This is a genomic window from Paraburkholderia sp. BL23I1N1 (assembly GCF_003610295.1).
Taxonomy (GTDB): Bacteria; Pseudomonadota; Gammaproteobacteria; order Burkholderiales; family Burkholderiaceae; genus Paraburkholderia.
This window is the reverse complement of the sequence record NZ_RAPV01000002.1, coordinates 576,717-634,387: the sequence shown is the minus strand read 5'-3', so window position 1 is coordinate 634,387 and position 57,671 is coordinate 576,717. Positions and strand designations below refer to the sequence as shown.

At 61.1% G+C, this 57,671-nt stretch carries 44 protein-coding genes, 1 tRNA gene and 3 pseudogenes (2 of these 48 cut by a window edge); 21 read left to right on the top strand and 27 right to left on the bottom strand.

Features of this window, described 5'->3' with window-relative positions:
* The 5 genes from B0G76_RS35495 to B0G76_RS35475 form a co-directional block, all read left to right on the top strand.
* Positions 1–1,170 carry the 3' portion of an AGE family epimerase/isomerase gene (locus B0G76_RS35495; protein WP_120297424.1) on the top strand. It extends 114 nt beyond the left edge of the window, so 1,170 of the gene's 1,284 nt are visible here — the last part of the coding sequence; the start codon falls outside the window, past its left edge; it ends in the stop codon at positions 1,168–1,170.
* Positions 1,167–2,084: a carbohydrate kinase gene (locus B0G76_RS35490; RefSeq protein ID WP_120297423.1), complete on the top strand. Its 918-nt coding sequence runs from the start codon at positions 1,167–1,169 to the stop codon at positions 2,082–2,084. The genes B0G76_RS35495 and B0G76_RS35490 overlap by 4 nt, the downstream gene beginning before the upstream one ends.
* A 134-nt stretch (positions 2,085–2,218) precedes the next feature.
* Entirely contained in the window at positions 2,219–2,449 is a 231-nt protein-coding gene (locus B0G76_RS35485) for a hypothetical protein (protein WP_120297422.1), read from the top strand.
* 61 nt (positions 2,450–2,510) lie between these two features.
* The gene (locus B0G76_RS35480) at positions 2,511–2,756 is read left to right on the top strand and encodes a hypothetical protein (RefSeq protein WP_120297421.1); all 246 of its coding nucleotides are present in this window, start codon (positions 2,511–2,513) and stop codon (positions 2,754–2,756) included.
* Between the two features lie 82 nt (positions 2,757–2,838).
* Complete coding sequence (locus B0G76_RS35475) at positions 2,839–3,810, top strand: ion channel (RefSeq protein WP_120297420.1); 972 nt, start codon at positions 2,839–2,841, stop codon at positions 3,808–3,810.
* Between the two features lie 137 nt (positions 3,811–3,947).
* Here B0G76_RS35475 and B0G76_RS35470 read toward each other — a convergent pair whose 3' ends face one another.
* The gene (locus B0G76_RS35470) at positions 3,948–5,060 is read right to left on the bottom strand and encodes a porin (protein WP_120298046.1); all 1,113 of its coding nucleotides are present in this window, start codon (positions 5,058–5,060) and stop codon (positions 3,948–3,950) included.
* Positions 5,061–5,455: 395 nt separating this feature from the next.
* Between B0G76_RS35470 and B0G76_RS35465 the strand changes: the two genes are divergently transcribed.
* The 4 genes and pseudogenes from B0G76_RS35465 (at position 5,456) to B0G76_RS35450 (ending at position 12,609) form a co-directional block, all read left to right on the top strand.
* Positions 5,456–6,352, top strand: a complete 897-nt coding sequence (locus tag B0G76_RS35465) for an N-formylglutamate amidohydrolase (RefSeq protein WP_120297419.1) — start codon at positions 5,456–5,458, stop codon at positions 6,350–6,352.
* A 46-nt stretch (positions 6,353–6,398) separates the two neighbouring features.
* A complete protein-coding gene (locus B0G76_RS35460) occupies positions 6,399–7,169 on the top strand; it encodes an IclR family transcriptional regulator (RefSeq protein ID WP_120298045.1) in 771 nt (256 codons plus the stop codon).
* Between the two features lie 13 nt (positions 7,170–7,182).
* A complete protein-coding gene (locus B0G76_RS35455; RefSeq protein ID WP_120297418.1) occupies positions 7,183–8,673 on the top strand; it encodes a YfcC family protein in 1,491 nt (496 codons plus the stop codon).
* Positions 8,674–9,020: 347 nt separating this feature from the next.
* Positions 9,021–12,609, top strand: a pseudogene (locus tag B0G76_RS35450) (indolepyruvate ferredoxin oxidoreductase family protein).
* 145 nt (positions 12,610–12,754) lie between these two features.
* On the opposite strand, the gene B0G76_RS35445 reads toward B0G76_RS35450, so the two are convergent.
* A complete protein-coding gene (locus B0G76_RS35445) occupies positions 12,755–13,486 on the bottom strand; it encodes a copper homeostasis protein CutC (RefSeq protein ID WP_120297417.1) in 732 nt (243 codons plus the stop codon).
* Between the two features lie 112 nt (positions 13,487–13,598).
* Complete coding sequence (locus tag B0G76_RS35440) at positions 13,599–14,867, bottom strand: EAL domain-containing protein (RefSeq protein WP_120297416.1); 1,269 nt, start codon at positions 14,865–14,867, stop codon at positions 13,599–13,601.
* Between the two features lie 383 nt (positions 14,868–15,250).
* Here B0G76_RS35440 and B0G76_RS35435 point away from each other — a divergent pair, with 383 nt between their 5' ends.
* A complete protein-coding gene (locus B0G76_RS35435) occupies positions 15,251–16,906 on the top strand; it encodes a Na+/H+ antiporter (protein WP_120297415.1) in 1,656 nt (551 codons plus the stop codon).
* 922 nt (positions 16,907–17,828) lie between these two features.
* Here B0G76_RS35435 and B0G76_RS35425 read toward each other — a convergent pair.
* From B0G76_RS35425 to B0G76_RS35395, 7 genes and pseudogenes are all read right to left on the bottom strand, one after another.
* Complete coding sequence (locus tag B0G76_RS35425; protein WP_120297414.1) at positions 17,829–19,136, bottom strand: solute carrier family 23 protein; 1,308 nt, start codon at positions 19,134–19,136, stop codon at positions 17,829–17,831.
* Between the two features lie 317 nt (positions 19,137–19,453).
* On the bottom strand, positions 19,454–21,019 hold the full coding sequence (locus B0G76_RS35420) for a methyl-accepting chemotaxis protein (RefSeq protein WP_120298044.1): 1,566 nt from the start codon (positions 21,017–21,019) through the stop codon (positions 19,454–19,456).
* Between the two features lie 418 nt (positions 21,020–21,437).
* Positions 21,438–22,052, bottom strand: coding sequence for a DUF2239 family protein (locus tag B0G76_RS35415; RefSeq protein ID WP_120297413.1), 615 nt, complete (start codon positions 22,050–22,052; stop codon positions 21,438–21,440).
* Positions 22,053–22,238: 186 nt separating this feature from the next.
* On the bottom strand, positions 22,239–23,750 hold the full coding sequence (locus B0G76_RS35410) for a sensor domain-containing diguanylate cyclase (protein WP_120298043.1): 1,512 nt from the start codon (positions 23,748–23,750) through the stop codon (positions 22,239–22,241).
* A 339-nt stretch (positions 23,751–24,089) separates the two neighbouring features.
* Positions 24,090–24,752, bottom strand: a pseudogene (locus B0G76_RS35405) (NAD(P)H-binding protein); the annotation flags it as partial.
* Positions 24,753–24,802: 50 nt separating this feature from the next.
* Positions 24,803–25,678 carry an SDR family NAD(P)-dependent oxidoreductase gene (locus tag B0G76_RS35400; protein ID WP_120297411.1) on the bottom strand — a complete coding sequence of 292 codons (876 nt, stop codon included), beginning with the start codon at positions 25,676–25,678 and terminating at the stop codon, positions 24,803–24,805.
* Between the two features lie 56 nt (positions 25,679–25,734).
* Positions 25,735–26,307 (bottom strand): TetR/AcrR family transcriptional regulator, encoded by a 573-nt coding sequence (locus B0G76_RS35395; protein ID WP_120297410.1) that lies wholly within the window; start codon positions 26,305–26,307, stop codon positions 25,735–25,737.
* 482 nt (positions 26,308–26,789) lie between these two features.
* On the opposite strand from B0G76_RS35395, the gene B0G76_RS35390 reads away from it, so the two are divergent.
* Positions 26,790–28,523 carry a methyl-accepting chemotaxis protein gene (locus tag B0G76_RS35390; RefSeq protein WP_120297409.1) on the top strand — a complete coding sequence of 578 codons (1,734 nt, stop codon included), beginning with the start codon at positions 26,790–26,792 and terminating at the stop codon, positions 28,521–28,523.
* Between the two features lie 119 nt (positions 28,524–28,642).
* On the opposite strand, the gene B0G76_RS35385 is transcribed toward B0G76_RS35390, so the two are convergent.
* Together B0G76_RS35385 and B0G76_RS35380 are read right to left on the bottom strand one after the other, a co-directional pair.
* Complete coding sequence (locus B0G76_RS35385; protein WP_120297408.1) at positions 28,643–30,385, bottom strand: thiamine pyrophosphate-binding protein; 1,743 nt, start codon at positions 30,383–30,385, stop codon at positions 28,643–28,645.
* 380 nt (positions 30,386–30,765) lie between these two features.
* Positions 30,766–32,511 (bottom strand): methyl-accepting chemotaxis protein, encoded by a 1,746-nt coding sequence (locus B0G76_RS35380; protein WP_120297407.1) that lies wholly within the window; start codon positions 32,509–32,511, stop codon positions 30,766–30,768.
* A 224-nt stretch (positions 32,512–32,735) separates the two neighbouring features.
* On the opposite strand from B0G76_RS35380, the gene B0G76_RS35375 reads away from it, so the two are divergent.
* Positions 32,736–32,984 carry a hypothetical protein gene (locus B0G76_RS35375; RefSeq protein ID WP_183082272.1) on the top strand — a complete coding sequence of 83 codons (249 nt, stop codon included), beginning with the start codon at positions 32,736–32,738 and terminating at the stop codon, positions 32,982–32,984.
* Between the two features lie 154 nt (positions 32,985–33,138).
* Here the strand turns inward: B0G76_RS35375 and B0G76_RS35370 are convergent, their stop codons facing one another.
* Both B0G76_RS35370 and B0G76_RS35365 read right to left on the bottom strand, forming a co-directional pair.
* Complete coding sequence (locus B0G76_RS35370) at positions 33,139–34,818, bottom strand: site-specific integrase (RefSeq protein ID WP_120297406.1); 1,680 nt, start codon at positions 34,816–34,818, stop codon at positions 33,139–33,141.
* A gap of 216 nt (positions 34,819–35,034) precedes the next feature.
* Positions 35,035–35,364, bottom strand: coding sequence for an antibiotic biosynthesis monooxygenase (locus tag B0G76_RS35365; protein ID WP_147394130.1), 330 nt, complete (start codon positions 35,362–35,364; stop codon positions 35,035–35,037).
* A gap of 118 nt (positions 35,365–35,482) precedes the next feature.
* On the opposite strand from B0G76_RS35365, the gene B0G76_RS35360 reads away from it, so the two are divergent.
* Positions 35,483–36,361 (top strand): LysR family transcriptional regulator, encoded by an 879-nt coding sequence (locus tag B0G76_RS35360; RefSeq protein ID WP_120297404.1) that lies wholly within the window; start codon positions 35,483–35,485, stop codon positions 36,359–36,361.
* A gap of 246 nt (positions 36,362–36,607) precedes the next feature.
* Here B0G76_RS35360 and B0G76_RS35355 read toward each other — a convergent pair whose 3' ends face one another.
* Both B0G76_RS35355 and B0G76_RS35350 read right to left on the bottom strand, forming a co-directional pair.
* Positions 36,608–36,910, bottom strand: coding sequence for a lysozyme inhibitor LprI family protein (locus B0G76_RS35355; protein ID WP_259460964.1), 303 nt, complete (start codon positions 36,908–36,910; stop codon positions 36,608–36,610).
* 119 nt (positions 36,911–37,029) lie between these two features.
* Complete coding sequence (locus tag B0G76_RS35350) at positions 37,030–37,524, bottom strand: lysozyme (RefSeq protein WP_120298042.1); 495 nt, start codon at positions 37,522–37,524, stop codon at positions 37,030–37,032.
* A gap of 311 nt (positions 37,525–37,835) precedes the next feature.
* Here B0G76_RS35350 and B0G76_RS35345 point away from each other — a divergent pair, with 311 nt between their 5' ends.
* Both B0G76_RS35345 and B0G76_RS43155 read left to right on the top strand, forming a co-directional pair.
* Positions 37,836–38,861, top strand: a complete 1,026-nt coding sequence (locus B0G76_RS35345; RefSeq protein ID WP_120297402.1) for an IS110 family transposase — start codon at positions 37,836–37,838, stop codon at positions 38,859–38,861.
* Between the two features lie 214 nt (positions 38,862–39,075).
* The gene (locus B0G76_RS43155) at positions 39,076–39,216 is read left to right on the top strand and encodes a hypothetical protein (RefSeq protein ID WP_183082271.1); all 141 of its coding nucleotides are present in this window, start codon (positions 39,076–39,078) and stop codon (positions 39,214–39,216) included.
* A 21-nt stretch (positions 39,217–39,237) separates the two neighbouring features.
* Here the strand turns inward: B0G76_RS43155 and B0G76_RS35340 are convergent, their stop codons facing one another.
* A complete protein-coding gene (locus B0G76_RS35340; protein WP_259460922.1) occupies positions 39,238–40,143 on the bottom strand; it encodes a LysR substrate-binding domain-containing protein in 906 nt (301 codons plus the stop codon).
* 179 nt (positions 40,144–40,322) lie between these two features.
* Here B0G76_RS35340 and B0G76_RS35335 point away from each other — a divergent pair, with 179 nt between their 5' ends.
* From B0G76_RS35335 to B0G76_RS35325, 3 genes are all read left to right on the top strand, one after another.
* Positions 40,323–40,934, top strand: coding sequence for a hypothetical protein (locus B0G76_RS35335; protein WP_259460921.1), 612 nt, complete (start codon positions 40,323–40,325; stop codon positions 40,932–40,934).
* Between the two features lie 1,252 nt (positions 40,935–42,186).
* Positions 42,187–43,614: a cytosine permease gene (locus tag B0G76_RS35330; protein WP_259460963.1), complete on the top strand. Its 1,428-nt coding sequence runs from the start codon at positions 42,187–42,189 to the stop codon at positions 43,612–43,614.
* Positions 43,615–43,820: 206 nt separating this feature from the next.
* A complete protein-coding gene (locus tag B0G76_RS35325; protein WP_120297399.1) occupies positions 43,821–44,879 on the top strand; it encodes a porin in 1,059 nt (352 codons plus the stop codon).
* Positions 44,880–44,963: 84 nt separating this feature from the next.
* Here the strand turns inward: B0G76_RS35325 and B0G76_RS35320 are convergent, their stop codons facing one another.
* The 4 genes and pseudogenes from B0G76_RS35320 to B0G76_RS35305 all read right to left on the bottom strand — a co-directional run bounded on the left by B0G76_RS35320 (position 44,964) and on the right by B0G76_RS35305 (position 49,784).
* Entirely contained in the window at positions 44,964–46,061 is a 1,098-nt protein-coding gene (locus B0G76_RS35320) for a DDE-type integrase/transposase/recombinase (protein ID WP_259460920.1), read from the bottom strand.
* Between the two features lie 593 nt (positions 46,062–46,654).
* Positions 46,655–47,317, bottom strand: a pseudogene (locus B0G76_RS35315) (reverse transcriptase domain-containing protein); the annotation flags it as partial.
* A 239-nt stretch (positions 47,318–47,556) separates the two neighbouring features.
* The gene (locus tag B0G76_RS35310) at positions 47,557–49,161 is read right to left on the bottom strand and encodes a Fic family protein (RefSeq protein WP_120297397.1); all 1,605 of its coding nucleotides are present in this window, start codon (positions 49,159–49,161) and stop codon (positions 47,557–47,559) included.
* Entirely contained in the window at positions 49,158–49,784 is a 627-nt protein-coding gene (locus B0G76_RS35305; RefSeq protein ID WP_120297396.1) for a DUF4062 domain-containing protein, read from the bottom strand. Before B0G76_RS35305 ends, B0G76_RS35310 begins: the two co-directional genes overlap by 4 nt.
* A 230-nt stretch (positions 49,785–50,014) precedes the next feature.
* Here B0G76_RS35305 and B0G76_RS35300 point away from each other — a divergent pair, with 230 nt between their 5' ends.
* Complete coding sequence (locus tag B0G76_RS35300; protein ID WP_120297395.1) at positions 50,015–50,590, top strand: hypothetical protein; 576 nt, start codon at positions 50,015–50,017, stop codon at positions 50,588–50,590.
* A 336-nt stretch (positions 50,591–50,926) separates the two neighbouring features.
* Positions 50,927–51,316 (top strand): hypothetical protein, encoded by a 390-nt coding sequence (locus B0G76_RS35295; RefSeq protein WP_120297394.1) that lies wholly within the window; start codon positions 50,927–50,929, stop codon positions 51,314–51,316.
* A gap of 894 nt (positions 51,317–52,210) precedes the next feature.
* On the opposite strand, the gene B0G76_RS35285 is transcribed toward B0G76_RS35295, so the two are convergent.
* On the bottom strand, positions 52,211–53,098 hold the full coding sequence (locus tag B0G76_RS35285) for a LysR family transcriptional regulator (RefSeq protein ID WP_259460919.1): 888 nt from the start codon (positions 53,096–53,098) through the stop codon (positions 52,211–52,213).
* Positions 53,099–53,226: 128 nt separating this feature from the next.
* Here B0G76_RS35285 and B0G76_RS35280 point away from each other — a divergent pair, with 128 nt between their 5' ends.
* A complete protein-coding gene (locus tag B0G76_RS35280) occupies positions 53,227–53,961 on the top strand; it encodes an SDR family oxidoreductase (protein ID WP_259460918.1) in 735 nt (244 codons plus the stop codon).
* 558 nt (positions 53,962–54,519) lie between these two features.
* On the opposite strand, the gene B0G76_RS35275 is transcribed toward B0G76_RS35280, so the two are convergent.
* The 5 genes from B0G76_RS35275 to B0G76_RS35245 all read right to left on the bottom strand — a co-directional run.
* Complete coding sequence (locus B0G76_RS35275) at positions 54,520–55,188, bottom strand: hypothetical protein (protein ID WP_120297390.1); 669 nt, start codon at positions 55,186–55,188, stop codon at positions 54,520–54,522.
* 891 nt (positions 55,189–56,079) lie between these two features.
* A tRNA-Ala gene (locus B0G76_RS35260) sits at positions 56,080–56,155 on the bottom strand.
* Positions 56,156–56,230: 75 nt separating this feature from the next.
* Positions 56,231–56,581: a c-type cytochrome gene (locus B0G76_RS35255; RefSeq protein ID WP_120297387.1), complete on the bottom strand. Its 351-nt coding sequence runs from the start codon at positions 56,579–56,581 to the stop codon at positions 56,231–56,233.
* On the bottom strand, positions 56,578–57,372 hold the full coding sequence (locus tag B0G76_RS35250) for a BON domain-containing protein (RefSeq protein ID WP_120297386.1): 795 nt from the start codon (positions 57,370–57,372) through the stop codon (positions 56,578–56,580). Before B0G76_RS35250 ends, B0G76_RS35255 begins: the two co-directional genes overlap by 4 nt.
* A gap of 26 nt (positions 57,373–57,398) precedes the next feature.
* Positions 57,399–57,671, bottom strand: partial view of a phosphoheptose isomerase gene (locus tag B0G76_RS35245; protein WP_120297385.1) — the final stretch only. It continues 315 nt past the right edge of the window; only the last 273 of its 588 coding nucleotides appear in the window; its start codon lies off the right edge, out of view — the gene reads right to left on this strand; the stop codon is at positions 57,399–57,401.

Genomic DNA, 57,671 nt, shown 5'->3' with positions numbered 1-57,671 from the left:
TACGCGCCGAACGTGCTCGATCCGAGCGGCGGCTTCTTCCATTTTTTCCGTGACGACGGCTCCGTGTACGACAAGACCACGCGGCATCTGGTGAGTACGTGCCGCTACGTCTTCAACTACGCCATGGCGTATCGCAAGTTCGGCGACCCGCAGCATCTCGAGTACGCGCGCCACGGTTTGCGCTTCCTGCGCGAAGCGCATTGGGACGCCGCGCACGAAGGCCACGACTGGGAGCTCGAATGGCGCGACGGCAAGAAACACACGCTTGACGCCACGCGCCACTGCTACGGCCTCGCGTTCGTTTTGCTCGCGTATTCGCATGCCGCGATGGCCGGCATCGAGGAAGCGAGGCCGATGATCGGCGCGACCTTCGAACTGATGGAGCATCGCTTCTGGGACGCCGCCGCCGGCCTCTATGCCGACGAGGCGACACCCGACTGGCGCGTCAGTTCATACCGCGGCCAGAACGCGAACATGCACACCACCGAGGCTCTGCTGACCGCGCACGAAGCCACCGGGCACCTGGTCTATCTCGATCGCGCGGAGCGGGTGGCGTCGAACATCACGCTGCGTCAGGCGAAGCTCTCGCAAGGTCTCGTGTGGGAGCACTTTCACGCGGACTGGTCGGTCGATTGGCACTACAACGAGGAAGACAGTTCGAACATCTTCCGCCCATGGGGTTTCCAGCCCGGGCATCAGACCGAGTGGGCCAAGCTGCTGCTGATTCTCGAACGCTATCGTCCGTTGCCGTGGTTGCTGCCGCGCGCCATCGAGCTATTCGACGCCGCCATGACGCATGCCTGGGACGAAGATCACGGCGGCCTCTATTACGGCTTCGGCCCGGATGGCACCGTATGCGATCACGACAAGTATTTCTGGGTTCAGGCGGAGACCTTCGCGACCGCGGCGCTGCTTGCGAGGCGCACCGGCAACGAGCGTTTCTGGGACTGGTACGACGAGATCTGGCGCTACAGCTGGACGCATTTCGTCGATCACAAATACGGCGCGTGGTACCGCATCCTCACCTGCGACAACCGTAAATACAGCGACGAAAAGAGTCCCGCCGGCAAGACCGACTATCACACGATGGGCGCGTGCTACGAAGTGCTGGCGCACGCACTGCCTGACGGCGCGGCCGCCGCGCCGGAATCCGCGGAGCAAGCAAAATGAGCAACCTGAGCGCGAACACCGAATTCCCCCTCTTCGTCTCAGCCGGCGACATCCTCACCGATCTCGTGCGGACCGGCGCCTCGCAATGGCTTTCACGCCCTGGCGGCGCGGGCTGGAACGTCGCGCGCTGCGTGGCGCGGCTCGGTTTGCCGACGGCGTGCGCCGGGTCGCTGGGCGTCGACAACTTCTCCGACGATCTGTGGAACGCGAGCATTGCCGCGGGCCTCGACATGCGCTTCATGCAGCGCGTGGAGCGCCCACCCCTGCTGGCGATCGTTCACCAGACCCATCCGCCTGCGTACTTTTTCATGGGTGAGAACGGCGCCGATCTGGCGTTCGATCCGGCGCGCTTGCCGACCGGTTGGATCGGGCAGGTGAAATGGGCGCATTTCGGTTGCATCAGCCTGGTGCGCCAGCCTCTTGGCGACACGCTTGCCGCGTTGGCAGCCGAATTGCGCTCGCGCGGCGTGAAGATCAGCTTCGATCCGAACTACCGGAACCTGATGGAGCAGGGGTACGAGCCCACGTTGCGAAAGATGGCTGCGCTGGCCGATCTGATCAAGGTCTCGGACGAGGATTTGCGCATGCTCTTCAAGACGGACGACGAAGCCGGCGCGCTTGCCCAGTTGCGCGCCATGAATCCCGCCGCCACTGTGCTGGTGACGCGCGGACCGGAGACGTCCATGCTGATCGACGGCGCCATGGTGGTGGAGGCCCGACCGCCTCGGGTCGAGGTTGTCGATACCGTGGGCGCGGGAGATGCGTCTATCGGCGGACTGCTGTTCAGCCTGATGGCCGCGCCGCAGCGGGGCTTGCCGGAGCATCTTGCCTTTTCGCTGGCCGCCGGCGCAGCGGCTTGCCGCCACGCGGGCGCACATGCGCCTTCGTTGGATGAAGTTGTGGCGCTGCTGTAGTTTTTTTGCCTTGTGCGGCGCGTATTGTTGGCGACATCGGTTGAAGATATCGGGCGCCGCGCAGGCGAACGACCGAACATCGATCATCGTGCTAGGATGAAAAAACCCAACCCTTTGGAACAAGGAGCGTCGTCATGGAGGACATCACCTACACCAAAGGCATCTACACGGCCACGGCGTCGATAAGAGAAGTACAAAGCGACGCGTGGCAGGGTCTCGTCACCCTTTCCCGCGACGAAGGCGAAGCAAGCGCCGACCAGGAAACCACGGTCTACGAGGTCGACACCACCTCGTCCACGCCGGAGGAAGCGCTCGAAGAAGCCAAGGCCCTCGCCCACCGTATCCTTGGGGAAATCGAACTCTAGGCAAGCCGGCGCCGTGCCTGTTGCACCGCGCCGCCCCTGAAACAACCGGCTGGAGGCGACCATGGCTGAACAGCTCTTCCTCTACGGCGTGTACTCGATTCACGTCCGCCCTCTCGAACTCAACGGCGCACGCTGGGACGCGGAATACGAAATCCGGCATCGCGAGAAAGCCGTCAAGTCGTGGACCACCGTTGGCGGTGACAACGGCTACGGCGACGAAACCGAAGCCATCGCCGCCGCGCACCAGCAAGCCGTCGACGACATCGAACACGGGGCCGGCATTCCGAAGCCGCGGGCCTTTCCGTAGTCGCAAAACAGACCCATCGGTCGGCACGCTCGCGTGAGGCGGCGTGCTACGCTTTGCGCGTTTTCATCTCCACAGACACGCGATGGCTACTGAACCGTCAGACCGCCTTTCCGGCATCCGCGACGACGAAACGCCGGTGCATGGACGTCGCGCGCGCGGCAGCCGGGAATTGCGCCTGGACGATCGCGTCGTGATCGCGCACGGCATGCCGACGCCGCTCTGGCAGGATCTCTATCACCGCGCACTCGTCGTCCGCTGGCCGACGTTTTTCGTTTCGCTCGGGGTCCTGTTTCTGCTGCTCAACACCGTGTTTGCCGCGCTCTACATGGTCGGCAACGCACCGATCGCCAATCAGTTTCCATCGGGCTTTGGCGGCGCATTTTTCTTCAGCGTCGAAACGCTCGCGACGGTCGGCTATGGCGACATGCACCCGCAAACGGTCTACGCCCACTGGATCGCGACACTCGAGATCTTTGTAGGGATGTCCAGTATCGCGTTGGCAACCGGGCTGATCTTCGCGCGCTTCTCGCGCCCGCACGCCAAGATCATGTTCGCCCGCTACGCAGTCGTGCGGCCGCTCGAGGGCCGCATGACGTTGATGGTGCGCGCCGCCAACGCGCGTCAGAACGTGATCGCCGAAGCGCGAGCGAAGCTGCGCATCATGCGGCTGGAGACCACCGTCGAAGGTTTTACGCTGCGCAAGCTCTACGATCTGACGCTGGTGCGCGACCAGCATCCCGTGTTCAAACTGGGCTGGGTCCTGATGCATGTCATCGACGAAAGCAGCCCGTTGTTCGGCGAAACCGCCGAAACGCTCAAGGGCCGCGACATGTCGCTGCTGCTCACGCTTGAAGGGGTCGACGAATCGACCTCGCAAACCATGCAGGCGCGCTACTCGTGGCCCTGCGAGCTGATCCGCTGGCAACACCGGTTCGTCGACATCATGCGCGAGGAAGATGGCGTGAGTCACATCGATTACTCGCATTTCAACGAGGTCACGCCGCTCGATTCGGCGCCGGTCGCCGCGCCTATGGCGAAAGCGCCCGCGCCGTAAAGCGCGCGATCCTGGCAAGACGGCGAAGTGCCGGCTGCGTAGCTCGCACCGCGCTACGCAGCCGGATCGCTCCGCCACATTGCACCACTCATTGCGCGAATCATGCAGGGGTGCTGTGCTGCCGCCCCATCACCCGCTCAGAACTTGTGGCGAATCCCCACCACGCCCACCACCTGCGTGTTCGAGCTCGACGGATTGCTGATCCCTTCAACCGCCGCCACCGCATTCGACGACGAGCGCTGATAGATCGCGTTCACGTACAGATCGGTGCGCTTGGACAGGTAGTACTGCACGCCCGCGCTGGTTTGCAGGTAGTGCACGCTCGGCTTCGTGCTTTGCGTCGTATGAACCTGCGTGTACGTTTCACCGATTGCGAACATCACGGCCGGTGTGAAGCGATAGCGGAAACTGCCTTCGTAGTTGTTGAAGCGCTGCGACGCACCCGTCTGCAGATTGAACAGCGAGGTCGTGTACATCAGGCCGAACGTCGCGTTGCCGAAGTCGTACGTGCCGGCCGTGCCCCAGATCTGCTGCTTCGTGATGCCCTTCAGGAACGTGTAGTAGTTGTCCGACGGAATCGCGCCGGTTGGGTCGAGCGCCGGGTTATCGAGAACCACGTAAGCCACGCCCAGGCGCACCGGACCCTGCGCATACGTACCGCCGACGCTCCAGCTGCGGTTCGCCGCGAAGTTGGTCGCGTTGGAGAAACCGTACATCGCGTTACCCTGGAAGCCCGCGAAAGTCGGCGTGACGTACTTCACCGAATTGTCGGTGCGAAACGTGTTGTTCAGGTCGTCGGTATCGAAGGGATGCAGCGCGTACTGCGTGAGCGACGTGCTCGCGCCGATCTGCAACGGCGCCAGCGAATCCTGAGCGGCGTTGTACTGGCGCCCCATCGTGAAAGTCCCCCAGCGCGGGTTCGACACCCCCACCCACGCCTGACGGCCGAACATGCGGCCATTCGCGCTCGCCGTACCGGTCTCGATGTTGAAGCCATTCTCCAGTTTGAAGATCGCCGAGGTGCCACCGCCCAGATCCTCCGTGCCGACCATGCCCCAGCGCGTGCCCTGTTCGTTGCCGCCGGTCGCCTGCCAGGTCGAACTGCCTTTCTGGTTGCTCGTGTACGTAATGCCGGAGTCGACGATGCCGTACAGCGTCACGCTCGACTGCGCCGCGGCGTTGCCGCTCAGCACCGCGCCGATCCCCGCGCTCGCGAGCGCCATGGTCATCCGCAAACCTTTCCTGTTCATCTGCATTTCCTTGTTGTGAGTGTGTGAGCCTGTCTCGCCGAAGCCGGCCGTTCTTCGAACGCTTCGATCATTTGTTTTAATGAATAAAACAACGTATTATTTATTATTCGAAATGCAAAATTGCTTGGTCAAGGCGTCGTAAAAATTCTGGTTTGCCCGCATTGACGGTCAACCTCGGCGCTGGGGGTTTTACTGAGCAATACGTCGCAAATCCTTACCCATCAATGATTTCAAAATAGAAGACCCGGACAGCAAGGCTTTCGACGAGTCACTTGACCGGCAATACCGTTCGTCGTTAAATATTGATACGTTGTTTTATTTAATAAAACGCACAGGCCACTGACTCTGGCTACGACGGCCTTCAAAGCGCGTCGGCCACCCGAAAGGAATTTGTTTTGACGCCCGATAGCAACACTTTTGCCGCGCCCACACACGCACCGTTCTTCGTCGCGGAACCGGCTGCGGCTTTTCTGCCGATCCTGTTCGATTCACCGCACAGCGGCATCGCGCTGCCAGTCGACTTCGGCACGTCCGCGCCGGCCGCCGCGATTCGTACCTCGTGGGACGCGTTCGTCGACGAACTGTGGGCTGGCGTGCCGGCGCAAGGCGGTGTACTGATCGGCGCGCATTTCCCGCGCGCCTACATCGACCCGAACCGCGCGATCACCGATATCGATGCGCAACTGCTCGCCGAGCCGTGGCCCGAACCGCTCGCGCCGGAGAAGTACACGTTGCGCGGCATGGGCCTGATCCGGCGCGACGCATTGCCGAACATGCCGATGTACGACCGCAAGCTGTCGGTCGCCGAAGTGCGGCATCGTATCGACGCGTACTACCGCCCCTACCGCGCGGCGCTGAGTGCCGCCGCCGAGCGCGCTTATGCGCAGCACGGCGCGCTGTGGCACGTGGACTGTCATTCGATGAAATCGCGCGGCAACGAGATGAACGTCGACGCAGGCGCTGCTCGCCCCGACTTCGTGATCAGCGACCGCCGCGGCACCACCGCGGATCCGGCCTTCACGCAATGGGTGGCGGACTATTTCAGCGGCGCGGGCTATCGCGTCCAGATAAACGAGCCGTATCAGGGCGGAGATCTGCTCGCGGCCGTCAGCGATCCCGCGCGGCGCAGGCACAGCATCCAGATCGAACTGAATCGCGGGCTGTATATGGACGAAGCCGCGTTCGTCAAAAGCACCGGCTTCGACACGCTCAAGCGCGACCTCGACGCGTTCGTCGCCGCGCTCGCCGGGTACGTGCGCGCCGAACTTGCCGCGCCACGCCTCGCTGAATGACGCAACCCCGGAAGCATTGCAGCAAGCAACAATGGAAGGAACTACCGTGAACTACATCGTCGATTCCGTCGACAGCGCGCTCAAACTGCTGAGCCACGTGGCCGAACATCCTGGCCTCGGCGTCACCGAGCTCGCCAATCAGCTCGGCATCAACAAGTCGCGCGCTTACCGCATGCTGTGCACGCTCGAATTGCACCGCTTCGTCGTGCAGGACACGCGCGCCTCGACCTACTCGCTGGGTCCGCAGGCCTTCGTGATCGGCGTCGCGGCCGCGCAGCAGAACACGCTGGTGCGCTCGGCGCAAAAGCACATGCTCGCGCTCAACCAGGCGATCAACGAAAACGTCGTGCTGCGCGTGCGCGAAGGGCTGGAAACGGTGTGCGTCGCGCGTTGCGAAAGCACGCACGAGATGCGCACGATCGGCGCGGTGGGTAACCGGCGCCCGCTCAACAGCGGTGCGTCCGGCAAGATCCTGCTCGCGTTCGCGCCTGACGCGGTCAAGACCGAATACTTCGCGCGCCTGAAGAAACTGCCGCAGCCGCCGGACCTGATGAAGCTCGTCGACGAACTCGATGCGATCGCGCGCAAAGGCTATGCGGTCAGCGTGGGCGAAGTCACGGCCGGCGCGGTAGCGATTTCGGTGCCGGTGCGCGACGTCACCGGAGATGCGGTGGCCGCGCTCAGCATCTCGGGGCCGGAAATGCGCATCAGCCGGATCGAGATCCCCGACTACCTCGAACGTTTGCAAGCGTGCAGCCGCACGATCTCCGCCGAACTCGGCTATACCGCGCCGCAGATGAACCCACAGCCGGCATGACAGGAACCCGCCCATGACCACGCTCACGCCACCTGCACCGCCCGCGGCGCCCACCGCCGACGACGATCAACCGCCAGGCAGCCATCCCGGCAGCGGCAGCGATGAAAAGAAGCCTCACGGCAAAATGCTGCACCCTGTGGTGATGATGATCTGGGTCGTGCTTGCCGCCGTGGCGATGACCTATGTGATCGACGCCGGCCACTTCGAGCGTCACGACAAGCTGGTGGTGCCGGGCACCTATCAGGTGGTACCGAAGAGCCACAGCCTCGCCACGCTGGTCGCGCCGGGCGTCGTCAAAAGCACGCCCGAGCAGGCCGCGCCGGCGAGCCTCGTGTCGGCGTTCGTCGCGGTGCCCAATGGCCTCATCAAGAACGCGCCGCTGATTTTCATGGTGATGTTCGTCGGCGGCATGTTCGGCGTGATGCGCAAGACCGGCGTGGTGGATGCGGGGATCGACCGGCTCCTGCAACTCACCGCGGGCAACGTCTATGTGCTGGCGCCGCTGCTGATGGTGCTGATCGGCTTGGGCAGCACGCTGCTCGGCTTCATCTCCGAATACCTCGTGATCATTCCGATGGTGATGGTGCTGGCGCGGCGGCTCGGTTTGTCGAACCTGTTCGCGGTGGGGCTCGTCGCGATTGCCGCGAAGATCGGCTATATCGCCTCGGTGACCAATCCGCTCTCGCTCGCGGTTGCGCAGCCGATTGTCGGCGTGCCGCTCTTTAGCGGTATCGCGATGCGGATCGGCGTGTTCGTGGTGTTCCTGACGCTGGGCATTCTGTATCTGCTGGCCCATGTCCGCTTGAGCGGCTACCGGCTGGCCGCCGCGCGGGAGAGTCTCGGCCAGCACCCGCAAGTAAAACTCTCGGGCCGCCACAAGGCAACGCTGATCGTGCTGACGATCGCCGCTGCGATGCTGGTGATCGGCACGCGTGAATTGCATTGGGGCAATGTGGAATTGTCCGCGTTCTATGTGTTCATCAGCATCGTGACGGCCGCCGTGGGCAGGCTCGATTCGCGCAGCGCGGCCGACGCTTTCGTCGACGGTATGAAGGGGATGATTCTGGCCGGCCTGCTGATCGGTCTCGCGGCATCCGTCGAACTGATTCTGCAGAACAGTCTGGTTCTCGACACGCTGATCGAACATTTCACGCGGCTCGCGCGCGGTCAATCGGCGGTGTGGGTGGCGAACGGCCTGATGGCCGTACAGATGGTGCTCGACGTGTTCATTCCGTCCGTGTCCGGCAAGGCCGCGGTCAGCATGCCGATCATCGGACCGATCGCCCAGTTGTCCGGTGTCAGCGGCCAGACCTCGGTGCTCGCCTTCGTCCTGGGCGGCGGCTTGACGAACATGGTGACGCCGACCTCCGGGATGCTGCTCGCGTATCTCGCCACCGCGCGGGTCGGTTTTGGCCAGTGGATCAGGTTCATCCTGCCGTTGTTTGTGCTGCTGCTGGTGCTGTCGGCCGGCGCACTCGCGCTGGCGGTGTGGACCGGGTATTGAAGCGAAACCGGTCGCGTCGGGCACCGTCCTGCTGCGCGGCATTCCCACTAGGCCGTGCATCCGCGCTGGCCGCCCAGCCGCCTCTCACGAGGCTCGCTGTGCGTGTGTCAAAAGCCGCGCTCGTCTTCGCGCCACGCACCAGGGCATACCCGAACCGGTCCGCTGCGTGGCAGATCCATCTCAAAACTTCATTAAAACGCGCGACCCGTCGCGCTGTTTCGTTGAACGCCTGAACAAGTAGAAAAAATCCACTCCAATCGGCGCTAAAAAATAGAGTCTCTTTCGCCGCGTCACCCTTTGTGGTCCCCATCCACGGCGCGCGGATGCAAAACACCGGAGACTCACCCATGACCGCTCGCCTGCCCATCGACGGCACGCCCGCTCTCGCCGACTACAAGCTGTCCGACAACCTCACCGCCACGCGCGGCCGGATCTTCCTGACCGGCACCCAGGCGCTGGTGCGCCTTGCGCTGATGCAGCGCGCAGCCGACCGCGCGCACGGCATGAACACAGCCGGCTTCATCAGCGGCTATCGCGGCTCGCCGCTTGGCATGGTCGACCAGCAATTGTGGAAAGCGAAGAAACTGCTCACCGCGAGTGATATTCGCTTTTTGCCGGCGATCAACGAAGAACTGGGCGGCACCGCGGTGCTCGGTACGCAGCGGGTGGAATCGGACCCGGAACGCACCGTCGAGGGCGTCTTCGCGATGTGGTACGGCAAGGGCCCCGGCGTGGATCGCGCGGGCGATGCGCTGAAGCACGGCAACGCGTACGGCTCGTCGCCGCACGGTGGCGTGCTGGTGGTGGCGGGCGACGACCACGGCTGCGTGTCGTCGTCGATGCCGCATCAGAGCGACTTCGCGTTGATGGCATGGCATATGCCGGTGGTGAATCCGTCGAACATTGCCGACATGCTCGAGTTCGGCCTGTACGGCTGGGCGCTGTCGCGCTTCTCGGGCGCGTGGGTCGGCTACAAGGCGATCTCGGAAACGGTCGAATCCGGCTCCACGGTCGACCTCGATGCGCTGCAAACTGAATGGACGATTCCACAGGATTTCGAAGGTCCCAGCGGCGGCCTGCATAACCGTTGGCCCGATCTGCCCAGCCTGGCCATCGAATCGCGGATGCATGCGAAACTCGACGCGGTTCGTCATTTCGCGCGCACCAACAGCATCGACAAATGGATTTCGCCGAGTCCGCATGCGAACGTCGGTATCGTGACGTGCGGCAAGGCGCATCTCGACTTGATGGAGACGCTGCGCCGGCTCGATCTGACCGTCGCCGATCTGGAAGCGGCCGGCGTGCGGATCTACAAAGTCGGCTTGTCGTTTCCGCTGGAAATGACGCGCATCGACGCGTTCGTGTCCGGTTTGTCCGAAGTGCTCGTGATCGAGGAGAAGGGCCCTGTCATCGAGCAACAGATCAAAAACTATCTGTACAACCGCACGCAAGGCACGCGGCCGATCGTGGTCGGCAAGAACGCCGAAGACGGCACGCTGCTTTTGTCGTCGCTCGGTGAGTTGCGGCCCTCGCGCATTCTGCCGGTGTTCGCGAACTGGCTCGCGAAGCACAAGCCGGCGCTCGATCGTCGCGAGCGCGTGGTCGATCTGGTCGCGCCGCAAATCCTCTCGAATGCAGCGGATAGCGTGAAGCGTACGCCGTATTTCTGCTCGGGCTGTCCGCACAACACGTCGACCAAAGTGCCTGAAGGTTCGATCGCGCATGCGGGGATCGGTTGTCACTTCATGGCCTCGTGGATGGAGCGCGACACCACCGGCCTGATTCAGATGGGCGGTGAAGGCGTCGATTGGGCCTCGCATTCGATGTTTACGAAAACGCGCCACGTCTTCCAGAATCTCGGCGACGGCACCTACTTTCACTCGGGCATTCTCGCGATCCGCCAGGCGGTGGCCGCGAATGCCACCATCACGTACAAGATTCTCTATAACGACGCGGTCGCGATGACGGGCGGTCAACCCGTCGACGGCAGCATCTCCGTGCCGCAGATCGCGCGTCAGGTGGAGGCTGAAGGTGTGTCGCGCTTCGTCGTGGTCAGCGACGAGCCGGAAAAATACGACGGCCATCACGATCAGTTTCCGAAGGGCACGACCTTCCACCATCGCAGCGAAATGGATACCGTGCAGCGCGAATTGCGCGATACCGACGGCGTCACCGTGCTGATCTACGACCAGACCTGTGCGGCGGAAAAAACGGCGTCGCCGGAAAAAAGGCGAGTTTCCCGATCCGGACAAACGGCTCTTTATCAACGAGGAAGTCTGCGAGGGCTGCGGCGATTGTGGCGTGCAATCGAACTGTTTGTCGGTCGAACCGGTGGAGACCGCGTTGGGGCGCAAGCGCCGCATCGATCAATCGTCCTGCAATAAAGACTATTCCTGCGTGAACGGTTTCTGCCCTAGCTTCGTTACGGTGGAAGGCGGCAAGCTGAAGAAAGCCGCGGGCGCCGCGTTCGATCCGGCCGCGCTCGCCGCACGCGTCGACGCTTTGCCGATTCCCGCGCGGCATCTCGATGCCGCGCCGTACGACATTCTGGTAACGGGCGTTGGTGGCACGGGCGTCGTGACGGTCGGCGCATTGATCAGCATGGCCGCGCATCTGGAAGGCAAGAGCGCGTCGGTGCTCGACTTCATGGGCTTCGCGCAAAAGGGCGGCTCGGTGCTGTCGTTCGTGCGTTTCGCCGCGCGCGACGAGTGGCTCAACCAGGTCCGCATCGACACGCAACAGGCCGACGTACTGCTTGCCTGCGATATGGTGGTGGGCGCGAGCGCCGATGCATTGCAAACGGTGCGTCATGGCCGCACGCGCATCGTCGTGAACACGCACGCCATTCCGAACGCGACCTTCGTGCAGAATCCGGACGCGACGCTGCATGCCGATGCGTTGATCGACAAGATGCGCCACGCGGCCGGCGAAGACCGCATGTCGACGTGCGACGCCCAGGCACTCGCCACGCGTTTTCTCGGCGACACCATCGGCGCGAACATTCTGATGCTCGGTTATGCCTGGCAACTCGGTCTTGTGCCGGTGTCGTTCGCCGCGATGATGCGCGCGATCGAATTGAACAACGTTGCCGTGCAGATGAATCAGCTGGCGTTTTCGATCGGGCGTGTGGCGGCGGAAGACCCGGCTGCGCTAGAATCGCTGTGGCAGGCACGGCATCTGGCGAAGCAGGAGGTGCGCGTCGATACGCTCGACGAACTGATCGCGCATCGCGAGGGCCGTCTGCAAACGTACGGCGGCGCGACCTACGTGAAGCGCTATCGCGCGCTGGTCGATGCGGCGCGTCGTGCGGAAACCACGGTTGATGCAAAGAGCGAACGCATCACGCGGGCCGTGGCGACAACGTTCTATCGCCTGCTGGCGGTGAAAGACGAATACGAGGTGGCCCGCCTGCATACGGACGCGGCCTTCCGTGAAGCACTGGAAGCGCAATTCGAAGGTGTCGCGGGCAAGGACTTCGGTATCAAGTTCAACCTCGCGCCGCCGACGCTTGCGCGTCCTCAATCAGGTGTGAATCCGACCAAGAGGACTTTCGGTCAGTGGATGTGGCCGGTGCTCGGCGTGATGGCGAAATTCAGCAGTCTGCGTGGCACGATGCTAGATCCGTTTGGCCGCACTCTAGAGCGCAAAATGGAGCGCGAACTCGCCGGCGACTACGAAACCACGATGCAACGCGCGTTCTCGAAGCTCAATATGAACACGCTCGAAGACGTCGCGAAGCTCGCCGATCTGCATGCGCGTGTACGCGGTTATGGTCACGTGAAGCTGGCAAATCTCGCCGGTGTGAAGCGCGGCGAGCGTGACCTTGCTGCGCGCTTGCAGATTGAAGCGGCGACGGGCGCTTCGGTGAAGAAGTCGCTGGAAGAGGTGAAGGGTGCCGGGCAGTTGCGCGGCATTCCAGTGGTCGTCGCGAAGTAAATCTTTCGCTGCCTGGATGAGAAATGCCGCTTCGGGTTGAACCTCGAAGCGGCATTTTTTTGCCTGATGGTTTGGCTACGCGTGGCGTTCAGCAGCGCTTATTATTTTGCGGGTTGTTCGATGGAGCTGGTCTTTGCTCGATGATTCAGCTATGCATTGCGTCCAGCATGATTCTCACCTGCGCGACTTTCACCGGATCGACGGGAGCGAGGCCGTTGCCGCCAACACGTACGCCCGAACCGAAGTGAACCGCTTGAACTTGCGTCGCGCTCACGAAGCCGGCCACGGCATCAACCGTCAAACCCGCCCCCGCCAGCACCGTGCAATGTGAGCCGGATGCTTGCCGTACGAGATCGCGCACGATCGACTCCGCCTGCAGTACCGACGGTTTGCCGCCCGAGGTCAGGACGTTCGTCACGGCGTCGAAACCGAGCAGCACGTCGAGCGCTTGTTGCAGATCGCGCGTTTCGTCGAACGCACGGTGGAACGTGATGGCGAGACCATCGGCCGCATCGATTGCGCGCGCGAGGCCTTCGCGATCGATCTCGCCGTCTGCGGTCAGCATGCCGATCACCACGCCGTTCGCACCGGCAGCTTTGACTGCACGCACGTCGCGCAGCATCACGGCGTAGTCGTCGGCGTCGTAGACGAATGAGCGGCTATGTGGTCGCACGATCACGTTGACTGGAGCGGCGGCCGTTGATACGCCGGCTGCAGGGATCTCAACCGCTGCAACCACCGCTTCGATCAACCCAATGCTCGGCGTGAGACCACCCTCGCCCATCGCGGTGACGAGTTCAAGGCGGTTCGCACCCGCCTGCACGGCAAGCCGGGCGTCGGCAACGGTCGTGGCGATGACTTCGAGTAGGACTGACATAGGCGCGGCTGAGTGTCGTTAAAAACGACATGATCTCAGAACCGCCGCGCGCCCTCGCAATCTGAGCCACCAGAACTGCTGATTCACGCTGCCAGTCGGACCGTCCGGATCGTTATTCCTCGATCCAATCGATATCGCCGCACAACACGCACGTCTGGTCACCGACACGCGTCGCCACCGAGAGCGTCACGCACGGCAACGCCTCGTTGATCGACAGATACGGGCGCGTCACATGCACGCGTTCCGGCGCGCTGATCGCCGCGCGGAAATACGGACGACGCAGCCAGTTCGCCCCTTGCGCATCCGCGAGCGGCAAAAAGCGCGTTTCATGCGCCGCGCGATCGGCGCGCAACACGACGTTGCGGCCCGCCTGCCGGCCCTTCGCGTCGAGCAGGAAGCAGCGCGCGGCATGATCGAGCGCGAGAAAATTCCAGCACACTTCCTCGAGCGGTTCGCCGGCGGCGAGCCGTTCCGCGGCGCGTTCGAACGCCCGCAGGTACGGCGCGAGACGGCTCGTGTTGCGGCGCTCGCGCGCTTCGGCCTGATCGCGATAGCGTTCGGTGACTTCGCTGATGCATGTCATGGCGTGCGCCGCATCGGCCGCGCCGGGGTTCGGTCGGCCGAAGAAAAAACCCTGGACGAAGTCCGCGTCGCAGGCGAGCGCCATCTGCGCTTCATGCTCCGTTTCCACGCCCTCGATCAGCACCAGCTTGCCCGCTTCGTGCAGCAACGCCACCAGCCCCGGCAGGATCGTCGCCATATCCGCACGATGCGCGGCGTGCGACAGCATGATGCGGTCGAGCTTCACGATATCGGGATTCAGCTGCCAGATCCGTTCAACGTTCGAGTGACCAGCACCGAAGTCGTCGAGCGCGATCAGGAAGCCGCGCTCACGGAACTGGCGCACCGCGTCGGCGAGACGTTCGAGATCTTCCGCGCGCTGTTCGAGCACCTCGAGCACGATCCGCCGCGGCGGCAAGTCGAGCCGCCGGAGGTTGGCCAGCAAAGCGGCGGCAAGATAGGGATCGGTGAGCGCGCCGGGGTGCACATTCAGAAACAGCCATTCGCGCTCCGCGCCAAGCACCTTGAAGTTCTCCAGATGCAAGGTCTGGGCGAGCCGGTCGACTTGCAGCACGTCGCCCAGACGCGCCGCTTCGCCGAAGACGTCGAGCGGCGACACGGGCCGGTCGAGCGCGTCGTGCGCGCGCAGCAGCCCCTCGTAGCCGACCGCCCGCATATGCGACAGGCTGAAAATCGGTTGAAACACGCTGGTCAACGTCAGCTCGCCATGCTGCGCCGAAAAACGTTCGAGCCCCGACGTCACTTCGACATCGAAACCATGCGGCGCGCTGGCCGTCCTTTCCTGTTGCGCAATCGTCATGCAATCCTCTCACGCGAGAGCCGGGCCGGTCCGAACGCGGAAGCGAACAACCTCGGCACCGATTCCCAAAATGTGCTTCATCGATATTCCTTAAGCAAGCTCCGTGCGCGTGCCGGCGCACATTCGAAGGAAATTTGCATGTCCGTTTGCACCGGCGACAGGGACTATGCGCCGCCCGCGAGCGTGACGCGCACCGTTAAGGTGCATTGCCTTACCGGGAGGCTGGCCACCCGCGCTCGGAAGAGCGTGCCGGGTTGGCGATGACGTGCCGCGTCGTCGGGCTAAACTTCGGCCTTGCGCCTCATGCACGCCTCTTGGCCGAATTGCGACGGTATCGTCGTCATTCGCAAAGGACGCGCCGTTATATCTCCAGAAATAGCCCGATGGATATTGTCTTTACCGTACTGATTCTGTTGCTCGCCGTCGCCGCTTCCGGCGTCGTTATCCGGATGCTGCCGATTGCCTTGCCGCTGCCGCTCGTGCAGATCGCGACTGGCGCATTGCTCGCATGGCCGAGGCTCGGGCTGCACGTCACCTTCGATCCGGAAATATTCATGATGCTGTTCATTCCGCCGCTGCTGTTCGCGGATGGATGGCGCATTCCCAAGCGCGAATTGTTCATGGCGCGCCGCTCCATTCTGATGCTTGCACTCGGCCTGGTTTTCATGACCGTCCTGGCGGTCGGGTATTTCGTGCATGCGCTGGTGCCGTCGATCTCGCTGCCGGTTGCGTTCGCGCTGGCCGCGGTACTGTCGCCGACCGATGCGGTGGCGCTTTCCGGCATCGTCGGCAAGGGCAAGATTCCCGGGCGGCTGATGCATATCCTTGAAGGCGAGGCGTTGATGAACGACGCCTCGGGCCTTGTCGCGTTGAAGTTCGCGATTGCCGCGGCGCTGACGGGGGTGTTTTCACTACGCGACGCGTCGATCAGCTTCGTGATCATCGCGGCGGGCGGTCTCGCGACCGGCGCGGCGGTGAGCTGGGTATTCAGCTTTGTGTCGGCGCGCTTTCTGAGCCTTAACGAAGAAGGCGATCCCGCGCCCGGTGTCGTGATGACCCTGCTGATTCCGTTCGCGGCTTACCTGATTGCCGAGCGCTTCGAGTTCTCGGGCATTTTGTCGGCGGTCTCGGCCGGCATGATGATGAACTACGCGAGCATTGTGAACGTCGGGCCGGTGTCGTCGCGAGTGCGGGCGAACAGCACGTGGACGATGATCGAGTTCGTCTTCAACGGCATGGTGTTCATTTTGTTGGGGCTGCAGTTTCCGCACATTCTTGGCCGGGCGTTGTTCGACGCGCACGAGACCAGCAACGCGCAGGTGTGGCTGCTGATTGGTTACATCGCCGCGGTGGCGGCGGCGCTTTACGCGCTGCGCTTTGTGTGGGTATGGCTGCTGCGCTGGTTCGCGAGCCGCGGCGCGACGAAGCATGGCGTGGCGAACGCCGTGCCCGGATTGCGCACGGTGACGGTGATGACGGTGGCCGGCGTTCGTGGTGCGGTGACGCTGGCGGGCGTGTTGTCGCTGCCCGAGCTGTTGCCGGGGGGCGCACCGCTACCGGGACGGGATCTGGCAATTTTCATTGCCTCGGGGGTGATTCTTTTTTCGTTGCTGGTGGCGGTGGTGACGTTGCCGTTGCTGTTGAGGGGCTGGCGGCGGGGCAAGGATCCGCATGCTGCGGAGGAAGCGCTGGCGCGCACGACGGCGGCGCAAGCGGCGATTCGCGCGGTCGATGAGGTGCACGATGTGGAGTGTGCGCATCTTGATGAGTCGGCATCGGCTTATGCCGCGGATGTCACCGCGAGGGTGATGGATGTGTATCGGCGGCGGCTCGCCACGCTCGATGAGGAGCAGGAGCCACGTGAGTTGGCGCGCCGTGCCGATGCGCTTGAATTTCGGATGAAGATAGCGGCGATGCGGGCTGAGAGGAAGGCGCTGCTGGCGATGCGCAATTCTCAGGAGATTAATGATGAGACTTTGAATAAGTTGATGCGGGAGGTGGATTTGGCGGAGACCGCGTTGACTGTTCGGAGGAAGTGAAGGGTTGGGGTTTGCCTTTGCGGGGGCAGTTTTTTTGGTCTTGAGGATTGCTTTGGTTTTTTGCCTGCGCGGTGCTTGGTTGTCTGTGTTTTTATGGCGTTGGCCTTTCCTTGTTTTGTTAGTGGTCTATTAGCGTTGCCCCTGTGCGGGGCACACCGCCAGCTCATAAGCGGGTCCCCCGCGCAGTTGCGGTAGTGGTTCATCTGGAATCTGTGTCTTCGCACATTCGACGTTCGTGACAAGGCAGTCATGCTTCCCGCCTCGCACTACGTGCTCGCCGGAAGGGTTCATCGGGAAATTCGGGCTTCGGTTGGACTTGGCGGGGGCCATCGGCCGCGCCTCGGTGAGATGCCGACGGACCCGGTGTTTCGCCCCCGACGGCATACATACCTAACAATATCTGAAGTGCGGCACGCTGAAGACGGCAAGCTACCTCCTGAAGTACCGTGGGCATCGAATATCGCCGGCAGTTTCGTGAAGTACTGCGAGCATCAATACCGCACACCGTTTGGTGTGAAATACCGCGAGCATCAAATGCGGCAGTCAGCTTTATGGAGTGCGCGACATCGAATAATGCGGGCGACTTTATTCAGTTTTGCTAAACGTAAAAACAACAGACGGTTCAATGAAGTACGCGTCGGCGCGCGCCGCGCCGCCGGAGGTATGACGGCCTTGTCACTCACGCCGAATGTGCGAGAACACAGATTCCAGATGCACCACTACCGCAACTGCGCGGGGGACCCGCTTATAAGCTGGCGGTTTGAGCCGCTTTCTTTTGCCTACTTTTCTTTGCGGCGGCAGGCAAAGAAAAGTAGGTGCCCCCCGCACAGGGGGAACGCTAATAGACCAATAAGAAAACAAGGAAAGGCCAACACCACAAGCGAACAACCCAAAAGCGCCGAGCAGGCAAAAAAACCAAACCTTAAGCCACGGGCCCTGGCGCCGCCCGCCTCCTCAGAAGCGCATACAAAATAATCGCCCCGAAGGTAGCAGTCCCTATCCCCCCAAGCCCAAACCCACCCAGCTTCAGCGAAAAATCCCCAGCCCCCAGCACCAGCGTCACCGCCGCAACAATCAAATTCCGGTTATCAGAAAAATCCACCTTATTGACAACCCAAATCCGCGCGCCAGTCACAGCAATCAACCCAAACACAACAATCGACACCCCACCAAGCACCGGCCCGGGAATAGTCTGAATCACCGCCCCAAACTTCGGCGAAAAACCCAGCACAAGCGCAATAACCGCAGCAATAACAAACACCAGCGTCGAATAAATCTTGGTCACAGCCATCACGCCAATGTTCTCGGCATACGTCGTCACCCCAGTGCCCCCGGCGAAACCAGAAACAATCGTCGCGAGTCCATCGCCGAGAAATGCACGGCCGACGTAACGGTCCAGGTTCTGACCGGTCATCGCGCTCACAGCCTTAATGTGCCCAAGATTCTCAGCAACAAGAATCACCGCAATCGGCGCGAGCAAGGTCATCGCCTGAAAGTTGAAAACCGGCGCGGTGAAGTGCGGCATACCAAACCACGCAGCATTCGCCACAATCGCAAAGTCGATCGGCTTACCCATGCCGAGACCATTCGTGACGATCGCGTAAATCACGTACGCCATCAGCAAACCAACCAGAATCAGCAACCGCTGCAGCATGCCGCGCGCAAACACCGCGACCGCGCCGACGCACAGCACCGTCACCAGCGCCATCCACGCATCGAAGTTGCTGCCGCTCACACCATGCACCGCGATCGGCGCAAGATTCAGCCCGATCACGCAGACAATCGCCCCGGTCACCACAGGCGGCATCAACGTTTCAATCCACGTCGTGCCGACCGCCGACACGATCAGGCCAATGATCGCGTACACCACCCCGCACGCAATGATCCCGCCCAACGCCACCGGGATGTTCAGGTTCGGACCGTGACCGCCATACCCCGTCACCGCGATCACCAGACCGATGAACGCGAAGCTCGAGCCGAGATAACTCGGTACGCGACCACCCACCAGCACGAAGAACAACAGCGTGCCGATCCCCGACATAAAGATGCACAGGTTCGGATCGAAGCCCATCAGCAACGGCGCAAGCACGGTCGAACCGAACATCGCGACGACGTGCTGAACGCCCATCGCCAACATCTGCGGCCACGCAAGCCGTTCGTCGGTGCCGACAATGCGGCCCTCGGCAGCGTTCGGCTGGGCGCGCCAGCGTGGGAAGTAGGAATCGGCCATGGCGGGGGTTCTCCTCTGTCGGCGTTATGGTGGGCGGCGCCGGTCACTGCGCCGTCGGTGAATTACGCGCGAGTGTACGGAGAGCCACCAGGCCTGGCAAGGGCGGCAAAAATCGCGCAAAGAGCGCTACGCACGCTGCGCCGCCAAATATCGCGAACGTTGCCAGGCACCGCCCTGATCTATCACCGACGCGAGCAACCATGCCCCCGGTTCTCACTACCGCGAGCAGCGCCCCCTGATCCATCACCCGGCGCAAACAGTCACGCCCTAACGATGACCTGCGCAGTCAGCAACGCCCCTCGTCTTCATCCACTCGATCAACCCTGCCGCGCGTCCAGCGAAAACACCGTGACCGCCGCTTGCAATTGCCTCGCCTGGTCCGCCATCGATGCCGCCGCGGCCGCCGCCTGCTCGACCAGCGCAGCATTCTGCTGGGTCACGTCGTCCATCTGCGCGACCGCGCGGTTCACTTCCTCGATGCCGGTGCTCTGCTCCTGCGACGCCGACGAAATCTCGCCCATGATGTCGGTCACGCGTTTCACCGCATGCGTGACTTCCGCCATCGTCTGACCGGCGCGCTCGGCCAGTTCAGCACCGCTGCCCACGCGCGCCGTCGAACTTTCGATCAGCTCCTTGATCTCCTTGGCCGACACCGCGCTGCGCTGGGCCAGTGAGCGCACTTCCCCCGCCACCACCGCGAAGCCGCGGCCCTGTTCACCGGCGCGCGCCGCTTCCACCGCTGCATTCAACGCGAGAATGTTGGTCTGAAACGCAATCCCTTCGATCACGGCAATGATGTCGGTCATGCGCTTCGAACCCGCTGCCAGCTCGCGCATCGTTTCGACCACATCGCCGACCAGGCCGCTGCCGCGCGCGGCCACTTCCGACGCGCCATGCGCGACGCCGCCCGCCTGCTGCGCGTTCTCGGCATTCATCTTCACGGTCGAGGTCAATTCCTGCATGCTCGACGCTGTTTCCTGCAACGCGGCCGCCTGTTCTTCGGTGCGTTGCGACAGATCGGTGTTGCCCTGTGCGATCTCGCCCGAGGCCATCAGGATCGATTCGCTCGACTCGCTGATCCCCGATACGATGCCCGCGAGCCGCTCACGCATGTTGCGCAGCGCGAACAGCATGCTGCCGGAATCGCCCGCACGGGTCTCGACACGCACGCTCAGGTCGCCGTCGGCGATGCGGTTGGCGATGTGCATCGCGTAATCCGGTTCACCGCCAAGTTGACGCGCGAGCCGCCGCGCGATCACCGTCGCGAGCAACGTGCCCACGGCAATCGCACCCAACACCAGGGCGAGCATCACGATGCGCATGTGCTGATAATCCGCGCCTGCCTCCTGCTGGGCTTCGTTGGCTTGCTGACGGCGATAGTCGATCAGCGCCGTGATGCGGTCGCGCAGCGCTTCGCTCGACGCAATCGCGCGGCGCACGAGTTCGTTGTTGTCGACGCCGGCCGGAATCGGTTCGAGACCGATCTGCTGATGCACGATGCCCTCCCACACCGCCGACTTGCGCAGCACTTCGTCGAACATCTCCTGACCCTTGGCTGTAGCGTTGGTCGCCCGATACTGGTCGTAGGCCGCATGCATCTCCTTGAGCGATGCGACGATGCTGTCCTTCAACTTCTGACGACCGGCGTCGTCGGCTGCGTAGCCGAGATTCGCGGCGGCAAGATCGGAATCGATCTTGTGGCGGTTCGCCTCTTCCATCCAGTAGAGGCCGTTCATGTGCTGGTCGCAGATGGCGTCGGTGATGTCGTGCATCGACGACAGCGTCTTCAGCGAAGTCCCGCCGATCACGACGCAGAACCCGATCACAACGGCAAACGCCAACAGCAGTTTCCTGAATACGGTCATGCGGTCGAACCACTTCATCTCACCATCCTTCATAAGTCCTGAGGGGATGCTCACGCCGCTGCGCCATCGCGAAACACTTCGCGTTTTTTAGATTCGTGGCGACGCTCCCACCTCTTTTACGGCGGCCATAATAGAGACTTGATGCGATAAATGCCGGGAATAACCGGGACAGGATGATGTAAGCAATGCCTGGCGCAAGGGGCCGGATCGCTATATCCATGCGCTTCGCAGGTCGGCGCAGCGATTGGGATTTGTCTGATAGTTGGAGACGGGCTCAGCTTTTAAACTTTGTTTGCTGCGTTCGCCCCCATGAGCGCATGTGATGTTGTTGTAACTCTCCGACTTTCCGCTCACGCTCCCCCAGTGTGAGCGGTTTTTTTTGCCTTGTCCGTCCCTACGCTTCGTTGGCGGCGCACTCTTCAGTGCGCGTTCGAATTTATGGATGACTGATGAAGGCATCTTCGGCAAGGCAGAGCGTGTGGCTTCGCACGTCCTCTGGCCACGCCGCGACAATGTCGTCAAAACGCGCCTGGTCGTCGGCGTACAGCGCGCGCGTTGCATCTTCATAATCAGGCAGATTGCCGGCGAGCGCGGTCATGAAGCGATACACCGCTTCTTGCGCTGCGCGTTTGCGGTCCTTGTCCTCGCCCGCGAGCCGCGCCGCCTCGACCAGTTTGCGCAGCGCAACCGAAGCGCCTCCCGATTGCGCGTTGAGCCAATCCCAATGACGCGGCAGTAACGTGACCTCTCTTGCCACCACACCGAGCTTGGGCCGGCCACGGCCACGCGGGGTGTCGTCTTCTCCGGCATCGGCGATCGGTGCGGATTGCTCGCCGGGCGCCTGGCTTGCCAGCCGCGCGAGAATCTCTTCAGGCGTGCCGCGCAAATCAAACTCGACCGGGCGACTCGTGATGTCGTCGAAAATCAGCACGGGCGCCTGTTCGCCGCGCGCCAGCACCTCTCGTACAACGAGCGCCACCTCGGCCAAGGGACCCGAGGCAATGCGACGGTGCCCCTCGAAGGCGGTACAGGTAGCAGGATGGGGGGTCATGACAAACTCCAGAAAGATGAATTTGTCGAATTATATCCGGGTATAAATAAAAAGCAATTAATTACCCGGATAAAATTATTCGGACGGGCGCGCGCCAGGCCATCCGTCTATCGGCGCCAGCTTTCTACTCGAACTCGGCTCGATCTGCGAACAGGTACATCGGCGCACCGATGAAATGGTCCTGCCTCATCGCGCGGGCGACACGACGTCGCTGCGCCGATCCGCCCGCGCCGCCACCGGGTAGCACAGCACGCGGTTGCGGCCGGCGTCCTTGGCCTCGTAGAGCGCCTCGTCCGCGGCATTGACGAGCGCGCGGCTTGTGGCGAAGACCTGGCTCCTGGTGCACGCAATGCCGATGCTGATGGTCAGCACATGGTGCGAGCTCGAGACATGGCGAAGTTCGAGCGCCTGAACCGCGGCGCGAATTTTCTCGGCGATACACGCCGCCCCGGCTTCGTCGGTATCCGGCAGCAGCACTGCGAATTCTTCGCCGCCGTAACGCGCCGCGGTATCGCCTGGCCGCCGCACGCTCTCTCCGATGCAACGCGCCACGGCAATCAACGCGTCGTCGCCGGCCGAATGGCCGTATAGATCGTTAAAGCCCTTGAACGTGTCGACGTCGATCAGCAGCATCGATAACGGCCAGCCGTTGCGTTTCGCGCGCGGCCACTCCTCCTCGGCGTGTTCCTCGAAAGTACGGCGATTGCTCAGGCCGGTCAGCCCGTCGGTGCTCGCCAGCACGCGCAACTCTTCTTCGACCGCGCGGCGCTGCCGCAGTTGCTGCGAGAACAGGACCGCAAGGGCAATGATCGCCACGTCGAGCGCCGCGATCAGCGTGCCAATGATCCACGCGCGATGCCGCCACTCCACGTAGATATCGTGCGTAGAAAGCGCCACGTCGAGTATCAGCGGATACATATCGATATGGCGGAACGCATACCAGCGTTCGACACCGTCGATCGCCGCCGTGCCGAAGAAGTCCCCGCTCGGCTGCAGCAGGAAGCGTGAGTAGTTCGCGGTGCCAGCCAGACCCCGGCCGATGATTTTCGGATCGTAGGGGCGCCGCATCAGCATCGTGCCGTCATTCAGCATCAGCGCCATCGAACCACCCGCGCCGAGATTCATGCCGGCGAAAAGATGCCTGAAGTAAGTGAGCCGCATCGTGCCGGCCACCACGCCGCCGAAGCTGCCGTCCGGCCGTGAGATACGACGACTCAACGCAATGCTCACGTCCTTGCCGGTTACCTTTGGCATGAACGGATGGCTGACATACAGGCCAACATTGGGAGAGTCGCGATGAACCTGAAAATAGTCGCGCTCGGCGAGATTGATTTGGCGCGCAGGCGTGGATTGCGAATCAAAAATGACGTTGCCGGCAGGGTCGAGTACGAAAATCGAACCCATGTCTTTGGCGCTGGCGGAGCCGTCGAACAGCACCATCTGGCGAATCGCCGGCGGCAAGTCGAGCACGCCGGGTTGTTTCAGTCCGTCGATGACAGCCCGCAGCGACAGATCGTAGATCTCGAGATTGCGCGACACGTCGCGTTCGACGAGCAGCGAGACATTGAAGACGGAATCCTGTGCGCGCCGCAGTGCGTCATCGCGCATCTGCGCCAGGACCCACACCGCAATCGCAAGTATCGCGCTCGCCAGCACGATACTGATAGCAATCACGATGTTCGGTCGGCGCGTGACCATGAGCTGTTCGTTCGAGCATGCGCGGACCTGCGCGCGTAAAGAGATTGGCCGCGTCCGGAAGGCGCGCTCCACGAAACCGTAGCCTACCAGAGGCGCAAGCGCGTCAAACGGGGGAATGGCGGGGTTTTTGGCGGATTGGGCGAAATAATTTAACAATGGCGCGCCTCGAGCCGAAGGGGCTCTCGTCCTGCCTCCGAAACCGCACGGACGTTAGATTTTTTGCCTGCCTTTTACGCCCGCACGCACTTTCACCCAGGAAGCAGCAGGGCGGCCCGCGGACGTCACGTCGATCGGGTCCCTCAGGCCGGCGTGCAGATCGAGCGCCGGCTCGGTTGCGGCTCGGCTAAGCGCGCGGATATCGGCAACCTCGAGAACCGCTTTGGCGGCGCCATGGCGAGCGACCGCCAGCATCGCGTGGCCGACGTCTTCAGTGCTCAGAATGTGGTTGGGGAAAAGCGCGCGCAGCATCGGCAGGAGAAACCCGGCCGTTGTGTAGAACAGCCGGTACGAGCGGGTCTTCGAGCGCGCGCCGTTCAGCGGCTCAATCACGCCGGGACGGAACAGGTAGACGCCCTTGAACGGCAGCCGCTGCAGCGCGTTCTCGGTCTTGCCCTTGACCCGCGCCCACATGCTGCGGCCGGTTTCGGTGCTGTCGGTCCCCGCACCTGACACGTAGACGAAGGTCATCCGCGGATTGAGACGGGCGAGCGTGCGCGCGGCGGCCAGCGTCAGGTCATAGGTCAGGCGCGCATAGTCGGCCTCTTGCATGCCCGCGGACGACACCCCAAAACAGAAGAAGCACGCATCGAAACCGGTTAGCGATGCTTCCACCGCCCGGTAGTCCATCAGGTCCGGCTGAATCAGTTCGACGAGGCGCGGATCGAGCTGACCGGTGCGGGTGCGGCCAACCGTCTGAACTGCCTCGACGTCGGGCGCGCGCAGGCATTCGCGTAATACACCCTGCCCGACCATACCGGTCGCGCCAAAAATCAGAACCTTCATGATGCGTGCTCCGTGATCGCGCCCGGCCGGCGCGCGTTGGTTAGTCCTGCTCAGGCTTTCGCCAATGCGGCGGGAAACGCCGGCAACTGCGCCGGCGCGGCGAAATCGGTCGCGGTACTTACCGTTCGCCAGGCTTCGGCGCTTGCCGCGCGCGCCTTGTCGCCTTCGCCCGCGTAATGCAATGCGTCACTTCCGAGCAAGAGATGCGCCGGCAATGCATCGTGATACGCAAGCTTCAGGACAACTTGCGCAACCTTCGCTGGATCGCTGGTCTCATGCCCAATGTGATGCGACAGCATGTCCACGATGGCGCCCACCGATGGCACATAGTCCGGCAGCAATTCCGGCATGGCGCCGCGCGCCTCCGTGCCCCAGTCGGTTTTCATGCCGCCGGGTTCGAGCGCAGTCACGTGGACGCCGAACGGCGCGAGCTCCTGGCTGAGCACCTCGGTGAACCCGCCGACCGCCCACTTTGCCGCCTGATACGCGCTCAATCCCGCAATCCCAACCCGGCCACCCACCGACGAAATCTGGATCACATGACCCGCTCGCTGCTTGCGCAGCACCGGCAGCGCCGCACGCGTGACGTTAACCACACCATAGAAGTTGGTGTCGATCTGCGCACGGAAATCGTCTTCGGTAGCTTGCTCGAACGGCGCCAGGTGACCGAAGCCCGCATTGTTGACAACCACATCGAGCCGGCCGAATGCATCGACAGCGGCCTGCACCGCGTTGCGCGCCGCCTCCTGATCCGTGACATCCAACGCAACTGCCCGGACCTGCTCGCCATAGCGCGCCAGCAAATCTGCCAACTGCCGCGGATCGCGCGCAGTGGCGACGACGCGCTCACCGGCTCGCAACGCTGTTTCCACAATTTCGCGCCCAAGCCCACGGGCACTTCCCGTAACCAACCAGACCTTCGACATCGTGCGCTCCTTAATTTACATGAGCAAGTAATCACTCATTAATCAGACAAAAAAATTTAGCTCTGGACAATCGCGTGCCAGAACGCTTCAAAGCCGGCCTTGCGATAACGGTCGGCATTGGCCGGTTCGCGAGCGATGAAATCCATGGTGGTTTCGGCCAGCGCCGCCATGATCGCCGACAGAAAAGCCGGCGGATGATCACGCAAGGCGCCGCTCGCTACGCTTGCCTGAATCATCGTGTTGATGTCCGCAAAGGACTCCATGCCCGTTGCGCGTGTGCAGTCGGTCAGCCGCTCCGACACGGACAATTGCGCCATTGCCCGGCGTTTTTGCGGCTGCGCCACGCCCCAATCGACAAACTTGTTCCATACGTGTTGCACGCGATCGCGCACGCTGGCTTGCTTCGGGTAAGTCGTCATCATCACTTCGCGCAGCTCCGCCTTGATGTCCAGGTAGAGCTGGTTCAGCAACTCGTCCTTATTCTCGAAGTAAGTGAACAGCGTTCCTTCAGCCACGCCCGCGAGTTTCGCGATACGCGCAGTGGGTGCGCCCAAGCCCTGCTCGGCAATGACCTCGGCGGCCGCGGCAAGGATGGCGTTGCGTTTGTCTTCGCTTTTCGGACGGGCCATACGTGGACAGTGGATAGGTGGTTCGCTTCGACTGCAAACAATAAATGAGTGATTGCTCAATCATAATCATGGGCGTTCGTTTGTTCAAGCTATTTTTTGTTGCTTGACGCTCGCCGGACGGCCATCTGTTTGAGCACATCCCGGAATATGAAATGAAAACGCAAGGTGAACGTTTTCACCGTGTACCTAAATATATTCAAACTGGCTAGAAATGGCGCCTTCTTCGCGCATCGCGTGCAAGCTTGATAGAGGAATACCCTTCATACCTTCAGTATGTGGGAATCCGAACCGATAACCGGTAGATGGGGTACCCATTTTATGCCCGACGTTCGACGTGTTTTAGCGACGCGTCTTACGGGAGGCGCGAGGGGTCAACCGCGCGGGGCTGCCGCGATGATCGGCAGCCAGATAGACGCTCCCATGCCCGGACCTGAGAGTCCATTGCGAACACTTCAACGTTTCGTTTTTGGAGAAAAATAATCGTGGCACTCAAAAACCTCACCATCAAGACCAAACTCATTGTCGGTTTCGGCATGCTGTCCTTCATTGTCGTCGCGGTTTCCGGACTTTCCCTGAAGGCGCTGAGCGATTCCACCGATGGGTTTTCCAATTACGTGCACGGCATCAACGCACGCGCCGATATGGCGGTACAGGTCCGAACCGCAGTCGATCGCCGGGCGATCGCAGCACGCAATCTCGTGCTCGTGACCAAACCTCAGGACCTCGAAACAGAGAAAGCCGATGTGACGCGCGCGCACGAAGACGTGCAGACCGACCTGAAAAAGCTCAACGACATGATCGCGATCGCGACCGATACGTCGGAGAAAGCACGCAGCCTCGTCGCCGAGATCAATCGGGTCGAATCGGCGTATGGTCCGGTTGCCCTCAACATCGTCAATCTCGCGCTGACCAACAAGCGTGACGACGCGATCGTCGAGATGGACGAGCATTGCCGGCCGCTGCTTGCCTCGCTGATTCGTGCGACCAATACGTATGCCGATTACACGCGCTCGCGCCAGGAACAACTGGTCAACGAGTACACGGCGCATTACGAAAACCAGCGCAATCTGTTGATCGCGATCTGCTTCATCGCGTTGGGGCTCGCCGTCGGCGCGTGCGTGGTAATTACGCGTGCCGTGACCGGACCGCTGCGTTTTGCGATCAACGTCGCGCGCACCGTTTCGGAAGGCGATCTGCGCACGCGTATCACGGTCGACGGTAACGACGAAACCAGCAAACTGCTGACCGCTCTGCGCGAGATGAACGAACGGCTGACGGCGATCGTCGGACGTGTGCGCGACAGCAGCACCAGCATCGCCGGCGCGGCGCGCCAGATCGCGGCGGGCAATATGGACCTGAGCCAGCGTACCGAGCAGCAGGCGGCGTCGTTGCAGGAAACCGCTTCCAGCATGGAGGAACTCACCTCGACCGTTAAGCAGAACGCCGACAACGCGCAGCAAGGCAGCACGCTGGCTGCGAATGCATCGTCGGTGGCGCAAAAGGGCAGCGAGGTCGTCGGCCAGGTAGTGAACACCATGCACGACATCAGCGATAGCTCGACCAAGATCGCGGACATCACGGGCATCATCGAAGGCATTGCGTTCCAGACCAACATCCTGGCGCTGAACGCCGCCGTTGAAGCCGCGCGGGCGGGCGAACAAGGGCGGGGTTTCGCGGTGGTCGCGAGCGAAGTTCGAAGCCTGGCACAACGTTCATCGAGCGCGGCGAAGGAGATCAAGGACCTGATCGCCAACTCCGTGGGCAGGATCCGCGATGGTTCGGCGCTTGCCGGCGAGGCGGGCAAGACGATGGCCGAAGTGACTCAGGCGGTCGCACGCGTGACCGACATCATGTCGGAGATCGCGGCGGCATCGATTGAACAAAGCCGAGGGATCGAGCAGGTCAATCAGGCGATTACCCAGATGGACAACGTCACGCAGCAGAATGCGGCACTGGTGGAAGAAGCGGCGGCGGCTTCGCGGTCGATGGAAGACCAGGGGCAGCAGTTGAATGAAGCCGTGGCGTTTTTTCAGGTGAAGGATGCCGCAGCTGGGGATGCGGTTGCGGCGGTCCCTGCCCGTCGGGAAGCCCCGCGTCGCGAGGTCGCGGCTGCTGTTGCCCCTAAGCGCGTTGCGCCGGCTAAGGCAGTTGCGCCCGTTGCAGCGCTTGCGACTGCGGGAGCGACGGCTGCGGGTGACGGGTGGGATAAGTTCTAAGCGGGTTTTTTCCGATGACGCGTCGCTCACGGGCGACGCAGCGGGCGCGGTCACTGGCAATGAGTTTGCCTATAACCCGCCCGCCCTATGGCAGCCGAATCCAGCGCAGGTTTTCACGGTCAAGCCGCGCATTCCGCGTAGTACCGATTCGGTGCCGGAAAGACGCCGGTCATCACTTCGATCAGGAATGGGCCGTTTAGCCGGGACGCCTCGCTCAGCGCATCGGCCAGGTCATCGAGGCGCTCGACCCTGCGCGCCGCGACACCGACCGAAGCGGCAAAGGCGGCCCAGTCATGACTCGGGAGCTTGCTGAACTGCTCCGGAATGGAGCCATTGCTGATTGCGTCGATATGGACCGCGCCATGCGCAGCATTGTTCAGCACGACGTAAAGTACCTTTATCCCGTATCGGGCTGCGGTCTGGATCTCCATTCCATGCATCAGCATGCATCCGTCTCCGGTCACTACGACACATGGACGCTCCGGAGCCGCAAGCTTGACGCCGATCCCGGCGGCGACTGCCCAACCCATCGGCGCGAGGGAGCTGGACGAAAAATAGTTGCCAATGCCCGACGAGAGCCAGTAGTGAGCCATGAATATCCGGTGCGCGCCGGAATCCACGACAACGTTTGCGTCCTTCGGCAGGCGTTGACACAGTTGCTTGACGACGTCTCCTGTATAGAGCGATTGATCGCCATCCGCACCCCGTACGCCCGGCTGCTCGAACTTATAGTCGTACAGGGGGGTCTGGTTGACCTCGGCGACCCATGCTTTTCTTCTTTCCACCGCCGTATGAAAGTCGGCGCTCCGGTTCGTGTCCATCTGCGATAGCAAGCGGAATGTGGCGCCAATTCCGGAGAAAATTCTGCCGCGCGCGACATGCCCTGTCGCGGGTGCGTCGAAGCTGTCGTCGAAGATGATCAGTTCCTTCCAGGCAGCAAGCTTCTCTGTCCAGTTCATGCTGTCGCGCTGATTCAGGTCGCTGCCGAACACGACGAGGACATCGAGCTCGTCCGAGTTGATCACGCGAACGGCCCGCGAGTGGCCCGAGAATCCGTAAACGCCGAGCGAAAGGACATGATCCTCAGAAAACGCGCCCTTTCCCGATAGGGTGGTCGCAACAGGAATGCAAAATTTTTCGGCCACGTCGAGCAGGACCTTCGCGGTTTCCGCGTCATTGCCTCGACTGCCGATCAGGAAGGCGACCCTCTTGGATTTGAGCAAATACTGCTCGCACAATGCATCCAACGCAGCACGGTTCGCGGGGACCTCGCAGGCGTTGAACTCGTCATGATCGTACGGTTGCCGTGATGCGTCGTGGCCGGGTAGCACTTCCTGCCGTTGAACGTCGACGGGGATGCTCACGAAAGACTGCGCTCGACGCATCCAGTTCAACCCGTCTGTCGCGCGACGCATTTCGGCCTGAAGATTGTCCTTGTTCTTTAGTTCAACGACATTTTCCACCAGACTTCTTACTACGCCGCTTTCGAAAATGCCGCTCATCGTAGCGTCCTGGAACGCGCCTTTGCCTTCCGCGCGCGACGAAACCCCTCCGGCAATATAGAGCATGGGAATCCGGTCGGCGTGAGCGGCCGCCATACCGGGCACGAAATTCATGGTGCCCGGCCCGGAAATCCCCACGCACACGCCGAATTTCCGGCTGGCTCGTGCATAACCGTCAGCCATGAAAGCACTGCTGGTCTCATGCGTGCAAACAATTCCGCGAATCGACGGCGACTTGTCGATTGCATCCAGCAGCGGGTAGATCATCTTCCCCGGCACGAGGAAGACGTGGTCGATTTTCGCGACTTCCAATGACTTCACGACCGTTGTCGATACATTGAGGGTAGCGTGTGATTCCATGTTTTTTGAGTACGATCCGAGTAGAAACCAATAATCGGATCTCGCTATCCCTCATCCGGACGTCGCGCGTGGCCCTCGAAAGAGCAACGTGACGAAGCCGGCGGCACAACGCCCGTATGTGGAGACAGCGAGACGGCCCTGAACGCGCTGCACACCGGCTGCAGTCGCGTCTCGTGCTGCTTCGTCGAGCCCGCCTGAAACGGGCCCGTGTCTCCATCCGTGAGTACTCTTTCCCGGCTACAACGTTGCTCGCGGGCATTGCCTCATTGGCTGGGGCTTGCGCTGCGAGGTGCTATCGCACCATACGACACGCGTGGATCGCGGCGAATCTCGGTCCGTTCTGCTACAGGTTGTCGTCCGGCCTGAATGCCCAGACGCGTTCAGAATGTCTGCCAGTCGGGGGACTCACTGGCGCTGGTCGCAACCACGGTGCTACCGCCAGTTGTAAGGCGTGGCGTCGTCGTGGGATTTGCCAACTTCGCGGGGGACGACGCGTGAATTTTCGGCGGCGCCCGACGTGATTCCTTCCGAGGTGTGTTCGCCGGTGACACCGATACTCGCCTGCCGTCGACCTTGAAGAAGGCTACCGCTGCACGCAGGCCCTGCGCCTGCTGCGCCATCGACTGAGCCGCCGCCGAAGCTTCTTCCACCAGCGCGGCATTCTGCTGGGTTACCTGGTCCATCTGATTGACGGCCTGGTTGACCTGCTCGATGCCGGAGCTCTGCTCTTGCGACGCGGACGAGATTTCACCCACGATGTCGGTGACACGCTTCACCGACGCGACGATCTCATTGATCGTGCCGCCCGCCTGCTCGACAAGCGTCGAGCCCACCTCCACCCGGTCGACTGAATCGGCAATCAAGTCCTTGATTTCCTTTGCGGCACTGGCACTGCGCTGCGCGAGCGCGCGGACTTCACCGGCAACGACAGCGAATCCCCGCCCCTGTTCGCCGGCACGAGCCGCCTCGACCGCCGCGTTGAGCGCGAGGATGTTGGTCTGGAAGGCAATACCCTCGATCACGCTGATGATCTCGGACATTTTGGTTGAACTGGTGAAGATCTCGCGCATTGTCTCGACCACCCGCCCGACGACCTCGCCGCCCTGCTGTGCGATGCCGGATGCGGTGCCGGCGAGCGTTGCCGCCTGCTTCGCGTTGTCCGTGTTGTGACGGACAGCGGCCGTCAGTTGTTCGATGCTCGAGGCGGTTTCTTCGAGTGATGCTGCCTGCTCCTCTGTGCGGCTCGACAGATCCAGATTCCCTTGCGCGATCTGCGCACTCGCGGTCGCCACCCCTTCGGCGTTCTCGCGAACTTCCGCCACGACCTGCGACAGGGCATCGCGCATCGCCTTCAGCGATGCCATGAGGCTGGTCGTGTCGCCGGGCCGGAGGTCGATGCTTACGCCGAGATCGCCGGCTGCCACGCTTCTGGCCAGGTTGGCGGCTGTCGCCGGCTCGGTTCCCAGTTGCCGCGTCAGACTACGCGCCATCCAGACGCCGATTCCCAAACCGATCGCCACAGAAAAGACCACCAGAACAAGCATCAGATTGCGGCCTTCGACGTACACCGTATCGTTAGATCCGGCCGTCGTTTGTGCGTCGCCCTGTTTCACATCAACCAGGGTGCCCATCAGGACCAAGGTCTTGAAACCCTTCTCGTGGTATTCGCCCAGCAGATAGCTGGTCAGGCTGCCTTGATCCTGTAGCCCAGCGGCGTTGATCCTGCCTTTCATTTCATCGAAGGCCTGTAGGTAATCGTGCCAGCTCTGATCGAGATCGGCGAAGGTGGCCTTCCCTTTCTCGGTGTAGACGAGGGGCTCAGCCTGATCGAGATGTTCGCGCGCCGAGGCCAGGGCTTTTCCAGCCTGGGCCAGAGAGGCAGTCCGCTGCTCGGCGGTGGAAGCCAGAATGGCGTTGCGTAGATAGGTGCCGGCCCTCAGCACATCGGCGTTCGCCTGCTGAATCAGGTTAAGCCCCACGAGATCCAATCGATAGGTCCTGTCTGCGTTTGCGCTGATCTGCGCCATGTTGCGCACACCGACCACGCTGACGATGGCACTGATGGCCGCTACCAGGATAAAGGCGCTGATTAGCTTGGCGCCCAGTTTCATATTGCCGATATTCATAGCTCGCTTCGTCGACCTGAAAAAAACCGGAACCGAAAGATGGATCCAGCAACGCTCGCGCGTCGCCGGAAAGTCAGCATCCAGACCTGGCCGGCCGGGGATGCGACAAATGCTTCATGTATTCAGTTAACGGCAGCGAGAATGTATTCTTCATACTAATTATCGTTAACGCGTAAATTAGCGTTACCGGCAGGCCTTCATGTTATTTCTTTGAAAGGTTTCAGGTGAAGACGAATGCCGCCGATGAGGGGAGCGGACAAGGTAAGCGCTTATGCGCTGCAGCGCAATCGGGCGTCGACATCAGTCTCATCGCTCTCTGGCTCGGGCACGAGAGCATCGAAACGACTCACGTCTACATCGACGCTGATATGGCGACGAAGCAGCGGGCACTCGAGAAACTGGCACCAGCGGAAGCCGCCTCGTTCCGGTTCAAGCCTTCCGATAGCGTGCTCGCCTTCCTGCAACAGCTCTGACTATCTACAGTCTCGTCGCCGGCGATCCAAAGCTGGCGGACACCGGTCGACGAGCTGGGCATAACCGGGAACTGTGCCTAAAAGCGTAAATTCCTATCATAAGTCGCGCAGTTATGAAAATTCGCGTGCTTATGCGGGAGTCGGTATAAACGGCCTATTGCTTGAAGACCCGTGCGGCAAACGCCTGGTCGAACTGCCGCGCTCGCTGCACCTCGTCGCTATGCAGATAGGTAGACGTCGTCGAGATCGACGAATGGCGCAGATTGTCGCGCACCATAATCAGTTCGGCACCCCGCGCGAGCGCGTGCGAGGCGTGCGTGTGGCGCATCCAATGCGGACTCGCGCGGCGCAGCTTCTCGGCCGTCGCGGGCCGCTCGTCCTGAATCGCATCGGCCACCAGCACGAAGAACCGTCTCAGCACGCGCCAAAGCCGCGTGCTTTCGATGCCGGCGCCGTCCTCCTCGAGGTTTGCGACAAGCGGCGTCGCCGGGTTCCAGCGCGCGGGCGTGACTGGCAGGCCCCGTTGCACGAGATACTGGTCGAGCGCCGTTCGCGCAAGCGGTGGCAACGCCACCTTACCTCGCTTGCCACCCTTACCGAGCACGTGCAGCCAGTGATCGCCGTGCTCATCCCGCCGGATGTCGGCGAGCGTCGCGCCAACCAGCTCGCCGGCGCGCAGGCCCGTTGCATAGCCAAAGTCCAGCAGAAACCGCACGCGCTGAGCGGCCGGCACACTCGAGCCGTATGACCATTCGAGGCCATCGGCAACGGTGCGGATCAGTAGCCACTCGCCCTCGGAGAAGCCGCGCGACACGTCCAATCCCGCGCGCGGCGCGTGGCTCTTGACCTTGACGCCGGCGAACGGATTCGCCAGCACGTAGCGCTGCTCAACCAGCCAGCGGAACAGCGCCGACAGCACATTCAGCGCGTACGCTGCCGATCGGGGCGAGAGCGCGCCGATGAACGGTCGCCATTCCACACTGTGCCGTGGCCGCGACGGCCCGACCCAACGCTCGCGCGGCGTGGGCCGTCGCAGGAATGCCCGGTACGCGATCGCGTCGTCAGTGGTGAGTGACGACAGCGCTCGGCCTCGCTCGACGATGGCCCATAGGATCAGGCGCTCCGCTTCCTTGCGGTAGGCGCGCTGCGTGGTGGCCGATTCATGCAGCGACAGCCAGGATCGAATCGCCTCGTAGTCGTTGGACGCATTCAGCAGGCAGGCGGCCCGCGGTGCGCGGAACTGTCCATGCGACCCGTCGACTTCGTGCGGTACCCGCAACTGCTCCCACGGCACGATGTTCCCGGGCGGTGCTGCGACGATCAACGCCCGCGCCCGTTCGGTCAGCGCCGGATGGGCGGCAACGAACGCCTCCACGCGGCGTGCGCTGGCGACGCCGAGCCCGGCGATCGCCGTCCACCAGCGGCGCCGGCGTGGAATGCGCACGGTTAGCTCGGCCAGCGTCCGGATACCATGCGCCCGCAGCGCGGCCACAGCGCGCGTTGGCAACCATTGATCGACCTCGTCGGCGATGTGCGGCACCGGTGCTGGCAGTCTGCGCAACGTTTCGACCGCGTGCGCGACGGTGTCGGCCGACACGGCGGATCGCCCGCCGAATGTTTCGGCCAAATCGGCTCGGTGACGGCTCGTCGCGAACGCAGCCAAGGTGCGCCGGATGCGGCCGAGCATGCCGCGCGCGGATGCTCCTGGCGCCTTCCGGTCGCCCAGATAGCGGGCGACGGCTGCTCGAGCGTCGAGCCCGGCGTACCAGGCACGCAGCGCGGCCAGCTCGGCGTCGTCGGGGAAGGAGGTGGGTTCGGTCTCACGCGTTTTCATGATCGCCGGTTTAGATGAAAAACAAAGATGGACTGATAATAAAGTTTATCAGTCTAATCGCATCTCTCACACTATACGACGTGCTCGCAGCGGCCCCGGTCTTGCCTCAGGTCGACCCGGTGTGGCGCATTCGCCAGATGGCAACTGACGACCCACAACCGTCTCTCGTGTCTGCCGGCAACGGACATCCAGAGCACCGGGGTATATCGCCTCACATCATAATATCCTCCGCGCCCCTGCCGTGCGCGACCAATGGTCGGCTGTGTCGCGCACGACGTTGCAGACCTGCACTCTGAATTCTGTAAAAAAGATGCTACGCCCCTTCTTCTTTGCAGCCACGTGCTCCGGATGCGTTGCCCAGGCACGCATTCCCTCCTCAGACTCGAACTCCACGATGGTCACGCGCTCACCATCCTCGGCAACGAAGCCCTTGTGTGAGATGTAGCCGGGTATGTCAGCGGCCAGCGTGCTCATCCGGGACGCCCACTGTTTGTACTCATCTTGAGCCTCAGGATTCAGCCTGGACCTGAAGACAGTCACGATCATTTTCACTTCCTTCACAAGGCCACGCGTGCGACATTGCAGCTGGCATTGCGGAGTCTAAGTTCATCACTTCTTCATGTAAAATGAATAAATATGAACATTATTTTCTCGTTTCAAGAAAATGAACCTGACTGATCTGCGTGTATTTCAAGCTGTCGCCCGCACGGGTGGCATCACTCGCGCCGCAGCATTGCTGCACAGAGTGCCGTCGAATATCACCACACGCATTCAGCAACTGGAAGGCGACCTCGATGTGTCGCTCTTCATACGTGAGGGCAAGCGTTTTCAGCTATCGCCACAAGGCAAGGTTCTGCTCGACTACGCGACGCGTCTCCTGGCGCTTGCCGAAGAGGCGCGAGGAGCGATGCACGATGAAGTCCCGCGTGGTGTACTTAACCTGGGGGCAATGGAAAGCACCGCGGCCATCCGCCTTCCATCACTACTCGGCCAGATGTATGAGCGCTATCCCGATCTGTCAGTGGAACTGCGAACTGGCGCGCCGCGGCCTTTGACCGCGCGCGTTCTCTCGGGTGAACTGGACGCCGCGTTAGTCGCCGAGCCGGTTTCCGATACGCGACTGGAGACCATGCTCGCCTATGTCGAAGATCTTGTGATTATTGGACCCCAAGATCATCCGCCGATCCGCTCGGCTCGCGATCTGCGCACGGGGACGCTACTGGCTTTCGAGCCAGATTGTCCGCATCGTCAGCGATTGGAAGCATGGTGCGCGCGTGACAATGTGGCTCCTCAGCGAGTCGTCGAGGTCGGCTCTTATCACGCGATTCTAGGCTGCTGTATTGCAGGTATGGGAGTTGCACTGATTCCCGCTGCGGTCCTTGACACCTATACCGAACGAACCAGGTTGTCAGTGCATAGCCTGAAAGGCGAATACCGTAGCGTCCGCACTCTGCTGATCTGGCGCAAAGACGCTCGGCAACCCAAGGTCAGCGCCTTGGCAAGTTTGCTACAGGAAGTTCAGCGAAAATTATCAAGGGCGTAGCGGAACAATTCGATAGAGCCGCCGCCCCATCCTCAACAACTTGTTCCCCACATCGATTGTCGCCAATCCAGGCGCTGACATCGAACGGCTGAAAGTGGCCGAGCTGAGACGAATGGCCGCGGGCTTCGCTCGACCGACCTTGGCAAATGTCGCGCCTGAATCGGTCGATAGTCGGATGCCTCAACTGAAAGGCGAGGCGATGGATGAGTTCTATCCCTTGTTGTCAGCTACTAGCCGGCACGTAGGTCAATTGCACCGATGTGCCGATGCGATCGCCTTCGCCATACGGTCGGTCTCTGCAGCCTGGCAGGCGGCAATCTCCATCGGGACGATCGAACCGCCTCCGTTTTCTGCCTCTGCGGACTTTTTGCAACTCGCGTCGCGTCGCTTCTTCCATGCAGCGATTTTGCTGTCGAGGCGCGCTTTGCAGCCAGGTGACTTTGCGGCTCTGTCCTCGACGATGTCCTGCAGTTTCTGCTCGGCAACAACCCTGTCGCGCCACGCGCAGAAATTCAGGCTGGTCTGATTTGCATCGCAGTTCGCGAGCATGCCTTGCACCTCACTCGCGGGTAGCCCGCTCTGCCGCGAGATTACGTCGGTGGGATCAACGGTGCCAGCCATTGCTGGCGAGCACCCGAGTGCGAATGCGAGTGCGAGGAAAGCGACTTTCATCTCAACCCCTGAGCGAATGGCGCCGCCTCTTCACGACGGCGGTTGACGAGTCCATTCACTCGACGTGGCGGCAGACGGTGACCTTGTGCGTCGCGCGGATGTACGTACACGCAGAGAGCCATGTTGCTTGCGACCAGTCTGTCGTTACCGCTATTCGCGGCAGCAAACGTATCGCGCGACCCGCCTTCCCCTGAGTTGTAGGCGAAGCTGACCAGTGCGTCGAACTGCGCCTGTGTGAGTTCGTGGTCGCGCACATTGCGGCGAACGATCTGCTCGGTGAGTCGGACCTTTGTGACAAGTTGCGCATTGACCTGCGCGATTGACACGGGCCGTTGAAGTTCATCCGAGGTGCAAAATCCCAAATGAGCAAGCGTACCGACTCCGTAGGCGCAGTTATTTGCTACGTCGTTGTAGTAGTTCATCACGGCACCTTCTCGACGCCGCAAATCCGCCCATCCGGCAAGGCTCAGACGCATTGATTCATTCGGCATGATTTCCCCTTGAAGGCTGAGTCCGTCAGACTTTAGCATTCGTCTGAGGAGAGCGGCAACGGTTGAAGGGGACGCCGGGCGACCGTAGAGGGGTATTCGTCCTTTTCGTGCAAAATCTGGCGCTTTGCTCTGAAAATCCTTGCGTTTTCAATGGCTTGTAGGATCAGGCGTCGCGTAACGAACGCAAAAGCGAAAGCCTTACTGGACGGGGCTCTCCGGGAGACAACCGCCAGATTTTACTGAGATGGACCCGACGCCTCCCTTCGGGGGACACTAACGGACTCAACCGGACGTCTGGATGGAGGTTCATCATGGAAATCGATATTCTCGGCATTGATCTCGCCAAGCAGGTATTCCAACTCCACGGGGCCGATCGTCGCGGAAGAGCAGTGCACCGGGCGAAGGTATCGCGTGGGTCGCTGTTCGAAGCAGTGCGCACCCTCGCGCCCGGAGTGGTCGTGATGGAGGCGTGCGGCACCGCTCACCACTGGGCACGACGTTTCCAGTCGCTGGGCATCGAGGTCCGCCTGATCAGCCCGCAGTACGTGACGCCGTTCGTCAAGACCAACAAGAACGATCGCAACGATGCAGAGGCGATTGTGGAAGCCGCGAGCCGGCCTACCATGCGCTTTGTGACCGTCAAATCGGTCGAGCAGCAGGATATCCTGGCCGCGCACCGCATGCGCGCCATCCTGATTCGCCACCGTACCGCGCTGATCAACCAGATGCGCGGTCTGCTCGGAGAGCGCGGCTTCACGATTTCCCGGTCACCGGAAGCCTTCAAGTGTGCGATCCCGGAACTGCTGCGCACGGCTGGCGACGAACTAACCGCCTTCTGCCAGACGCTGCTGTCCGAACTGCTGCAGCACCTGACTGCGATTGAAGATCGCATTCATCTCATCGACACGTCGATCCAGACGTTCATGAAGCATTCCACGTTATGCAAGAAGATTGCCGCCGTCCCGGGCATCGGCCCCATTACCGCCACGGCAATTGTCGGCGCCGTCGGCAATGCCACGCAGTTCCGGAATGGCCGGCATCTTGCAGCGTGGCTCGGTCTTGTGCCACGTCAGTATTCCTCCGGCGGTAAATCACGATTGCAGGGGATCAGCCGGCGCGGGGACACCTACCTGCGCACGCTGTTGATCCACGGCGCCCGCGCAGTCCTGAGATATGTGAAGGGCAAGACCGATCCACATAGCGTCTGGCTACAACAGATGATTGCCCGACGCGGGCACAACTGCACCGCGGTCGCGCTGGCCAACAAGAACGCGCGAATCATCCAGGCGCTGCTCAGCGGCGAGGCCAGTTACGTTGCACCAGGCACTACGGCATAGGCAAACAGTTCTCAATGGAGAGTACCACCAGCGTAGGTTTGCGAAGCTTCTCAAAAGCGATGACGAAATTGGTTGAACCAGCATCCTGAAGCCTGTTTTTCGTGCCGGCTGCTCTTTTAGGCAAGCCGCGATTTTGCTAAGGACAGGGTGCGCGGATCTCATCAAGGCTGCGGGCGTGCTTCGGCTATCGTCCAACTGCAAGCCGGATACATGCATGCAGACCGTTTCGACATCACGAACAAGAAGCTTGCAAAAGGCGCCGGGTCCATACATGCACGAAAAGGACGAATACCCCATGAATCGCATCTTCGGCATGCTGGGGCTCAAACTGGGCGTGGTGCGGCAGAACGCGTAGCCAGGTAATGCCCGCCGCCGGCTACTGCGGCGGCGGCCCGTCCAGTTCCTCGGCCCGCACGAACAGCCAGTCGACGAACGTGCGCAGTGACGGATCGTCGTCGTTGCGATACAGGCAATGGAACGGCGGCCCTTCCAGGTGGACCTCCGGAAACAGCGCGACGAGCCGGCCGCCCGCGAGATCGTCGCGCACCACCGCGCGCGGCGCGAGGCACACGCCGAGCCCGCTCGCGGCGGCCTGGATCAGCAGGAAGAACTCGCGATAAAACGGCCCGCGCAGCGTCTCGGTGACGTCCGTGCCGGCCTGGTGGAACCAGTATTGCCATGCCTGCGGCAGCCCCGCGTAGTGGAGCAGCGGCGCGTTGCGCAGGTCCGACGGCACGCGCGCCTGTTCGAGCACCGGATGGCCGGGCGCGCACACGGGCACCGCGACGGTCTCGAGCAGCGGTCGCGACACGAAGCCCTTGCGGCGCAGCTCCGGTGTATACCGGCGAATCACGACGTCGCACGTTTCGTCGATGTGATCGCGCTCGACGTCGGCGGTCGTGACGAGCTGCACGTCGATGTCGGGATGCGCGGCCTGAAATACGGCAAGTTGCGTCAGCAACCATCCATGCGCGAATGACACGGACGCATTGATCCGGATCGAATGGCCGCCGACCGGCTCGAACATCTGCCCGGTCGCCTGCGCGAGCCGGCCGAGGCAACTCGCGACGTCGACGAGGTAATGCCGTGCGCGCGGCGTGAGCCGCAGCGAACGCCCGTCGCGCTCGAACAGCTTCTGCCCGAAGAACGATTCGAGCACGCGGATCTGCTGCGCGATCGCACTCTGGGTTACGTTCAGCTCCTCGGCGGCGAGGGTGAGGCTCTGCAGGCGGCCGGCGGCTTCGAAGCTGCGCAGCGCGTTCAGGGGCGGCAATCGGCGCATCGTGAGATCGCGAAGAAAAGCTACACAGTGGGTCAAAAAATGTCGTTTGTCGAGGCTGGGGCACGTCCCTATCATGGCGCCGACAGGAGAAAGCCCCGATGACGATCATAGCGCCCCCCGATTGCCGATCAACCGGAATTCGCCGCCGTCTTCGCGGCCGGCGAACGGCGCGGCGTGCGATGTGCGGCGCGGCAGTGATGCCGCCGGTGCGAGGCCGCGGTGCGCTGGCGCTCGCCTGTGCCGGGCTGTTCGCGGTGCTGACCGGGTGTGCGGCGAAGCCGGAAAACGAACGCCAGATCGGCAGCGGCGGATCGCTGGTGCGCTACAGCTCCAGCCAGACCGAAGTCGACCTGACGGACAGCGAGCAGCAGACGCTGCGCATGTTGACCGACCGCCGCTATGCGGGCGCGACGCAGGCGCACACGCTCGACGCGGTGGCGGGCGTGCTGCGCGCGCAGGGCTATGCGCCGGTCACGGTCGACCGCGATGCGGGGCTGATCGAAGGCGGGCGCAGCGACACGCTGATTCCGAAGTGGCGGCAACTGCTGCGCGGCGCGCTGAAGGCCCGGATTGGCGGTTTGCCCGCGAAAGCGGATCACGAGCGCGTGGCCGCCGTCGTGACGGTTCGCGCATCCGGGGCGCACGATGCGATCGTACGTGCGCGATTCGACCGCACGGTGTGGAACAGCAATGGCGATTCGCGGATGAAGACCGTCGTCGAGCCCGCGTACTACCAGGCCTTCTTCGGCGACATGGACAAGGCGATGTGCACGACATCGTGCGAGCGGTGACCGGCATGCAGGTGCCGATGCGCGGGAGCGTCGAGGAGCGGAGTCATGGAGGGCGCGCTGCCGCCCGACAGTGAACGGATGCGCCTGCAAAGCAGCATCGGTTATCGCGCACCGCTCGAATTCGAAAGCCTGCATGCGCAGGAGCAAACGCCATCGCAGTGCGGGTTGCCCACCGCCGGGCAGCGTCACGGTCGTGACAGGCGACCCGCCGCCCGGCCGTGGACAACCCGAGATCCAACAATCCATGGAGGATCAACAACACATTAAACTCAACTGCAAATCTGTCCGTCCAACCGGGTCAACCTCAAGGATAGGTGGGCGGCAGCGCACGCGTCTAGCTGGGGCTTTCGCGAAGGGCGATGACGGTCTGACTTCGGTCGTTCGGTATCGAGCGCGCCGAAAGCCCGCTCGGGGTCGCGTGCCGACGATCGTGGCGATGCGACGTTCACGCTGAGCATTCACATTGCATGAGGCAGAGAGCGGCCAGGAACGGTCGTACACGGTCCCCGCGCGAAAGTCACAAACCGAAAGAGCAACGGACATTAGATCACTGATCGCCAACGACCCGGGTGGATCGAGTGTTGCCGACCGGCAGACCGCGGCTATCGATGTAAGTATCAGGTTTCCGACAGTCGAAGTGCCTAGCTCTACGGAGTAGTGGTTTCGCTTGTCCATTGCGACTGCCGTGCTGAATTGATCAGCCCTCCTAGCCGTCCAGGAAGTGCTACCGGCAGACGGGCGACTGCGAGCGCTAGCGATCAGTCGCAATTCGCGTTCTATCTGCGCTCGCGCCGAGGTCGAACAGCAGCCACTCGCCGAGCAGAGCATTACAACATGCCTATACATATCACTCATGCCGCTCAATACGACAGTAGTGCGTGGGCAAGCTCGCCCATGGATATTCTGCTGAATAACAGGCCAAAAATCTGCTATTTTTCGCGATCTTAGCCAAATTTCCAAAACTATCGTTTTAGCAAAAGCGAGAGATGCGATCTGTCTATGCAGATCGGGTAACCACCTATTGGCGTTAACTTGTCTATACAAGTAAATTTCTTCCAGTGCAATCAGGTTCGAAACGGTCAAGTGGCAAAAAACCGGCCGCCAGGTGAGCAAACAGCCGCTCGCCTCCGATTCGCCAGATAGACAAAAAGAGCCGGCCTGTGCCGGATCGCCTGTAACCCTAATCGTTCGTTTGCCCGACTAAACGTAGCGCAGCCGACATCTAAAGCGTTCTGGAGAATGTTCCGTGGTTATTCCCACCGAAAACCCCGCTAGCGGCGCGTTGATCGAATCCCGTTCGATCGACTACATCCCCGATACGGAAAGGCATGGCAGCCTGTTTAGCCAGTTCACGCTCTGGCTGTCGGCCAACCTGCAGGTCACGGCCATCGTGACCGGCGCGCTCGCCGTCGTGCTTGGCGGGGACGTTTTCTGGTCGCTCGTCGCTTTGCTGATCGGGCAGATCATTGGCGGCGCCGTCATGGCGCTGCATGGCGCGCAGGGGCCTCAGCTCGGGCTCCCGCAAATGATCTCGAGCCGTGTGCAGTTCGGCGTATATGGCGCGATGATCCCGATCGTCCTCGTGTGCCTGATGTATGTCGGTTTTTCGGCTAGCGGCTCGGTGCTGGCCGGCCAGGCGGTCGCCCAGTTGTTCCACGTTGACGATTCGGCCGGTATCGTGATCTTCGCCGTCGTGATCGTGCTCCTGACGATCTTCGGCTACCGCTCGATTCACTTTGCCGGACGCATCGCGAGCGTGGTGGGGGTAGCGGCGTTTGTCTTCATGTTCGCGCAACTCTTCGCGCATCACGATATCGGTGCATTGCTCACGAACCGGCACTTCACCCTCGCAAGCTTTCTGCTCTCGATGTCGCTGTCGGCGTCGTGGCAGATCGCGTTCGGCCCGTATGTCGCGGATTATTCGCGCTATCTGCCGCGCTCGACCTCATCGGTGCGAACGTTTTTTGCCGTGGGGCTCGGCTCGGTCATTGGCGCCCAGGCGGCCATGACCTTCGGCGTGTTTGCCGCGGCGCTGGCTGGCAGCCAGTTTTCCCATCACGAGGTGTCGTACATCGTCGGGCTCGGAGCGAGCGGCGCCGTCGCCGCGCTGCTGTACTTCAGCATCGCATTCGGCAAGGTGACCGTGACGACGCTCAACGCCTACGGTAGCTTCATGTCGATGGCGACGATCGTCAGCGGCTTTCGCGGACAGCGCACGATATCGACCCGTCACCGTCTGTTTTACATCCTCGGCATGGTGGGTTTGTCGACACTGGTTGCGCTGGCAGGACGCCACTCGTTCCTGAAAGAGTTCTCCGCGTTTATTCTGTTCCTGCTCGCCTTCTTCACGCCGTGGAGCGCGATCAACCTGGTCGACTACTATTGCTTTACGAAATCGCGCTATGACGTCCCGGCGCTGTCGAATCCGGATGGTCGTTACGGCCGCTGGAACGGCATGGCGATCGCCATCTACGTTGCCGGCGTACTGGTCCAGCTGCCGTTCATCTCCACCAGCTTCTACACGGGACCGCTCGTCGATGCACTCGGCGGAACGGACATCTCGTGGATTCTCGGACTTGTCGCACCCGCGGTGCTGTATTACGTATGTGCTCGCGCTTCGTCGCGCACCATCCCTGAGCGTCTCATTCTTCCTGTTGAGCAAGGCAGCACGCGTAGTTGAGTTCGCGTAGCGTACTTCACCTTTAATGACTCCCCCTGTCACGCGCGGCGCAAACCCCGCGCGTGACAGGGGGCAGCTTCGCGGCTGACCGGCTCGGCAAGCCGCTGCACATCGGTCTTCGGGACTGAATGCAGCCTTGCATGACAAGACGATTTGCGCCGCCGGCGCTGCAATTATTCCCATCCAACAAAATAGTTGTACTAATCATGAAAAAGAACGGATCTCGCCGCCTATTCTCCTGTATCAGCGCCGGCCTGAAGACTGCCTGCGCGGCGACCGTCCTGCTGGCGCCTCACTATGCGTATTCGCAGGACAACGTGACCCTGTACGGCTTGATCGACGAATTCGCGCAGTACGTGAACACCGGCAACGGTTATACCGCCGCGCTCGGTTCGAGCGGGCAATGGGGCAGCCGCTTCGGCGTGAAAGGTTCGGAGGATATCGGCGGCGGGCAAAAGGTCATCTTCGACCTTGAGAACGGTTTCAATCCGACCAACGGCACGCTTGCCGAGAGTAATTCGATGTTCAACCGGCAGGCGTGGGTGGGCGTGTCGGGCGCATGGGGGCAAGTGCGCGCGGGGCGCCAGAATTCCCCGCTCTTCTACGACCAGAGCGGTCAGGACGCGTTCGGCGGCGTCACTCAGGCATCCGACATGGATAACCTGACGACGTTTGTCTACCGCACGAGCAACACCGTGTCATACATGACACCGGAACTGGCCGGATTTCAAGCGGGGATTTACCTTGGCTTTGGCGATGCCGGTGGTTTGCAGTCCGCCGGATCGAGCAAACAGTTCGACGTGACTTACGAGCACGGACCGTTTGCGGCGTTCGTGGCCGGCCAGTGGCTGAAGAACGCGAGTGCCTCCACGACGGACCACACGATCATGGCAGGGGCGTCGTATGCGATCGGCAAGGCAACCGTCTATGGCGGATATTCGACCATGAAGTGGGACGATATCGGGCTCAACGCACGGGTTTATGGCCTGTCCGCCAAGTATCAGTTCAACGCTGCCAACAGTCTCGCGCTGGGCTATGCGATCCTGCGAGATCAGACCTCGCAGGACAACAACGCGGATCAGATTGGCCTGATGTACGAGTACGACGTGTCGAAACGCACCAATCTTTATGGCGCGCTGTCGTTCCTGCGTAATCGAAACGCTGCGAATTATACGCTTGCCGGCGCGGCGAACCCCGGCTTGCCGCTTGCCTACCCGGGTGCAGACGCACGCGGTGTACAGGTCGGGATCGTGCACCGGTTCTAATTCCGCGCCGGCATCAGTTTGAGGAGCTGGCACGTGCGCTTTCTCACGCGGGCGTACCTGTCAATTCATTGTTCTCCCGGATCGCTATATCCCCAAGCTGGATTGCGAATAATCAACTGCCGTAGACGAATGGCGGATTAGAGTTGTACAGCGGACGTGCGTTACTCTTCCGCGACAGGCCGTTTGGGGTCGCTTGCCGCGGTCGTGGCCTTGTGAGGTTAGGGCTGTGATGCCATTCGCATAAGACGGGGCGGGCACACCGTGGGCCGCGAACTCGCTCAAAGTCTGCTGCGCCATTCGCATCTCCTGCAGCAGTCGCACGGGATCGAGGCTGTTGAACTGCGCCTTCAGCTTTTCCTTGATCGCCGGTTCGACGCTGTCGTACGCCAGCAGCCGATCGCACGGCGTTGCCGGCGCAAGGTAGACCTTGTGCACACGGGCGCCGTCGCGCGTTTTGGACTTCAGCTTGAATGAGGGCTGGAAGAAGTTAATGTATAGCCGTGATGACGCATATAGCTGCGCGAGCGCGTTCTTCGCATTGTTGCCGCTCAGACGGCCATAACCAACCAGCCGTCGCACGACGGCGCCGTTCTTCTGTTCCACCCAGGCCTGATCGTTCTTCTTGTATGCACGCGAGCGGGTCTGCTCAAGGCCATGTCCCTTGCAGTAGTCGAAGACGCTCTGGTTCATGAATGCGGTGTCGTTATCCGAATCCACTCCAAGCATTGAGAATGGAAGATCGGCGGCTAACTTCTCAAACGCTTCGATAACAAGCATCTGGTTGCGCGTACGCATGGCCACACATTCTGTCCAGCCGCTGGCAATATCGGTCAATGTCAGCGTATGGACGAACTCGCCGTCGGTCTTTGAGCCGCCGCAGTGTTCGACCATATCGATCTCGAAGAAACCTGGCGGCGGATCGCGCCAGTTTGCGAACGTGCGAACCGGGATGCTACGCCGTATGGCCGAGCCCACACCTTTGCGGCGTTTGCGCTGCCCGTCAATGTGCAAACGCGCATTGGCCAGCAGGCGATCGATGGTCGCCGCGCTGACCTGAAGGAGTTTGGCCTTAACGACCGGATCCAGCTCGAGATGGCCGTGCCGTTCCATGGCATCAACCAGCTTCGGAATCAATGCCTTCAGGCGCTTGCCACAAACCCGGTCGGCCGCTTCCCACAACACCGTTAGCGCCTGACATACCGCCGCGTCGTATAACCGGTTTCGCTCGCGTGTGCCCTTCGTTGGGCCCGGTTGTTCCCGCAGCAACCGGATGGCGTGCTTGCGGTGATAGCCGGTCAAAGCCACGAACTCGTCGAGAATCCTGATCCGGTCACCGAACGTCGCGCTTCTATACCGCAATTGCAATGCTGCGACCAACTCCTTGCGTGTCGTCATGCTGATTTGCCTCGTCACCTCGTGCCGCTCCCGCCGGACCATCCGACGGGTAGCAAACTACGTGAGGCAACAGGTCAACGCGAGTTGCAATTCTGATGAGTCAATGCGCCGGCCATGCTGCTTGACGCTGTCTATCTAGGTCTGAACCTTTGTTCATTCAACTCCGAACTCTCGCGACGGGGCCGGATCGACGCCGACGGCGCCGGCGGGCGGGATTGGCGACGCGGTGAGTGAGCCACGGATAGGGGCGCTTGCATTTGCGGTGCGGCGGAAGTCCAAAAGGTCGTGCGGCTCAGTCCGGCCGAGGATTGCGGTAGGGATGCCCATTACTGAGCACCCCCCGCGCAGATCCCGGCGTGCCCAATTCGGGCACCGGGCTCCTACCTCGGGTGTTTGACGGCAAATCGCCGGTCAGGCCACGGATGAAGGATTCGAGGTTGCGGGAGCCAGGCATCTGCGATCCGCTCGACTCGCTGCCACGTCATGTGATCCTTTTGGCTGCGGCGCCGGAGCGCCCGCCTCCACAGATCAACGACGTGGTATCGAAACGCGCAGAGTGCGCGCGAGTTCGTAGGTACTGCGTGGTACGCAAAGTACCCGCGAACCACCTGCCTGAGCCATTTCCCTTGTGCAGGAATCGGTTCGTGCATGCGCTTCCGTAGCGCCTCCTTGATCTGTCTGAGTCTCGCCCGCATCCGATCCCCTCGGGTCTTCCGCTGTAACTGGAAAGCCCCGCGACGAGACCGGCCGCAGATAAAGATGAAACCCAGAAAGGTGAAGGTCTCAGGTCGGCCAAGGCCTCGACTCTGGCGGTTGACCGCTGCGTAGCGGCCGAACTCCAGCAGTCTCGTCTTGTCCGGGTGAAGCGCAAGCGAGAACTCCTCCAACCTCAAACGCATCGCGTCCCAGAATCGCCGCGCGTCGGCTTCGTGCTCGAAGCCGACAACGATGTCATCCGCATAACGCAGGATGATCACGTTGCCTTTGGCTTCCCGCCGTCGCCATCGGTTGGCCCAGAGATCGAAGACGTAGTGCAGGTAAACGGCCATCCGTTTGCCAAAGACTAACTCTTCTTCATCTTGAGGTTTGTTCGACGCCTGCCCGCACGTGCCTTGTTGTTGATCGCCGGATGATTGTCGACGCCTGCTGTTCTGTTTGTCGCTGGCGGTGCGCCGACTGCGCATCCGCTTCGAACGGCTTGCGTTCATCCACGAAGCCTTCATGAAAATCGCTTGCTGCGTCAGATGCTGGCGACGGCTGAAAATGTCATTTTGTAAAGCTTCTAAGAGCGGGACATGATTTTAGTGCGTAGATTATTGCCATATGTCGTGAGGCGATACCGTTGGTTTGGGCTTGTGGGCTTATCGGGAAGTGTCATTTCGATGAGGCCGACTTCTAACGCAGGAGTCAGGTAGCTCTTGCGAAAATGATCGGGGTCGCTTAACTGCAAAGCTCGCTGAATGTCAGCGCGACTGCTCTGCCGGTCCAAAACCACCAGGAGCCGCTCAAGCTCCTTGGTAAGGCCTCGGAGCCTAGCTTCCAGAATGGCTTCCGGGGTGGCTTCCGGGGTGGCTTCCGGGGTGGCTTCCGGGGTGGCTTCCGGGGCGGCCTCCGGGGCGGCCTCCGGGGTGACCTTTGGGGTGACTTCCGGGGTGGCTTCAAGAGCGTCGGGCTCTACGTCGACTTTCAAAGTCTCCTTGCTTCGCGCACGAGCTTCACCGGCTGGAGCAAGGAAGACCAGATCGACCCCGCCTGAGTCGTCGGATTCCCATCGGGGTGCTGGCAAGCCTGCTGCTCGGCAGCTTTCAGCAATCACAACGCTGCCCCGGCCGAGTTTCTCCATGTAGCCCTGCAAGTAGAGCGCATGCGCGATGTCTGGATTGCGCAGAATGGAGATGTGCCCCTTCGCGAGCTTAGAGGCATCGATGCCAGGTGGAAAACCTCCGGAATTCCATATCCGAAGTTGGTCCGGCGAAACCTCGACTTTGATCCCCCCCGAGAAGTTGCTGTAATCACGGTGAGCGAACGCGTTCACTATGCCTTCGCGAACAGCTTGCTCTGGAAAAAGCGACAAGTCTTCCCTTTGATTTTTCGAAGATGAAAACACAGCGCGTTGTGGTGTATTACGAGCGATGAAGGCAATCAATTGCTCAATAACAAGAGTCACAGGACCTTCGAAATGCTGCAAATCCTGATACTCGTCCGCCGCCTTGCTTCCATAGGAGACTGCCCGCACTCTAACCTGCGGATGTCGGACTGCGGGATTGGTTGCCAACAACACATCAGCAGCATTTGTGAGCCGACTGTATTTGGCGAGTCCAAGGACCTGAAGCTGACTCATCAAGTCCTGCTCGACCTCATGGACCTGTGGTGGAATCCGCTTGGCGCTCAATAACTTCTTGCAGGCAGAAAGAGAAAGATCCTCTTCTTGGCACTCGGGTGAAAAGCGTCGCTCCCACCGTTCTGGCTCGATACCTTTGCTCAATACGATGCTGCGGATTGTTCCAACGTCTGCTTTCCGAGTAGTTTCTCGGTCTCGCACATAAATAGTATTCTCGTACGCGTACGGCACGTCTTTGCCAGCAGGAACCTCGATTACCAAGATACTTCTGCCGCCAATCTCCTGCGCATCAACGGAGAATAGGGCGGCTGGCTGAACAGTACGATTGAGGTCACGTTCAAGCTGCTCAGATGCTTCTTGGGCATTTTCGATACCACGCACCTCACCATCGTCGCTCACGCCGCAGACGAGATAACCTCCTTGACTATTCAGGAAAGAACACACGATTGGACCGCATGAGTCCAACTGCGCAAAGGATTTGAACTCGACGTTTTGTCCCTCGCCGAGCAATAGCATCCGCTTGACCGCCGCAACGTTGGGGCTCATTCGGTACCTCGGATCTGGGCCTTTACCTGGGCGACGTTCTCGAACTGCTCTTTAAGGTGTTGTTCGAGCTCTTGATACCGCGAAAACTGTGCGGTGATGAAGACGCTTGCATCGTCAGTACGATCGAATTTCTGCACCCAATTGCCTTGACGCTCGGCAATCGGCAGCTTCTCGAGCGTCGCGTCCTCGTACATGTCAATGACCCGCAAATCGCCGAGAGTCGATGCGCCTTTCTTGAGTTCAAGTGCCTCCCGCTCAACCTTGGTCGGGTAACCCAAGTCCATCAGGAATCGTCGGGCAAAGACCACTTGGTCATGGGCAAGAAACCACCGCGGCTTCTTGAGTTCGATCGCCCTTAGCATTTCCTTGTGCGTGATGGATAAGTCGTTACCGATTTTGCCGCTTCCATACTTGGGGCCGATGATCCCGAGAAAAAGGTCGCATTTGTCGACCGCGGCAAGGCACGAATCAAATGCGGTCTCAGTCGAGACAACCGGAACCGTGCCCTTGTGCGACATGATGACTTCATATCCAAAGGCGGTAAGAAGAGTGTAGGCGCGGTCCAGCACTTCCTCTACACCGTAGACGGTCGAAGAAATCATCAACTTGAGCGGATCTGACATAAGGTCCGGACTAAATGTTGTTGTTCAACGGGCTGCCTGATAAAGCCAACCCGACTGTGTTCCTTTATCGCCTGATGTGCTCATTCAAGCAGGATGGCCCCAATTTTACGGTAACGCACGCCCACGCTGTGCCTGATGCTTCACCTGCGGCAGACATCGGCAGATCGTGGGGCTTGACTCCGCGGCCGACGTCGCCTAAATTGTGTACCAAATTTAATTTGAGGCCCAAAATGGCAAACAAAGACGCAGTCTTGAAGACCAGGCTCGACCACGCCCTTGAAGTCGAGTTTGTGCGTATCTGCGAGGCGGAGGGGCGAAATGCCAGCAGCGTACTTCGAGAGTTGGTGGTTAATCACGTCATCACTCATCCTGCGACGGCGGGAAACCTGAAAGTTGTCGTGACGCTCGGCGGCCCATCCGGCCGTGGCATGCACTATGGCGACGAGTATGCGATTTCCGCTCGGCTTGCATCGGACGTCGCGCTGCCAGAAAAAACTGAAATCTTGTTCCGCCTGCCCGACTTCGACCAAAGTAGCGGGGAACCCTACCGCGTCGACTCGGCGCACACCCATCGCGCAATCTTTCCAAGTTGCCGGAATGCTAAGGATCGACTTCTTGGGGCGAAGCTTATCAACAACGAGTGGATGGGCGCTCTTTTTCTGTACGACCTGGACCTAATAGGGAACCCGCATGGATGTGTCGATGCTGTGAGTTCAGCCTTAGAGGGGGCAATCCTAAACAGTGTCTTGAGCGTCTTAAAAATGAAAGAACAAGACGCGCTTGAAAGCCTTGACGCTGCCCGCTGAATGCGCGCACAAGTGGATGGAATACTCGACGACGGTTGAGCGGCCCGACTTCTCTCGGACATGTGGCATAGCGCCACATTGCTGTCGTCACGTCCTGTCCGCTCGAACCTCGGCTAAGGCCGACGATTTGTCCTCTATGCAGGATACGGAACGGCCGCTCCACTCTGGTATCAGCCCTTGCTACTCAAAAGACTCGACCGGCTGAAACGGGTCGGGACGCGCCAATCACCGTCAGGCAGAGTCCGGCCAATAGCGGCCCGTCGCTTACTGGTCGGAGATCGGCGACAATCTATCGGCGGCGAGCGATTGCCGAAGGAAAATCAAGGAGCAGTCCGTGTGAAGATTGGAGAACTGAGGTCACTTGGCCACAATATCGCCGATTCACTGGCTAGCGGCATCGGCTTGATGATCGGCGTGTATGACGTCGATGTATTCGCAGAGGCAGCAGCGGGTTCCGAAGGTTTTATCATCGTCAACTTCCTTGATGGAACGGCGTTTGGCAGCCCGATCTCAATTAAGTTACAACGCGCAATTCATCTCTATCGTGATGCACTTCCGGGACTTTGTGACAAACATCGAATAGCATTCTCTGGCATCAAAATGTTGAACGCTCGATATGGAACGGATCAGGTATACGGCCGACACTTTGCCGTCACCGTCGAAACAAAAGAGGCTAAGAAGGCAATTGATCAGTATATTGGGAGTCCGGGTAGAAGGTTGCGCTGAGCTATATCATGATGTCCGGTGTCGGCCACGGAGCGAGCGCCCGCTCTGGCGACGCATAAGAGGGCTTGTGGGTCGCTTCCGTCCTACCGCATCGGGCAGTGGCTGGCCAGGAGGGGACGTTCGACGGCACGGCGTGAATCATCGACAATGGGTAGCGTTTTGTCCTTCTGAATTGCCCTCATAGTGAAAAGATGACATGTCCGAAAGAGCCGTACCGTGGGAGCCTTTAGCGACGGTGAACTACCCTTGTCCTCGGCTCGAATTCCAATTTTCCGATGACGACGATCTGCGTGTAGTCATGCACTTCTCGGAACTGAACACCGGCGATAAACCGCAAAAGCAAGACTTGGAACTACGCTTTTCGGGCGTCATCGGACTCCGATGGGTACCGGAGTTTCAGGGCTCTATCGTTCAACCGCCTGTACCGTCAAGACCCAAGTGCCAAGAGGGAGCGTGGGCCCGTTGGGTACTGCCCGTAGTCGTCGTCGAAAACTCCACGTGGTTGTCGCAGTATATGGATCTACCCGGCACCGAGAATCGCCAACACTTTTCGATCGTCTGCATGGAAGACCTACTAGACGTGATTGCCGTTGCCGACGTTCGAGTTGTTTGGATCGCTAGGGACTGAAGAGCGCTCATGGATGAATGGCTGCTTTGTGTCAGCCTGACCGGCTCCTTCGGGGCGGCTTCGGCCGACCGCGTCGGGCAGCAGTCGGCCAGGAGCCGCCATTCGCCGTCGCGGCTACACGGTCATTCGAGCGGCGGCTCCGCTCAAGCAGCGGACCTTCGCGAGCCGAGAGTGTTAGGCGTGTGATTGACCAGACTCGCCATTCAAGCCGTCACAGAAACTCGCTGTCGAGTAGCTACATGCCGCTTTCCCATAACATGGCCGGTCTACGGTTCGCTGTCATGCCCCAACGTTTCCTGGAGAAAGGCGATAAAACTCGCCAGCTTCGGTGGCATGTGCGCATCGGGCAGGTGCACCACATGGATGGGCCAGGTCTGCGCCGGCCAGTCGGGGAAAAGACGAACGAGCCGGCCCGCATCCAGATCTTCCTGCAGCATTACCTGAGGTTGAAAAATCACCCCCAGTCCCGCGAGCGCGGCTTCGCGAAGCGCGAGGCCGCCATTGACGTCGAGACGCCCGCGCACCGCGATGCGCTCCACGCCATTGCTATCGGGACGTGGGAAACGCCATTCACGTTCGGGTCCAGTCGTGACCATAAAAGCGAGGCAGTTGTGCTGCAACAGATCGGCTGGCACCAGCGGCTGCCCGTGGCGCGCCAGATAGGCCGGTGATGCGCAGGCGATACGCGGCGAATGGGTCAACGGCCGCGCAATCAAGCCCGAGTCCGGCAGTACACCGGCGCGGATGGCGGCGTCGAAACCTTCTTCCGCCAGATCGACGAAGCGATCGCTTAGGGACAGCTCGACCTGAACCTCAGGATAGCGGTCGAGGTACGCGACAAGCGCCGGTACGAGCACACGCGTGCCATAGATAGCAGGGCAACTCACCCGCAACCGGCCACGCGGGCTGCTCTGCATTTCTCGCGCATCCAGCTCGGCGAAATCCACCATCGCCAGAATTTCGAGGCATCGCGCATGATAGCGCATGCCGAGTTCGGTCAGGCTTTGACGCCGCGTGGTGCGATTCAGCAGCCGGCCTTCGAGGCGTCGCTCCAACTCGCGAATATGGTTGCCGACCATCGTGGGCGTCATACCGCTGCCTTCGGCCGCGGCGGTAAAGCTGCCGCGTTCGACCACGCGTGCAAATATTGCCATGCTGCTGAATCGGTCCATTCGCAAGTTTCATTAAGGAGTGTTCGAAGGGATGCGGAGTTTATCAAGTCAAGCTAATGAATAATACTAGGGTCATGGCTTCAACTACAAACCACAGCGAGGACTCAACCATGACCATTGCAAGCATGAAGCTTCGGCATCAACACGTCGTCCTGCTGGGCGGCACCTCGGGAATCGGCCTTGCCACGGCTGAAGCCGCGCTGGCAGTCGGCGCCTCAGTGAGCGTTGTTTCATCGCGCAGTGAGCGAGTCGCCAAAGCCGTCGCGAGACTCGGCGACCGGGTCAAGGGATACACGGCCGATCTGAGTAACGAGTCCGCCGTGCGCGCGCTGTTCGGGCAAATTGGCGCTTTCGACCATCTGGTCTACAGCGCGGGGGATTCGTTGCGAACCGGGGCGCTCGCCGACATGGACCTCGCTACGGTCCGTCAGATTTTCGAAGTGCGAGTCTTCGGCGCCATTGCCGCCGTCAAACATGCGGCGCCGTATCTCCGTCCCGGCGGCTCCGTGGTGTTGACCAGCGGTATTGCGAGCTTGCGGCCACAAAAGGGGTGGGCGGGGCTGGCCGGCGTCTGCAGTGCGAATGAAGGTCTCACACGGGCACTCGCGGTGGAGTTGGCGCCCATTCGCGTCAACCTCGTGAGTCCCGGTTTGGTGCGCACGCCGCTGTGGGATGACTTGCCCGAACTCGAGCGCGAAGCGCTCTACGCCGCGAGCGGCGCGGCCCTGCCAGTCGGTCGTGTCGGCGAGGCGGAGGACCTCGCGCAAACGTACGTCTATCTGATGACCAATCGCTATGCTACGGGACAGACCATAATTGTGGACGGCGGTGGCGTGCTGGTCTGATTAGTAGCGCGCTCGAAGAAAACGATGACCGCTACACCCTGAAAGCAGCCGATGACGTCACGCTTCGTCGATCGTCGGCAGTGGGTCGAGAACGGTCTCCGGTCGAATCGCCGGTTCGGTGTTCGTGAACGCCGATCTCGGTAAGCCGGTCGCCGTTCCGGCTGATTACATCCACCGAAATCTGCATGCGACACTGGGTAAACGAATCTCGAACGTGTTCAACAACGTCTCCTCACGACGAGACAACACAGATGAACTCCCAGTTACCAAGCGACTAACACCGCCTTCCCCTCAATACTTTGGTTCATTGCGATTGACTCTGAAAACGTTTCGCTTACCGAGTGGCGGCGCACTGGTCGACTGGAAGCGCATCGCCCCAGCCACCGTGTCCAACGGACCGTCGTTATCACGCAGCGCTCAAGCCCCCCTCAATGAATCATCGCAATTTGCGGGTTGTCCACTCGTTCTTGCGGTAGTAGGAAGGTAGAAAAAGATAGAGGGCAAACAGCGTCCCTCAAAGCCTTTGCCAGCAGGCATCCTGGCAGGACACCCGGAACGCTACCCCGATGAAGCGGAATGCAACCCCGAGGAACTGGAACGCTGCCCCGATGGAAGAGGAACGCTACCCCGATGGCTGTTTTGGTTATCAATCCGTGTCCACACGGCCTGCTCAATCCCCTTGGTGCTAAGCTCAATGCGCCCCGCTGCTATGATCTCTAACCGTTCCAATTCTTCCATCGCAGCGGTCAGCGAGCTTTTGAACTTTCGCATCGGACTGCAATACTGCATCTTCTCCTTCAGCCACTCGAGGCGGAATCTTTGCACGACATCGTCCGAGGTTGCGATAAGGCGCTGAAGCGTTTTCGCCATATCTTGGCCCTGCCGTATTTGCAGACGCTTTGTCCAATCGATTAATGCAAACTCGCGATTTTCGTAGAGAGAGTGCCACCTCGGATCGATCCGAACTGAGTACTCCTTGCGAATTTCGTCGTAGTCAAGGCCGTCAAGCATATGCAGTGCGCGGGAGGCTCCGACGTGCAGCTTGGGCTTGCCGGCGCTCGTCGCCTCGATCACGAGCATGGCAAAGGAGAGCGCTTTCATCGTGCGGTGCAGCCACGCATACTCATACTTGCCAGTGTGTCGGCCAATGGCGCGCAGAAATCGAGCGCGGCAGATCAGGATCGATTCGCCTAACGGACGTATCCTCGCCTCATACATAATCTGCATCCAAACATCGGCCAGCGTCTCATCGAGTTGCTCCCCCCAAAACTTGATAACCGCGTCCTTACGAGTTACTAGAACGGTTTCTCGATGTAGCGCCTTCGGCCCTCTAGCGATTGGAGAAAATTAGCTCGAGCGAGCGAGGTGGTTCGGCATCGCGCGCCTGAACTCGTCTAGGCCCGGGAGAAAAAGCTCGTGCGGCGACGCGCTAACCTGGACTTTCGTTGCTGCTGCAGCAGCGCGACGATTTTCCGCCAACCGTGCGAGCGCCGCATCTGCGGCGCCGGGCTGCTTCGCCCGCACCAATGTAAGTGTCATGAATCAACGAGCCGACTGACTCGTCGGCACGTTGCCCGATAACATTCCCTCGCGACGTTGCCGGGCGACCTGATCTGCCTTCGTGGGGCGCCCACGCCTCCGGGCGGCAATCTTCTCCTCAGGCTCGGCTTCCACGACCACCAAGCTCACGTGTGCGCCTAGCCAATTCTCGACATCTTCGACCCGCCATAGAAGACGCTTCGTCCCCGGCAGGCGACAGACGGGAGGTAAGGACTGAGGGTTTCGAGTTGCATCGCTACGAATGCTTGCAACCGATTTACGGAGGCATTGCGCCAGTTGATCGACCGTGAGTAATGCTTGCATGGACAATGGCCCTTTTGCGCCATGTCACATTCGTGCACACAGCGGCGTTGGTTAGCTGATGTATGCAAGATTGCGTTTTGCGGTCGGTGAAATCTCGGTAGAGTTGTGAAGCGTTTTCTACCAATGTCCCGAGCTTGACGTGGAATACAGTGTGGCGCCACAAATTTGCCACACCGAGTGTGCAAAAACCTGCGCCGAAATGCAAAACAACGCACTACATCGCAAGACGTAGTACGTTGTTTTTAAAGGAAAACTTGGTGGAGAGGAGGAGGATCGAACTCCCGACCTTCGCATTGCGAACGCGACGCTCTCCCAGCTGAGCTACCCCCCCAACGTGCAAACAATTCTAGCATAAGCATTTTCCGTTTTGCCAAGCCCCTGGGGTGGCAAAACGAGCGGCAAAACATCACTTGGATGGCGCGCCAGCCAGCACCCAACCCACTACCGAGCGGATATCCGCATCGCTCATCGATTGGTGCGCCGGCATCGGAATCATGCCCCACACGCCCGAGCCGCCGTCCTTCACTTTGCGCGCCAACTTCGCCGGCGCCTGCACATCGCCCTTGTACTTTGCCGCGATCTGCTGGAACGACGGGCCGACCAGTTTGCGGTCCACCGCGTGGCACCCCATGCAGGCATTCGAACTCGCAACGACCTGACCGCGCGGCGCATCGGCCGCACTTGCCGAAGAGGCAAAAGCACCCGCCAACGCGCTAACCGTCAACATCGCTGCAACGAAAGCAACGCGCTGCTTCATGGCGTCGTTGCCTTCGGATTACCCGGATGCACCGACGTCGAATTGCTGACAGGCGCCGGCGCCTGCTGATCGAGCGGACGCGCACTCACCGATGAATCGGGAATCGCACCAACGGTCGGCGCACTCGCGTCAGGCTGCGACGCGGCTGCCGGTGCGCTCGCCGCTGCTGCAGCCGCCGCCACAGCTTCCTGCGGCTGAATGTACTGGAACACCTTCACGACCTGCGTCACACCCGGCACGCGGCTCGCGACGTCGGCGCCGCGATTGCCTTCGTCCATCGTGACAAGACCCATCAGATACAGCGAGCCGCGCTCGGCCACGACCTTGAAGTTGTTCGCCGAGATGTTCTTCTCGGCGATCAGCGCAGTCTTCACGCGCGTTTCCAGATACGTATCATTGGTGCGCGACGAGAACGAACTCGCCGGCATGATCGCCAGTTCGTTGACGATCGTGTTGACGTTGTTCAAGCCACGTACGATGGTCTCCGCGCGCTGCTTCGACACATCCCCCGCCACTTCGCCAGTCAGCAGCACGCGGCGGTTGAACACCGTCACGTTCACGTGCGCGTTGTCGGGCAAATTCTGGCTGATCTGCGACATCGCCTTCACCTGCAACTCGCGATCCTCGGTCTGCGCGCCAAGCGTGCGCCGGTCGGTCGCCACCAGCGCGCCGCCGCCCGCCGCGCCGGCAACGGCCAGAAAGCAACCCTGCAACGTCGCGGACAGTCCCGCCGCGAACCCGACCACCAGCACGGTTCTCACCAGTGTCTTCTTGACGCGGAATACGCTCATCAACTAGCTCTCCTTCGGAATCAATCTCAGTCTTCGCCCAGCAACATGGCATCGATGCCGTCGCACAGACAATGGATGGTCAGCAAATGCACTTCCTGAATGCGCGCAGTGCGATCGGATGGCACGCAAATGTGGATATCGGTATCGCTCAGTACGTCCTGCATGCGGCCGCCGCCCTTGCCGGTCAGCGCGACCACGATCATTTCGCGCTCGTGCGCGGCCTCGATCGCGGCCAGCACATTGGCGGAATTGCCGGACGTGGTGATCGCCAGCAGCACGTCGCCGGGCTGGCCAAGGGC

Bases quoted from the DNA above. Each gene is read 5' to 3' on its own strand.
- B0G76_RS35250 (WP_120297386.1), bottom strand. From the start codon at position 57,372: ATGAGCGTATTCCGCGTCAAGAAGACACTGGTGAGAACCGTGCTGGTG.
- B0G76_RS43155 (WP_183082271.1), top strand. From the start codon at position 39,076: ATGCAGACCGTTTCGACATCACGAACAAGAAGCTTGCAAAAGGCGCCG.
- B0G76_RS35395 (WP_120297410.1), bottom strand. From the start codon at position 26,307: ATGGCCCGTCCGAAAAGCGAAGACAAACGCAACGCCATCCTTGCCGCG.
- B0G76_RS35300 (WP_120297395.1), top strand. From the start codon at position 50,015: ATGGCAAACAAAGACGCAGTCTTGAAGACCAGGCTCGACCACGCCCTT.
- B0G76_RS35455 (WP_120297418.1), top strand. From the start codon at position 7,183: ATGACCACGCTCACGCCACCTGCACCGCCCGCGGCGCCCACCGCCGAC.
- B0G76_RS35400 (WP_120297411.1), bottom strand. From the start codon at position 25,678: ATGTCGAAGGTCTGGTTGGTTACGGGAAGTGCCCGTGGGCTTGGGCGC.
- B0G76_RS35370 (WP_120297406.1), bottom strand. From the start codon at position 34,818: ATGAAAACGCGTGAGACCGAACCCACCTCCTTCCCCGACGACGCCGAG.
- B0G76_RS35255 (WP_120297387.1), bottom strand. From the start codon at position 56,581: ATGAAGCAGCGCGTTGCTTTCGTTGCAGCGATGTTGACGGTTAGCGCG.
- B0G76_RS35475 (WP_120297420.1), top strand. From the start codon at position 2,839: ATGGCTACTGAACCGTCAGACCGCCTTTCCGGCATCCGCGACGACGAA.
- B0G76_RS35385 (WP_120297408.1), bottom strand. From the start codon at position 30,385: ATGGAATCACACGCTACCCTCAATGTATCGACAACGGTCGTGAAGTCA.
- B0G76_RS35380 (WP_120297407.1), bottom strand. From the start codon at position 32,511: ATGAATATCGGCAATATGAAACTGGGCGCCAAGCTAATCAGCGCCTTT.
- B0G76_RS35350 (WP_120298042.1), bottom strand. From the start codon at position 37,524: ATGCCGAATGAATCAATGCGTCTGAGCCTTGCCGGATGGGCGGATTTG.
- B0G76_RS35490 (WP_120297423.1), top strand. From the start codon at position 1,167: ATGAGCAACCTGAGCGCGAACACCGAATTCCCCCTCTTCGTCTCAGCC.
- B0G76_RS35275 (WP_120297390.1), bottom strand. From the start codon at position 55,188: ATGCAGATTATGTATGAGGCGAGGATACGTCCGTTAGGCGAATCGATC.
- B0G76_RS35360 (WP_120297404.1), top strand. From the start codon at position 35,483: ATGAACCTGACTGATCTGCGTGTATTTCAAGCTGTCGCCCGCACGGGT.
- B0G76_RS35285 (WP_259460919.1), bottom strand. From the start codon at position 53,098: ATGGCAATATTTGCACGCGTGGTCGAACGCGGCAGCTTTACCGCCGCG.
- B0G76_RS35445 (WP_120297417.1), bottom strand. From the start codon at position 13,486: ATGTCAGTCCTACTCGAAGTCATCGCCACGACCGTTGCCGACGCCCGG.
- B0G76_RS35325 (WP_120297399.1), top strand. From the start codon at position 43,821: ATGAAAAAGAACGGATCTCGCCGCCTATTCTCCTGTATCAGCGCCGGC.
- B0G76_RS35345 (WP_120297402.1), top strand. From the start codon at position 37,836: ATGGAAATCGATATTCTCGGCATTGATCTCGCCAAGCAGGTATTCCAA.
- B0G76_RS35310 (WP_120297397.1), bottom strand. From the start codon at position 49,161: ATGAGCCCCAACGTTGCGGCGGTCAAGCGGATGCTATTGCTCGGCGAG.
- B0G76_RS35410 (WP_120298043.1), bottom strand. From the start codon at position 23,750: ATGGTCACGCGCCGACCGAACATCGTGATTGCTATCAGTATCGTGCTG.
- B0G76_RS35425 (WP_120297414.1), bottom strand. From the start codon at position 19,136: ATGGCCGATTCCTACTTCCCACGCTGGCGCGCCCAGCCGAACGCTGCC.
- B0G76_RS35340 (WP_259460922.1), bottom strand. From the start codon at position 40,143: ATGCGCCGATTGCCGCCCCTGAACGCGCTGCGCAGCTTCGAAGCCGCC.
- B0G76_RS35365 (WP_147394130.1), bottom strand. From the start codon at position 35,364: ATGATCGTGACTGTCTTCAGGTCCAGGCTGAATCCTGAGGCTCAAGAT.
- B0G76_RS35415 (WP_120297413.1), bottom strand. From the start codon at position 22,052: ATGACCCCCCATCCTGCTACCTGTACCGCCTTCGAGGGGCACCGTCGC.
- B0G76_RS35480 (WP_120297421.1), top strand. From the start codon at position 2,511: ATGGCTGAACAGCTCTTCCTCTACGGCGTGTACTCGATTCACGTCCGC.
- B0G76_RS35485 (WP_120297422.1), top strand. From the start codon at position 2,219: ATGGAGGACATCACCTACACCAAAGGCATCTACACGGCCACGGCGTCG.
- B0G76_RS35335 (WP_259460921.1), top strand. From the start codon at position 40,323: ATGTGCGGCGCGGCAGTGATGCCGCCGGTGCGAGGCCGCGGTGCGCTG.
- B0G76_RS35355 (WP_259460964.1), bottom strand. From the start codon at position 36,910: ATGCTCGCGAACTGCGATGCAAATCAGACCAGCCTGAATTTCTGCGCG.
- B0G76_RS35280 (WP_259460918.1), top strand. From the start codon at position 53,227: ATGACCATTGCAAGCATGAAGCTTCGGCATCAACACGTCGTCCTGCTG.
- B0G76_RS35435 (WP_120297415.1), top strand. From the start codon at position 15,251: ATGGATATTGTCTTTACCGTACTGATTCTGTTGCTCGCCGTCGCCGCT.
- B0G76_RS35470 (WP_120298046.1), bottom strand. From the start codon at position 5,060: ATGAACAGGAAAGGTTTGCGGATGACCATGGCGCTCGCGAGCGCGGGG.
- B0G76_RS35420 (WP_120298044.1), bottom strand. From the start codon at position 21,019: ATGAAGTGGTTCGACCGCATGACCGTATTCAGGAAACTGCTGTTGGCG.
- B0G76_RS35305 (WP_120297396.1), bottom strand. From the start codon at position 49,784: ATGTCAGATCCGCTCAAGTTGATGATTTCTTCGACCGTCTACGGTGTA.
- B0G76_RS35440 (WP_120297416.1), bottom strand. From the start codon at position 14,867: ATGACGATTGCGCAACAGGAAAGGACGGCCAGCGCGCCGCATGGTTTC.